A 48,396-nucleotide genomic window follows, 5' to 3' on the forward strand; every position below is an offset into this window, starting at 1 on the left:
GCGGGCGAAGGTGCACACCGACCGGTTCGACACGCTCGCCGGACTTCTCCGCGACGGCGCGCACGAGCGTGCACGGGAGACCGCGTCCGCGTTCCGGCGTGACGACGGCCCGTTCGGGCACGTCGACGCGCGTGACCTGCTGAGGAAATGAGGAAAGGGGAACCATGGGGATCCACGACATTCCACTGAAGACGCTCGCGGGCGAGGACACCACACTCGGCGCGCTCGAAGGCAAGACCCTGCTGGTGGTGAACGTGGCGTCGAAATGCGGCCTGACGCCGCAGTACACCGGGCTGGAGAAGCTGCAGGAACGCTACTCGGACAAGGGCTTCTCGGTCGTCGGCTTCCCGTGCAACCAGTTCGCTGGCCAGGAGCCGGGCACCGCCGAGGAGATCCAGACCTTCTGCTCGACGACGTACGGGGTTACGTTCCCGCTGTTCGCGAAGCTGGACGTCAACGGGGAAAGCCGTCACCCGCTCTACGCCGAGCTGACCGAGACGGCCGACGCGGAAGGCGCCTCCGGTGACGTGCAGTGGAACTTCGAGAAGTTCCTCGTCGCCCCGTCCGGCGAAGTGGTGGGACGATTTCGCCCGCGTACCGATCCCGAAGACAAAGCGATCATCAAGGCGATCGAGGCCACTGTCGGCGCCTGACGGAGTCCTTCAGCCCCCGGCGTCGATGGCCGTGCGGTTCCGGGCGGCGCCGGTCCCGAGGCCCGCCTCTTTCGCCGGGGGTGATCGCCCCGTCCCGGCGAAGACCGACTGACGAGTAGCCTCCACCCATGCGCGTGCTGATGTTGTCGTGGGAGTACCCACCCGTGGTCGTCGGCGGACTCGCACGGCACGTCCACGCACTGGCCAGGCACCTCGTCGGCCAGGGACACGACGTGGTCGTCCTGTGCCGTCACACGGCGGGCACCGACGCCGAGACCCACCCGAGGACTGATCGGGTGGTCGAGGGCGTGCGGATCATCCGGGTCGCCGAGGACCCCCTGCACGTGACCTTCGAACGCGACCTCGTCGCGTGGACCCTGGCCATGGGGCATGCGATGGTCCGCGCCGCGACCGACCTGCTGCGCACCTGGCAGCCGGACGTCGTGCACGCGCACGACTGGCTGGTCACCCATCCCGCGATCGCGATCGCCGAGGCCGCGCGGGTACCGCTGGTCGGCACGATCCACGCCACCGAGGCCGGACGGCACTCCGGCTGGCTCTCACATCCGCTGAACCAGCAGGTTCACTCGGTCGAATGGTGGCTCGCGAACCGCTCGGACGCGCTGATCACCTGTTCGCAGGCCATGCGCCGCGAGGTGTCGCATCTGTTCGAGGTGGACGGCGACGCGGTCACCGTGATCCACAACGGCATCGAGGAACGCACCTGGCAGGTGCCCGCGGAAGAGGTCGCGCAGGCCCGAGAGGTCCACAGCCCCTCCGGTGCGCCCTTGTTGCTCTACTTCGGCCGGTTGGAGTGGGAGAAGGGCGTGCAGGACCTGCTCGCCGCGCTCCCCCGGATCCGCCGCGCCAAACCGGGGACCCGGCTGGTCGTCGCCGGCAAGGGCAGGCACCTGGAGGAACTGGTCGACCAGGCGCGGAAGCTGCGCGTGCGCCGCGCGGTGGACTTCGTCGGGCACCTGTCCGACCGCGAACTGCGCGCGGTGCTGGCCGCGGCCGACGCCGTCGTGCTGCCCAGCCGGTACGAACCGTTCGGGATCGTCGCACTGGAAGCGGCCGCCGCGAAGGCGCCACTCGTGGCTTCGACCGCCGGCGGACTCGGCGAGGTCGTCGTCGACGGTGAGACCGGCCTGGCGTTCAGCCCCGGCGACGTCGGCGCCCTCGGGGACGCCGTCGAAGCGGTACTGGACGACGAAGTCGCCGCGGCGCGACGGGCGCTGACCGCGCAATCGCGCCTGGCCGCGGACTTCGACTGGGGACGGATCGCGGAGGCGACCGTCGCGGTCTACCGGCGGGCTCGCATCGGGGAGCCGATGGAACTGGGGCGCCCGAAGATCGCGACGGGCAACGCCTTCGAACCGTGAGTCTTTCGTAACCCTCTTCCTTGCGCCAGGGTTCCGGCGAAGTCGGGATGGTGGTCAAGCGGGTCGTGTGTGGCGGTTCGGGTTCTGACAGACCTGCATTCGCCTGCCCACTCGACCGAGTTGATCAAGGTCCGAGGCCCCGCGCCGTCGGGCTGACCACACGTGGGCAAGCAAAGATCGGTCCGCCCTAACCCGACTTACCCACCCCCGACCGAAGCGTGGCTCAGACGTCAAGCGCGGCCGCCCCCTGTGTCGCGAAAGCCACTTTCGCGACGTCAGATGTCCCGAAAGTGGCTTTCGCGACACCGGCCAGCGGCCAGTAGGTACCCAAAGCCAACCCTTGGCTCCAGCCCGAATCGCCACTCACGGCCACCCCCTTCCGGAAACTTGACGAGACCGGGCCCGGATCGTCAAGAGCGGCACTGAACGGCAGCTCTGCGACTTCGCCTGGACCCTGGCGCCAGGCGCAAGGAAGGGGGCCTTCTGTACTTGGCGGGGCGGACGAGCGGTCGCGGGTCGCGAGGGGCGCGACCCCCGTGGCTGCTCTAGGTGACGAAGATCAGAAGTGGCAGGGCCGGGCACAGTCCGGCTGCACCGAGACCGCCACCGAAGCGGATACGGCCGGTGCGGCGAGGGCGACCGCGAAGACGGCGAAAGCTGTGGCCAAAACCCTCCTCAACTGCTCCTTCATGGTGGCTCCTCGGGAATTCGGGCGGAAAGTGCACCCGGGACCGAGCATCCGCGTGAATCGCCGCGGAAACAATGGGGGTTTCACTAGGTACCCCTACGTAATCGCGATCCGTGACCGTTTCGTCCCTCTGCCTCAAGTCCGTGAAGGGCTCCTTGAGGGACTCTGGGTCCCTCAAGGAGCCCTTCACGGACTTCACGACCGGCAGAACCAAAACCCGTGAAAGCCGCGAAGGCCCCGCCCACTGCGGTGTGAGGGTGAGCGGGGCCTCCGCGACAGCGCGCGCACGCCCGACAGCGCTACCGGAAGGGGGCGCGCGCGAGAATCAGGTCCGGCGGCGGGGAGCCTCCGCCGCCGGACCCGATGGGCCACACCGTCCCAAACCGGTGTGGAACCCGGCCGCCCCGCGTCAGGTAGGGGCGGCCGGAGCCGGTGTCAGTAAGTGGTCAGGTACCGCGCGTACGCGCCGGTGGTGAGGAAGCTCGGCAGCTTCTCGCCCAGCGCGGTCTCGGTGAAGATCTCGTAGGCGTCGCCGAGGCGGTTGCCCTCACCCAGTTCGGAACGCGCCGAGGTCAGCTCTTCGTCCAAATAGGACACCGTGAGTTCGCGGGTGAGCGCGGTGCCGTCTTCGAGTTTCGTGCCGTTGCGGATCCACTGCCAGATCTGGCAGCGGGCGATCTCGGCGGTGGCGGCGTCCTCCATCAGGTTGTGGATGGCCGCCGCGCCGGTGCCGCGCAGCCAGGCGTCGATGTAGCGCAGCGCGACGTTGATGTTGGCGCGGACACCGGCTTCGGTGACCTCACCGCCGGCGCTGGCGACGTCGAGCAGGTCCTCGGCGGTGACGACGACGTCCTCACGGACCCTGCCGAGCTGGTTGGGCCAGCCGCCGAGCACTCCGTCGAACACCTCGCGGCAGACCGGGACGAGGCCGGGGTGCGCGACCCACGAGCCGTCGAAACCGTCGTTCGCCTCGCGTTCCTTGTCCTGGCGGACCTTTTCCAGCGCGGTCGCGTTGATCTCCGGGTCCTTGCTCGGGATGAACGCGGCCATGCCGCCGATGGCGTGCGCCCCGCGCTTGTGGCAGGTGCGCACCAGCAGCTCGGTGTAGGACCGCATGAACGGGACGGTCATCGTCACCTGCGCGCGGTCCGGCAGCACGAAGTCCGCGCCGTGCGAGGAGAAGTTCTTGATGACGCTGAAGATGTAGTCCCAGCGGCCGGCGTTCAGGCCGGCGATGTGCTCGCGCAGTTCGTAGAGGATCTCCTCCATCTCGAACGCGGCGGTGATCGTCTCGATCAGCACGGTGGCCCGGATGGTGCCGCGCGGGATACCCAGTTCTCGTTGCGCCAGCAGGAAGACGTCGTTCCATAGCCGCGCTTCGAGGTGGTTTTCGAGCTTCGGCAGGTAGAAGTAGGGGCCGCTGCCGCGGGCCAGCAGCTGGCGCGCGTTGTGGAAGAAGTACAGGCCGAAGTCGACAAGGCTCGCCGAAACCGGGCGGCCGTCGATGCGGATGTGCTTCTCCACCAGGTGCCAGCCGCGGGGGCGGGCGACGATCGTCGCGGGCTCGTCGCCGATCGTGTAGCGCTTGCCCGCCTCGGTGGTGAAGTCGATGTTGCGGCGGATCGCGTCGAACAGGTTGAGCTGTCCGTCGATCACGTTGTGCCAGGTCGGCGAAGTCGCGTCCTCGAAGTCGGCGAGCCAGACCTTGGCGCCGGAGTTGAGCGCGTTGACCGTCATCTTGCGGTCGGTCGGGCCGGTGATCTCGACGCGGCGGTCTTCGAGACCGGGCGCGGCCGGGGCGACCGACCAGCTGCCGTCGTCGCGGATCGAGCGCGTCTCGGGCAGGAAGTCCAGCGGCTCCTCGCCGGACTGCAGCTTCTCGCGGCGCAGACGGCGGGCGTCGAGCAGTTCACGGCGGCGGCCGGCGAACGCGTTGTCCAATTTGGCCACGAAGTCCAGTGCGGCCGGGGTGAGGATCTCGTCGAACCGGTCACCGGCGGGTCCGCAGACGTCGGTCCGGTAGTTCAGCTTCTCAACCATGGTGTGCCTCCGCTGGGCTTCGCGAAAGAGAGTTAGAAGAGGAAAGGGAGGTGGCGGTCTCCCGGGGGCGAAAGACCGCCACCTGGCACCTACTTGCGAGGGATCAGAACTGCTCGGCCTCGGTGGAACCGGCGAGCGCGGTCGTCGAGCTGGTCGGGTTCAGCGCGGTCGCGACGTTGTCGAACCAGCCGGTGCCGACCTCGCGCTGGTGCTTCGTGGCGGTGTAACCGCGGTCCTCCGAAGCGAACTCGCGCTCCTGCAGGTCGACGTAGGCGGTCATGCCCTCGCGGGCGTAACCGTGCGCCAGGTCGAACATCGAGTAGTTCAGGGCGTGGAAGCCTGCCAGGGTGATGAACTGGAACTTGTAACCCATGTGGCCGAGTTCGCGCTGGAACTTCGCGATCGTCGCGTCGTCCAGGTGCTTCTTCCAGTTGAACGACGGCGAGCAGTTGTAGGCGAGCATCTGGTCCGGGTACTTCGCCTTGATCGCCTCGGCGAACTGACGGGCGACCTCGAGGTCCGGCTTGGAGGTCTCCATCCACAGCAGGTCGGCGTACTCGGCGTAGGCGAGACCGCGGTCGATACAGGGGTCGATGCCGTTGGTGACGTTGTAGAAGCCCTCGGCGGTGCGCTCGCCGGTGACGTACTTGCGGTCACGCTCGTCCACGTCGCTGGTGATCAGCGTCGCGGCCTGGGCGTCGGTGCGGGCGACGATCAGCGACGGCACGTTCAGCACGTCCGCGGCGAGGCGGGCGGCGTTCAGCGTGCGCTCGTGCTGCTTGGTCGGGATCAGCACCTTGCCGCCGAGGTGGCCGCACTTCTTCTCGGACGCGAGCTGGTCCTCCCAGTGCACACCCGCGGCACCGGCGGCGATCATGCCCTTCATCAGCTCGAAGGCGTTGAGCGGGCCACCGAAGCCGGCCTCGGCGTCGGCGACGATCGGGGCGAACCAGTCGGTGTCGGTGTTGCCCTCGGCCCAGTTGATCTGGTCGGCGCGGCCCAGCGCGTTGTTGATGCGGCGGACGACGGCGGGCACCGAGTTGGCCGGGTAGAGGCTCTGGTCCGGGTAGGTCTGGCCGGAGAGGTTCGCGTCGGCGGCGACCTGCCAGCCCGAGAGGTAGATGGCCTTGAGGCCGGCGCGGACCTGCTGCACCGCCTGGTTACCGGTCAGGGCGCCCAGCGAGTGGACGTAGTCCTCGTTGTGCAGGAGGTCCCACAGCTTCTCGGCACCGCGGCGAGCGAGCGTGTGCTCCTCGACCACGCTGCCGCGCAGCTTGACCACGTCAGCCGCGGAGTACGACCGCTTCACGCCCGCCCAGCGGGGGTCGGTCTCCCACTGCTTGGCCAGTTCGGCGGCCGCCTGCTCCAGCTGCTGCGCGTGCTGAGTCATCGGATTCTCCCGGTGTTGCGAAGTTTGCGAGTGATCGCCTTTCCTGACCAGACCCTGACATGACAGGGGAAATCCGATCCAGGTCTCCAATTTGCCAATTTCTGCGAAGCTTCCGTACCATCTTGCAAAGGTTGCGAATCTCCTGTTCGCAAGCCGAGCGAAAATCCACGGGCTTGACCGTTCACTGAATCGTTCGAGTCCGGAAACCTTGCGGACAGAGAGGCCTGTGTGGACAAAACCTTCGCCGGAGCGAAGCTTCGGCATCTGCGCGAAAGCCGGTCGATGAGCCAGGCGGATCTCGCTCGTGTGCTGGAGATCTCACCCAGTTACCTCAACCAGATCGAGCGCAACACGCGTCCGCTGACCGTCCCGGTGCTCCTTCGCATCACGCAAGCGTTCGGAGTGGACACCGAGTTCTTCGCGAACAACGACACCGCCAGGCTCGTCGCGGACGTGAAGGAAGCGCTGCTCGACGAGGTCCTCGGCGTGGACGTCACCACCAGCGAGCTGAACGACCTCGCCACGAACCTGCCGACGATCGCCCAAGCCCTGGTCAAACTGCATCGCAGCTACCGCAACTCGGTCGAGAACACCGCCGCGCTGACCACCGAGAACGGGCTGGGCATGCACGGCAGCGCGGCCGGCTCGTTGCCGCACGAAGAGGTCCGCGACTTCTTCTACGAGCGGGAGAACTACGTCGCCGAGCTGGACGAACGCGCCGAACGGATGGCGCACGACATCCCGCTTCAGCGCGGCCGTGTGCTCACCGCGCTGAAGGAAACCCTGGCCCAGCGCTACGGCGTCGACGTCACCAGCGACGGCATCGACGAAGCGGCCGGTGAGCAGCACCGGTACGAACCGGGGCCGCGGGTGCTGCGGCTGGCGCCGAGCCTGCGCGTCGGGCAGCAGGCGTTCCGGATGGCTTCGCAGATCGCCCTGCTCGACTACGACGACCTGATCACCGAACTCGCCGATTCGTGGGCGTTCTCCGGACCCGCCGCGCGTTCGCTGGCCCGTGTCGGGCTCGCGAACTACTTCGCGGGTGCCCTGATCCTCCCCTATGGACCGTTCCTCTCCACCGCGGAACGCTTCCGCTACGACATCGAGCGGCTGTGCGACCACTTCGGCGTCGGCTTCGAGACCGTCTGCCACCGGCTCTCGACGTTGCAGCGGCCGAAGAACCGCGGCGTGCCGTTCTCGTTCGTGCGGGTCGACCGGGCCGGGAACATGTCGAAACGCCAGTCCGCGGCCGGTTTCCACTTCTCCCGCGTCGGTGGCGCCTGTCCACTGTGGAACATCTACGAGGCGTTCACGCAGCCGGGCAAGATCCTCACCCAGATCGCGACCCTGCCCGACGGCAAGAGCTACTTCTGGATCGCGCGGACGGTGTCCCGCAACATCGGCGGCTACGGCAGCCCCGGCAAGACGTTCACCGTCGGCCTCGGCTGCGAACTACGGCACGCGAAAAGGCTGATCTATTCGACCGGTCTCGACCTCGACGACCGCGCCGCGGCCACCCCGATCGGCATGGGTTGCAAAGTCTGCGAACGCCCGGCCTGCTCTCAACGCGCGTTCCCGACGATCGGCAAGCAGCTGACCGTGGACGAGAACACCAGCACCTTCGTCCCGTACCCGGCGGTGCCCAAGGCGCCTTGAGCGGTCTCGATCTCCCTGGCAGGGTTGCCGACGAGGGCCGCCGCCTGTGACGGCGACCACCACACTGGGGAGAACTGAATGATCTTGGTGACCGGGGCAGGCGGGAACGTCGGCTCGGAACTGACCGGAATCCTCACCCGCGACGGGCATCCCGTCCGGGCGCTGGTCCGCACGCCGCGGCCGCTGCCCGACGGCGTCGAAGGGGTGCTGGGCGATCTCAACGAACCGACCAGCCTGAAAACCGCGCTGGAAGGTGTCCGGGCGGTCTTCCTGCTCGGCGGTTACGAAGACATGCCGGGTGCGCTCGCGGTGATGCGGGACGCGGGCGTCGAGCAGGTCACGCTGCTGTCGTCGAGGTCGGTCGTCGGCGGGCACTCCGACAACGCCGTCGCGGGAACGCATATGGCGGCCGAGGCGTCGGTACGCGCGTCGGAGCTGGCCTGGACGTTCCTGCGGGCAAGCGGGTTCATGTCGAACACGCTGCGCTGGATCCCCAGACTTCGCGAGGGCGATGTCGTCCGGGAACCCTTCGCGGACGTGCCGGTGGCGACGATCGATCCGTACGACATCGCGGCCGTCGCGGCGGAATCTCTGACCACGCCGGGACACGAGGGGCGGGCATACGCGCTCACCGGTCCGGAAGCGCTCCGGCCGTCGGACCGGTTGCGCGTCCTCGGCGAGTTGCTGGGACGGGATCTGCGGCTGGAGCCTTTACCGAACGAGGAAGCCCGCGTGACGATGAGCGCGGAGATGCCCGCGAAGTACGTCGACGCGTTCTTCCGGTTCTTCGTCGAGGGCGAGTTCGACGACTCCCGGGTCACGGGGGTCGTCCAGGAACTCACCGGCCGGGCACCCCGCCCGTTCGCCGCCTGGGCGCGCACCCACCTCGCCGCCTTCCAGTAGCCCGCAATTCGTCCTCTAGTTGCGGTAGTTGCACGCGCAAGGACCGCAACTAGAGGACGAATCGCGTCACACCAGGAAGTGGAAGAGGGGGCTGCCGGGTTCGACGCGCTCCACCTGCAGCGGGCTCGCGTCCAGCCGGCGCAGCAGCCCTTCGAGGTCACCGGCCCGCGCGAGTTCGATGCCGATCAGCGCCGGGCCGGTCTCCCGGCTGTTGCGCTTCACGTACTCGAACCGCGTGATGTCGTCGTCCGGCCCGAGGACCTCGTCGAGGAACCGCCGCAGCGCACCGGGCTCCTGCGGGAACCCCACCAAGAAGTAGTGCTTCAGTCCTTCGTGGATCAGGGACCGTTCGAGCACTTCGCCATAGCGGCTGACGTCGTTGTTGCCGCCGGAGACGACACACACCACGATCTGCCCGGGATCGATCTTCACCGTCGTGCCCACTGCCGCGGTCGCGAGCGCGCCCGCGGGTTCGGCGATCACGCCGTCGGCCTGGTACATCGCGAGCATTTCCGTGCAGATCGCGCCCTCGGCGACGTCGGTGAGTTCGACGCCGCCGTCGCGGACCAGCGGATACGTCACCGCTCCTGCCAGCGCGACCGCCGCGCCGTCGACGAACGTGTCGACGGCCGCGAGTCGCACCGGCTCGCCGGCCGCCAGTGCGGCGGCCATGCAAGCCGCGCCCGCCGGTTCGACCCCGACGATCCGCATCTCCGGCGCGCGTTCCGCGGCCCACGCGGCGATCCCCGCGAGCAGGCCACCGCCGCCGACCGGCACCACCATGACGTCGGGGATGAACCCGAGTTGCGCGACGACCTCCATCGCGACCGTGCCCTGCCCGGCGACCGTCTCCGGCGCGTCGAACGCGGGGACCAGTGTCGCGCCGGTGCTCTCCGCGTCCTGCTTCGCGGCGGTGAAGGCGTCTTCGTAGGTCTCACCGACGACGATGACCTCGATGTGCGAGCCGCCCAGCGTCGCGATCCGCTCGCGCTTCTGCCGCGGAGTCGTACCGGGCACATAGACCCGGCCGTCCGCGCCGAGACGCCGGCACGCGTACGCGACACCCTGCGCGTGATTGCCCGCGCTCGCACAGACGACGCCGCGCTCCCGGTGCTCCGCGTCGAGCTGGACGATGAAGTTGTAGGCACCGCGGATCTTGTACGAACGCACGGTCTGGAGGTCTTCGCGTTTGAGCCAGACCCGGGCGTCGACCCGTGCCGAGAGCCGCTCGTTCGGTTCGAGCGGCGTGCGGGTCACCACCCCGGCCAGTCGTTTCGCGGCCTCTTCGACCGTTCGGGCGCTCACCGTTTCGATCCCTTGCACGAATGCTGAATGTACTGACCGCCACTGGCCACGGCGGAGAGTGGTCCAGTGGCCAGTGCGCAGGATGTCGGTGGCCTGTGGTCCACTGGTCGCCATGGTGAGCAAGGTCGACGGAGTCCGGAGTCTCGATGCGTTGCGCGAGCTGGTCCACAGTGGCGCGGTGCCCGAGTACCAGCTCTTCTACGGCCACACCCCGCTCAAAAGCGGCCGGGTCAACGCGGCCTGCCTGAGCCAGTGGTGGCACGCGCCGTTCGTCGCGGGCGGCGAACGGTACCCGACGGCCGAGCACTACATGATGGCGAGCAAGGCGGAACTGTTCGGCGATCTCGAGGCCGCGGAGGCCATCCGACAGGCGCCGGACCCCAAAACCGCCAAGATCCTCGGCCGCGAAGTCTCCGGCTTCGACGCCGACCTGTGGGAGCGGCACCGCTTCGACATCGTGGTCGACGGGAACCTGGAGAAGTTCCGCCAGCACGCCGAACTGCTCGAGTTCCTGCTGAGCACCGGCGACAAGGTGATCGTCGAGGCGTCGCGGATGGACCTGGTCTGGGGCAGCGGCGTGGCCCGCGACGACAAGAACGCCACCCGCCCCGACTACTGGCGCGGGCAGAACCTCCTGGGCTTCGCGCTCATGGAGGTCCGGGAACAGCTCCGCGGCTAGCCGTCCGTGTTCTCCGTCTGATCACGCGAGTTGCTCGTCTAAGCACGAATGCTGTCCGTCTGATCACAGCCGGTGCGTTGGTACGAAACGGACAACACGCGTGATTGGGCGGAAAACTCAGGTGATTGGGCGGAGAACTCGCGTGATTGGACGGACGACACGCGGCTAGTTGTCGACGCCCAGGGTCTTCTGAAGCGCCTTGTTCGCCTTACGTGCCATGTCCGCGACAGCCTCGCGACGCGCGGCGTCGGCGGCGTAGTCGTCCTGCCGGTTCCGCACCACGCGGGCAGGGGACCCGACCGCGATCGAGTAGTCCGGGATGTCGCCCCGCACCACGGCGTGCGCGCCGAGGACACAGCCGCGGCCGACCCGCGTGCCCTTGAGCACGGAGACCTTGGTGCCGATCCAGGTGTCCGGCCCGATCCGCACCGGCGACTTCACGATGCCCTGATCCTTGATCGGGACGGTGATGTCGGTGGTGACGTGGTCGAAGTCGCAGATGTACACCCAGTCCGCGACCAGTGTGGCCGCGCCGAGTTCGATGTCGAGGTAGCCGTTGAGGACGTTCTGGCGCCCGAACACGGCCTTGTCGCCGATGCGCAGCGAACCTTCGTGGCAGCGGATCGCGTTGCCGTCACCGATGTGCACCCAGCGGCCGATCTCCAGCCGCCCGTAGCCGGGACGGCAGTGGATCTCGACGTCCTTGCCGAGGAACACCATGCCGCGCAGGATGATGTGCGGATGCGCGATCCGGAACTTCAGCAGCCGCCAGTACCGGACCAGGTACCAAGGCGTGTACGCGCGGTTCCGCAGCACCCAGCGCAGCGAATCCGCCGTCAGGAACTTCGCCTGCTTAGGGTCGCGGCGGGCCTGGCCCCAAGCGCGGAGCCTCGACAGTGCGGGCGCACCCCACATGGACGTCATACCGGTGACCGTAACCTGTGATCAGGCCGCCGACCGCAAAGGGGAGCACGCGCATGGGCACCAAGCTGATCATCGACACGGACCCGGGGGTCGACGACGCCTTCGCGCTGGCCTTGGCCGCGCGATCCGAAGACGTCGACCTGCTGGGCGTGACGACGGTGTTCGGCAACGTCCCGCTGAGCCACACCACCGCCAACGCGCGGCGCCTGCTGCGGCTTTTCGGCCGTGACGACGTGCCCGTGGCCGCCGGTGCGGCGCGTCCTCTGGTCTACGACAACGCCAAGCCCGCCGGTTTCGTCCACGGTCAGGACGGCCTGTCCGGCCACGCAGGCACGCTGCCGGAGGCGACGCGCCCGCTCGACGAACGCGGTGCCGTCCGCCTGCTGGTGGATCTGCTGGAGGCCGCCGACGAACCGGTGACCATCGCCCCGATCGGTCCGCTCACGAACATCGCGCTGCTGCTCGCGGCCCATCCGGGGATCCGCGAGAAGATCGGCCGCATCGTCATCATGGGCGGTGGCGTGACCAAGGGGAACTCCACCACGGCCGCCGAGTTCAACATCTGGAGCGATCCCGAGGCCGCGCGCCGGGTGCTGGTCGACGAGGACATCCCGACGGTCCTTGTCCCGCTGGACATCACGCACCAGTGCTCGGTCGACACCGGCTGGCTCGGCAAGCTGGCCGCGTCCGGCCCGCTCGGCGCGGCGCTCGAAGCGTTCACGCCCACCTACGTCGAGCACTACACCCCGATCCTCGGGTTCCCCGGAATGGTCATGCACGACGCGGTCGCGGTGGCCGAGGCGATCCGGCCGGGCATCCTCCACACCGAGTCGTACCCGGTGGACGTCGAGTGCGGCTTCGGCCCCGCGCGCGGCGCGACACTCGTAGACCGGCGAAAACTGCGAAGCACCGATCCGCAAGCCGTTCCGGGCCGTACCATCGACGTCGCACTGACCACCGACGTCGACGCCTTCCGCGACTTCGTGCTCGGCCGCATCGTCGGAGGGCTCTGATGGAAGAGAAGACCTCCCGCCGTCGCAGACTGCCGGTGATCATCGCGGCCGTCGTCGTCGCAGGCGCCGCACTGGTCGCCGCCATCACCTTCGCCCCGGAGGACGAGCCGAAGACGGAAGCCGCCGCCGTCCAGTCGTCGGTGCCGCCCGCGCCGCCGACGTCGTCCGCGCCCGCGGAAGTCCCCAAGGAGCAGCCGAAGGTCCCGCCGCAGCAGGGACAGGAGTTCGACGCCTGGGTGTCGAAGACCAGCGGCTGGCTCGACATCCCGCTGCGCGCGATGACCGGCTACGCGAAGACCACCGTGGCGATGGGCAAGGAAGCGCCGGGCTGCCGCCTGTCGTGGGTGACGCTGGCGGCGCTCGGGAAGATCGCCTCGGATCACGGCCGTGCGAAGGGTTCCAGCCTCAATGACGCCGGGGTGATGACCGTCCCGCTCGGGACGGTCGAGGTCCGTGACTTCTACAACAAGGTCGTCTCCGTCCCGAACGCGAGCGGCCCGCTGCAGCTTTCACCGTCTGCGTGGAACCAGTTCCAGGCCTCGGCGAGCGGCGCCAAGCCGGATCCGCAGAACATCGACGACGCCACCCTCGCCGCCGCTCGCGCGTTGTGCGCGGGAGGCCGCGACCTCGGCCAGGGCCAGACGTGGTGGAACGCGGTGAGCACCCTGCAACCGGCGCCGATGATCATGCACCGCACGCTCGCGACCGTGAACGTCTACGGCACGGTCGGCCAGAGCCCCCAGCCGCCGAACGTGGCGGCGCTGAGCGCGGTCAACTTCGCCATCGACAAGATCGGCCTGCCCTACGTCTGGGGTGGCAACGGAACCGGCGGCGGCGACCCCGGTTTCGACTGCTCCGGCCTGACGACGGCCGCGTACGCCAGCGCGGGCGTCAAGCTCATGCGCACCGCCCACACGCAGTACCACAGCGTGAACAGGGTGACCGATCCCCAACTGGGCGACCTGATCTTCTACGGCGAGCCGAACACGAAGATCCACCACGTCGGGCTCTACATCGGGAACCAGCAGATGATCGACGCCCCGCAGACCGGGCAGGCAGTGCAGGTGCACACCTACCGGAAGCAGGGCGACGACTACGCCGGGGCAGGCCGCCCGACGGCCTGACCTGAGCGTAGCCTCCGCGCCGATCGAGCACTTCCGCTTGTACACGAGCATTCGCTCAGGTGCCGCGGACAGTCTGGTTTGGAATTGGACACACCCGTGGGCGCGGCCGCAGGCTGTGCGGCCGCGCCCATCCGTACAGTCAGGCCGCTGGACGCCGTCCGGCGAGTGCCGCGAGGCCGATGAGCACCGCCACGCCGATCGCCGCGACCACGACCAGTCCGGGAGTGAAGCCGTGCCCGCGCTGGACGAAGGTGCCGATGCTGCCGAGCACCGCCACCCCCAGTGCCAGCCCGAACTCCACGCTGGTCTCCGACAACGCCGACGCCGCACCGGCCCTGCCGGGTGGCGCCGCGCTGACCACGGTGTCCGTGCTCAGTGCCATCACCGGCCCCAGGCCGAGATAAATCAGCACGAGTCCGGCGACCAGCGGCGCGACCCCCTGTTCGGCCGGAGTCCACGCCAGCACGAAAAAGCCGGCCGCCGACACCGCCAGTGACCCCGCGAGCAGGCGGTGGACCGGGATCCGGCGAGCCAGTGCGGATGCCGCCACCGAGGTGAGGACCATCGCCACCGCGGAGGGCACCAGCCACAACCCGGCCTCCAGGGGAGACAGCCCGGTCACCTGCTGGAGGTAGAGCGCGGCGAACAGGTAGACCCCGGCGACGCAGGCGAGCGCGGCGAGCAGGATCAGCAGCGCGTTCCGAAACGGCCGCGAGGCGAACAGCCGGAGGTCGATCAGCGGCAGGCTCAGCCGCCGCTGCCGTCGCAGGAACACGATCCCGGCACTCCCGCCGAGCAGCAGTGCGGTCCCACCTGGCAGTACCGATCCGCCCTCGGCGAGGTGCTTGATGCCGTAGACGATTGGCAGCACGGTCGCCAGGGACAAGGCCACGCTCGCGAGGTCCAGCTTTCCGGGGTCGGGGTCGCGCTGTTCCGGCAGCACGATCGGCCCGGCGATCAGGAGCAGGATCATCACCGGGACGGCGAGCAGGAACACCGAACCCCACCAGAACCATTCCAGCAGCAGCCCGCCGGCCACCGGGCCGAGCGCCACCCCGGCGGACAGGCCCGCGGACCAGAGCCCGATCGCGGCGCCGCGCTGGCGCGGATCGCGGAACATGCCGCCGATCAGTGCGAGTGTGGACGGCATGAGCGTGGCACCGGCGATACCGAGCAGCCCGCGGGCGATGATGAGCAGTTCGGCCGACGGCGCGTAAGCCGCCAGCACCGACACGACCAGGAAAGCCGCGGCCCCGATCAACAGCAGGCGGCGCCTGCCGATGCGGTCGCCCAGCGTGCCCATGGTGACGAGGAAACCGGCTACCAGGAAGCCGTAGGCGTCGGAAATCCACAACACCTGGCCCGGGCTCGGGTTTAGCTCGGCGGCGAGGCTGGGAAGCGCCAGGTAGAGGACCGTGGCGTCCATGGACAGCAGCGCGGTCGGCAGCACGAGCACGGCGAGGCCGAGCCATTCACGTGGCCCCGCGGAGATGTGGAGTTGTCGATCGGACATGCCGTGACGCTAAGGTCTCACATACATGTGAGAGTCAAGCGTGAGTTTTCGGAGAAGCCATGCGCATCAGTGAACTGGAACGCAGGACCGGGGTCAGCCAGCGTCTGCTGCGCTACTACGAGGAGCAAGGACTGCTACGGCCGCAGCGTCTCCCGAGCGGCTACCGCGTGTACGCCGAAGACGACGTCACCACCGTCGAGCACATCCGCAACCTGCTCGCCGCGGGCCTGTCCACCACCACGATCGCCGATCTCCTGCCCTGTATGGGCTCCGCGGGCGGGCAGCTCATCGCCGACTGCCCTGAACTACTGCTGGACCTGCACCGGGAACGCGCCCGGCTCACCGCCGCGATCACCGAGTTGACCACCGCCCGCGGCACCCTCGACCAGGTGATCGCCACCGCGCCGCCCTCGGTCGAGCACGCCGCGGCGCGACTACGCGAAGTCGGCTGACTTGCCGAACCAGCGGGTGAGGTGGTCGTCCAGGTCCCGCTGATCGTCACCGATCCAGGCGACGTGGCCGTCGGGACGGAGCAGGACTCACGGAACATCCAGCCCCGCGGCGGAATCCGCGAGGTGGTCGACCCGGTCCGACCAACCGCCTGCGGTCAGGCGCTCGGTGCGGTCCAGCAGCAGACCGCGGCCGCGACGCAGCAGGTCGTAGAGCCTGCCCTGGTTCACGTCGATGTCGCGCAGGCGGCGGCCGAGCAGGTCAGGGCCTTCACCGAAGTCGTAGCGGATGTCGATCGGGGTGATCTTCTCGATCAGATAGCGGTTCACCTCGTTGAAGTCCATCAATTCGGTGAGCAGCCTGCGCACGGCCTGCGGGCCCGGTTCGGCCGACGACAGTTCCCTCTGGGCGCGGGTGTTGTCCAGCACGTCCGCGGCGACGGGATGACGCTCGGCCTGATAGGTGTCCAGCAGTGTTTCCGGCGCCCAGCCACGGATCTGGGCCGCGAGTTTCCAGCCGAGGTTGAAGGCGTCCTGCACACCGAGGTTGCACCCGCCCGACGCGATACTGTTCGGCCAGCCGGGTGGCGTCCCCGAAGCGGGACGACCAGCGCGGGGAATGCGCGCCGAAATCGGTTCCGGCGATGGCGCGCAGCTCCCGTTCGGGCCCGGAGTTCGTCGCGCTCTGGGGCGATCACCGCGTGCAGCCCTGCGACGCCGCGGCCGACGCACTGCACCATCCCGTCGTCGGCACGGTGACGGTGCCCAGCAGACCCTGTCGATCGCCCGCTCACCGGACCAGCTGCTGATCGTGTGCACGACACCCGCCGGCTCCACCAACGCGCAGGCCCTCGCGCTACTCCGGCAGGCCGGTTCAGGCCTTGTCGCGCATGGTGATCGCGTAGACGCGTGATCGCCGTCCAGTCACCGGCCGGACGGCTCAGGACCTCGTACTCACCAGCGTCTCCGGCTTGAACGCGAACACGTCGCCGCCTTGGACAAGCACGTGCCATTCCCCGCAGACCTTGTCGGTCCGGCTTTCCTGCCCCTTCGGCCACCACTGGGCGACGAGCGTGGCCGACCGCGTCGCGGCCGGGCCCGGCACACACTCGGCGGGCAGGGCTCCGCCGGTGAACCGCAGGATCCGCTCCGACCCCGTGGTCCGGATGACCTCCGTGACCGACGCGGCCTTGTCCGGCACCCACTCCGGCAGTCGCGCGTCCTCGTGCCGCTTGCCTTCCGCGCCGGTCGGATAGCCGACCGTCTTGACGTGACCGTTCGCTTTCTCGGTCAGTCCCTCTTTGAGACCGCATCCGGTCAGGGCGAACGTGGCCGTCGCCGCGGCCAGCGCCGCTGCCGTGATCTTCGTGTTCATACGAGCGAGTCAACCTCGCGGAAGCGTCGGCGGGATCGGACTTTCGGTCCGGCCCGGGCGGCCATCCGGCCGATCTTCACGACGGATAACCGCCAGCGCCCGCCGGCATCACACACCAGAGTGGTCGTCGTGACATCGACAACGGACGCCCTGTCCGTACTCAAAGGCATGTACGCGGCGGAAGCCGGCTACTTCGCCGCGGGCGGCCCCGGCAAGTCCTCCTTCGCACCGCTCGCACCGTTCTTCTCCCCCGATGTGGTGCTGCACCAGGCGGATGGCCTGCCATACGGCGGAATCTGGCGTGGTCACGCGGGCATGGAACAATTCTTCCTCGCCATGAGCGGCACCTGGGACGTCTTCGACATGGTGGAGCAGAGCTTCCTGGGCGAGACGAGCCCGCTGGTCGTCCTGACCCACGTGCACGTCCGGGCCAGGGCCACCGGCCGCGAACTGGACTTCCCGATCCTGCAGACGATCACCGTCGAGGACGGGCGGATCACCGAGGTGCGGCCGTTCTATTGGGACACCGCGGCGATCGCGGCGGCCTGCACGAACTACCATTCGGCGGATGACCGCCTACCACGATCTTGACGTGTTCGAGGAAGCCGCTTCCCTGCCGGAACGGCAGCAGAAGATCCTGCTGACCATCCGCGAATGGGTGGTGGAGCACGGGTACTCGCCGAGCACGCGTGAAATCGGCGAAGCGGTCGGGCTGCGGTCGACGTCCTCGGTGTCGAAGCATCTGGCCGCCTTGGAGGAGAAGGGTTTCCTCCGCCGCAGCAGCTCGATTTCCCGCCCGATCGACGTCCGCGGGTTCCTGCGCGGCACCACGTCGCGAGAATCCACAGAGGACTCCGTGCCGGTTCCCGTCGTCGGTGACATCGCGGCGGGAACGCCGATCTCGGCCGTCGAGCACGTCGACGACGTGATGACTCTTCCGCGTGAACTTACCGGGCGGGGCAACGTCTTCGGGCTGCGCGTGCGCGGTGACTCGATGATCGACGCGGCGATCTGTGACGGCGACATCGTCGTGGTGAAGCAGCAGCAGGAGGCGCACTCCGGCCAGATCGTCGCCGCGATGATCGACGAAGAGGCCACGGTCAAGGTGTATCGCCGCCGCGACGGACACGTGTACCTCGAACCGCGCAACCCCGCCTACGACGTCATCGACGGGGATCGCGCGGCCGTGCTGGGCGTCGTGGTTTCGGTCCTGCGCAGCGTCTGAGGAGTTTCTGTCGGTGGGCCGGGGTACCTTCCGGCCTATGTACGAAATCGACTTCGTCGAGTTCCCGTCCAGTTCGGCCGCGGGCTCGAGCGGCTTCTTCGAGAAGGCCTTCGGTTGGACAGCGACGGCGTACGGTCCGACGTACACCGACGTCCAGAGTGGCGGGGTGGTCTCGTTGGGCTTCCAGCAGGACACCGCGCAGCAGACCACCGCGCCACTGGTGACGATCCGCACCGCCGACCTCGCACGGGCGAGGGGTTCCGTCGAGGCCGCGGGCGGAGTCGTCACGGTCGAGCCGTTCTCGTTCCCCGGCGGGCGCCGGTTCCACTTCCGTGAGCCCGGCGGCGCCGAACTCGCGGTGTGGTCCCCGGACGCCTGACCTCAGGCGGCGAGTCCGAGCACCAGGGAGGCGGCGACGGGCGCCAGGTACATCAGCGGGAACGCGACGTGCGACGGCCAGTGCGCGCGGAGCACGGTGATGACGGCGCCGGTGAAGTAGAGCACCAGGCCGATTCCGGCCGCGACGCCGATCGCGGGCAACCACAGGCCCGCGATCAGGCCGAGCGCGCCCGCCGCTTTGGCGACGCCGAGCCAGTTCCACCAGGCATGGGGAACGCTGTAGTCGGCCAGCGGCTGCACGACCCACTTGGCGCGGAAGAAGATCGAGGCGGCCGAGAAGGCGGCCATGAACGCTCCGACGCTGGTGGCGACGACGTAAGCAGTGGACATTTCGGTTTCTCCTCGGGTTTCGGTGGTTCGTCGGGTTGACCCCGGCCGCCGAACCGATGTGACAGCACGGCGCGTGAACCACGTCACAGCCCATGACGGCAAGTTTTAGAGCAAGCGCTCTGTTATTCTCGCCGCATGGCCCGCCCCCGCGTGCACGACCTGGATCGGCTGCTCGACGCGGCCGAACGCCTCGTCGTCGACTTGGGCCCGCGCGGCGTCACCGTTCGGTCCCTCGCGGCCACCGCGGGGGTCTCCAACGGCACGATTTATCACGCCTTCGGCTCGCTCGGCGCGTTGCTGGCCCGCGTCTGGCTCCGTGCGGCGAGCGACTTCCTCGACCTCCAGACCGAGCTGGCCGACCAGGCGGGGGACACCGCCGCGGCGGTCGTGGCGGCGGCGGGCGCACCGGCCGCGTTCGCCGACCGGAGGCCGGAGGCGGCCCGGCTGCTCATCACCGTCAAGAAAGAGCACCTGCTCGGCCCGCAGATCCCCGAAGACCTCGCCGGCGACCTCCTGGCGCTCGACAAACGCCTGGTCAAGCTTCTGGTCAGGCTCGCCGACCGCCTTTGGGGCAGACGGGACGCCCAAGCCGTCGAAGTACTCACGACCTGCGTGGTCGATTTGCCGACCGCCCTGTTCCGCCGCGCGTTCACCGAGGGCGAGCCGATCTCCGAAGACTCACGTGGGAGGCTCACCGCCGCGGTCCGCGCCGTTCTCCTGCTCCCACCCCCACGAAAGGACTGACATGCCGACTCTGCGCTACGACGCCCCGGTGTTCCTGCTGGACCTCGGCGACGACGAGAACCGCTTCTCGCCGTCCTGGCTGCAAACCGTCCATTCCCTGCTGGACACCGTCGTCGCGCATCCGGATCCCGCGGTGCTGGTCACCGTCGGCTCCGGGAAGTTCTACTCGAACGGCCTCGACCTCGACTGGCTCACCAGCAACCCCGCCGACGCCGCGCGGTACGTCGGCGACGTCCACGAACTACTGGCCCGTGTGCTCACCCTCGGCGTGCACACGGTCGCCGCGGTCAACGGGCACGCCTTCGGCGCCGGGGCGATGCTCGCGATGGCGCACGACTTCCGGGTGATGCGCGCCGACCGCGGGTACTTCTGCTTCCCGGAGGCCGACATCAACATCCCGTTCACGCCGGGGATGGCGGCACTGATCCAGGGCAAGGTCACCCCCGTGGCCGCCATCGCGTCGATGACCACGGGACGCCGGTTCGGCGGCACGGACGCGCGGGACCTGGGGCTCGTGGACGCCGTCGCCGAGAAATCCGCGCTGATCGAGTACGCCGCCGACCTCGTCCGCCCGCTGGCCGGGAAGGACCGGGGCACGCTGTCCGCGATCAAGACGACGATGTTCACCCCCGCCGTCACTTCACTTCGCGCCGGTTAAGGGCACAATCATCGCTTGTGAGCGAAGATATCTTGCGCGCCGAGGACCCGGACGTCGCCGAAGCCCGTAACGGGGACGACGCGGCGTTCAACCGCCTGGTGGAACCGCTGCGCCGCGAGTTGCACGCCCACTGCTACCGCATGCTCGGCTCGACCCACGACGCCGACGACGCCCTGCAGGACGCGCTCCTGCGGGCTTGGCGGGGGCTGGAGCGCTTCGAGGGCCGCAGCTCGATGCGCACCTGGCTCTACACCGTCGCCACCCGCACCTGCCTCGACACCGCCGCCGCGCGCGGCAAGCGCGCCCTGCCGATGGACCTCGGCCCGTCGAGCGAGCGGGCCGTGCTCGAACAAGCCCCGGTGACCGAGGTCGCGTGGCTCGGCCCGTACCCCGACGGGAGCCTCGGCCGAGGCTCGGCGGGGCCCGACACCCGCTACGAGCAGCGTGAGGCCGTCGAACTGGCGTTCGTCGCGGCGCTGCAACACCTTCCGGGCAACCAGCGGGCGGCACTGCTGCTCTTCGACGTCCTCGGCTTCTCCGCCGCGGAAATCGCGTCCACGATGGACACTTCGGTCGCGGCGGTGAACAGCGCGCTGCAACGCGCGCGGGCGATCGTGGCCGAGAAGGTCCCGTCACCGAACCAGCAGCAGACGCTGCGGAAGCTCGAAGACGCGCGGATCCGCGAGATCGCCGCGGACTTCGCCTCGGCGCTCGACCGCGGCGACGCGGACGCGCTCGTGGCGTTGCTGACCGAAGACGTCACCTGGTCCATGCCGCCGCTCGCCCACTGGTACCGCGGCATCGAGGCCGTCGCCGACTTCGCCGTCGAGGTCCCGATCGGCCGGTGCCCGAGCTGGCGCAACGAGATCATCACCGCCAACGGTCAGCCCGCCGTCGCCTGCTACGTCGGCGAATCGGCCGACGTCACGCACCACGCCTGGTCGATCAACGTGCTGTCCCTCCGTGACGATCGGATCTCCGAGATCACCTCGTTCCTCGATCCGGCCCTGTTCGCACGGTTCGGCCTTCCTCCGACGAAACCCTGACCGGGGGATGCGCAAGAAGATGGTGATCGGTCTGGCGGTGGTCGTCACCATCGTCGGGGTGCTCTTCGGCGGCGCGTTCGCCTTCCAGCGCAAGCTGATCTACCTCCCCGAGGGCGATCCGCGGCTCAGTGCCGCCGACGTCCTGCCCGGCGGTCGGGACGTCACGCTCACCACCTCGGACGGGCTGAGTCTCGTGAGCTGGTACTTCCCGGTCGCTCAGGCGAAGGCGACCGTGCTCGTCGCGCCGGGCAACGCCGGGAACCAGTCGCACCGCGCACCGATGGCCCGCGCGCTGACCGCGCGCGGGCTGTCGGTGCTGCTACTGGACTATCGCGGCTACGGGGGCAATCCCGGCGATCCGTCCGAGGACGGGCTCGCGCGGGACGTCCGCGCCGCGCGGGAGTTCCTGCTGCGCGAGGCCGGAACGCCGCTGGTGTACTTCGGCGAGAGCCTCGGCTCGGCGGTCGTCACCGAACTGGCCACCGAACATCCGCCGTCCGCGCTCGTACTGCGCTCGCCGTTCGTCGACCTCGCGTCGGTCGGGCAGCGGCACTACCCGTTCCTGCCGGTCCGGTGGCTGCTGCGGGACGAATTCCCGACGCGGGACAACATCGCACGGGTAAAAGCCCCGGTCACCGTGGTCTACGGCTCCGCGGACTCGATCGTCCCGGCCGGGCAAAGCCGCGAAGTGGCGCGGGCGGCCGGCGCGAAGACGATCGAAGTTCCCGGCGCCGACCACAACGACCCGGCGTTCTCCGACGGCCCGGCGCTGATCGATGCCATCGCGGGCCGCTGACGGGCTCAGGCTCGCCGCGCGCTCCGGCGCAGTGACAAGCAGTGGCCGGGGTTGAGTTTGCGGCCGAGGCGGTCGGCCTTGGGGCGTCTTAGAACTGAGGTCATGTCGTCGTTTCTTGTCGATGGCCAGGGCGGGTTTCAGCTTGTGTCACGCCACGGCGCACGAAAGGCGACGCCCGCAGCGACTTCTGCGCGAGCGTGCTTGGACGACACGACACCCAAAGCTTGGGACCGTCCGATCAACGAACGGCGTCGGCCGAAGGTTCCGGTGCGGGGTAAGAGGGTTCGCGAAAAAGATCCACGTATCGCTCTCCCTGGGGGGTCGCATGGTCGTTTCGCTCGACCTGAGCGTCGAGCGGATGGCTGAACAGCGCACTGTCCGTGCTGTAAGTGTTAACGGCGAAACCTTTCGGAGGGGACCGCTCGTTCGCGGTCTTCGGCGAGGTCAGGGATGATTTCCACCCGCCTCGCGCAGGATCGGCGTCACGCCGAGAGGGCGCCGCCACCCGCAATGATACACGCCCCGGGGCCGAAACCCCAGGGCGCCGCCGCCGATCAGCCGAAGTCGCCGCCGATCAGCCGAAGTCCGGTGCCGGCGCCGTCACGTTGAGCGCCGCGACGACGGTTTCCTCCTCGTAGGCGAAATGTGTTTCGAGCCTGCCCGCGAGCGCCTCGAAGTCGTCACGCAAGCGGACCGGGTCACTCTCGCCGTGGACGTACCCCTCGACGAGTGCGCGGATCCGCTTCTGCGACTCCGCGACGACGGCGTGCTCCTCTCCCAGCTTCGTCAAAGCCGGGGCGAGCGCGGGAAACCGTTGGGCCAGCATCGGAAACGCTCCCATGTCCTCGCCGGAATGATGTTTGGTCAGTGCCTCGCAGAACGAAACACAGTGCGCCCGCAGGGAATTCTCCATGACCAGCGAATCCGCGCGCCCTGCCACGATGTCGTCGACCCCGGCGCGCAACGTCTTGAGTTCCTCGCGCAGCCACTCGTGGACCTCCACCAGGAAGTCCCCCATCCCCCGCACCCGGTCGTCGATCCGATGCAAGATCACGACGGGCAGCACCCGCGTCGTTTTCGCCTGGTACTCGGCGAATCCCGGCTCCTCGGCGACGATCTTCTCGAACAGCACGTCACGTTCCGCCGACGGCGGAACGGCCGCGATCGCCTCGTAGCTCTCGGTTCCCGTCTCGATCGTGACACGCTGGTCGTGCCGGATGTTGTGATACCACCCCGGATGCTTCGGCGCTCCCATGTTCGAAGCGACGACGACGGTCTTGCCGTCGATTTCGAGGTACCCCAACGGATTCGTACGCCGCTTGCCGCTCTTGGCGCCGGTGGTGGTGAGCAGGATGAGCTCCCACCCCTCGAACATGCCGCCGAGTTTTCCCTTGTTCTGCCTGAATTCCTCGATCACCTGGTCGTTGAAGCCGGTCAACGCGATCCTTTCCCATCGAAGTGTCGACAGGAGGGCGCGGAACCACCACCGAAAGAAGAGCACACGAACCTGGATACGCCCGGTTTCGGGCGCATCGCATGGAGGCGTCATCCCACGACGCGGGGATGACTGAATACGAGAGACGGGGTGTGCCGATCTCTGGTGGCTGAGTAGCCGCTACCTCCATGCGTAGGCCCATACGGGGCTCGGCGACGACGTTAGCACAAGGCCGGCTTCTCGTGCACCTGCCTGCTGCCACGGCAGAACTGAACCATCTTTCGTAAGTGCCCGTGTTCGAGTCATTCAACGTTGTGGGCGTTGATCAGCGAGCCCTCCAGCGGGAAGCAGGCTGAGAGCTGTGTGGAAGTAGGGACAATCAACGTCCCTATTTCCACACAGCCCCAGGCAGATCTTCGGCCAACGGCACGGGCAGGCCCAGCACGTCCGGCGCGCACCGGCGAGGAGGACGCGATACTCGACCTTCTCGCCGAAGCCGCGGCCTGGCTGGCCGGACGCGGAATCCGCCAATGGCCGCGACGTTTTCCGCGAGAACAAATTCTCCGACAGATCGAAAGAGGTGAAGTATTGCTGATCATCCGGCGCGGCGAGCCGATAGCGACCTGTGTGATCGTCGAAGCGGAACCGGATCTTTGAGTGAAGCCACGGAACCCGCCTATTATCTGGGCCGCCTCGCGGTGGCACGGGAGGCGGCCGGAGCCGGGCTCGGGATCCGGGTCATCGACTGGGTCGGCTCGAAAGGCGCGGCACAGGGCAAGGCGTTCGTCCGGGTGGCGACCACGAGCACCAACCCGGCCTTACGTGAGTTCTACGAGCGCGCGGGCTTCGAGCACGTGGCGGACCCGCCGACGGCCAAGTGGCCGACCAGTCTCTACCAGCGGAGGGCCGGGTGATCACGGGGCCAGGCCGAGGACTTCCGGCCGCACGGCGTACTTCCGCCAGTACCGTCCGGGCTCCGGGACCAGCCGTCGTCGTTCCAGATCCAGCAATCCGGAAAGGCTCTCCACCTCGGCCACCACGGCGCCTTCGGGTGTCACGAATTCCTGGGCGACCCGTGACACTTTGCCCGGCTCCCAGGTGAACCGGGTCAGGACGTCGATCCGCGCGCGGGCACGAAGCTCACGGCGGAACCGGACCGTCGTTTCGAGGTTGACCGGGCCGAGGTTCTCGGCCTTGAGCGCCAGCGGATCCACTCCGGCCGCCCACACGCATTCCCAGCGCGCGTGATCGGCGTACGCGAGGTAGGCGGGGCCGCGTACGTGACCATTGATGTCGAGATCGTCCGTGCGGACGTCGATGGTGATGCGGAAGGGTTCGAGCACTTCCCGATCTTCGCCTCGGCAGGCCGCCTCAGTCTGGAACGTTTCGGCCAGCCCAGGACCGCACGAGCGCGCCGGGCGAGGCGCCCGACAGCCGGCGGCACTCCCGTCCGAGATGGGATTGATCCGCGTAACCCACATCGGCGGCGACGTCGGCGAGCGACGCATGGTCCCGCGCCACGGCCTCGACCCGCTTGAGGAACCGGTGGAACCGCAGCACCCGCTGCAGCTCCTTGGGACCGACGCCGACGTCGTGCCGCACGTGCCGTCGAAGGCCGCGCTCGCTCACACCCAACTCCGCCGCCACCCGGTCGGTGCGAGCGCCGGGCGAACGCAACGCGCGAGCGGCCGCGATCGAGAGCCCGTCCAGCTCGACGTCCCGGATCCGGTCGGCGACCAGTGCCTCCAGCACAGAACGCGCCTCGCCAGGCGTCACGCACGCGGCCAGCCTGGATTCCGCGCGACGGGCCCTCGCGTCCCACAGTTCACGCAACGGGGTGGCGTCCGCCGTCAGCTCCGTCATCGGCAGTCCCAGCACCGCGCCACCGGCACCGCACCGCAGGCGGAGCCCGACGGTCCAGTCCGCCGACGGCAGCTCATGCCGCAGCACACCGCGCACCGTGGTGACCGCGGCGAGCCCTCGTCCGTCCCAGACGAGGTCCACACAGCCGTCCGGGAACACCCTCAGCGGACGGCTGCGGCCCACCAAGCCCGTCCACGCAGTCTCGACCACACCTGCCACCGCCGCGGCAGGCTTGCTTTCGCGATACACCGAACGGCCCGAACGGCGACGCAGCGGAACACCCACGCCCGGCAGTATGCCCCCACCCACCGACAAGATGCGCGCCACTTGATCTTGCTGAAGACTGCCAGCGTGCTGCGGCCGATACTCGACCCGTCCCCCGCCGAGTGGATCTCCTCCAGGCTCGGTGGGACGTTCGGCGCGACCTGCCGCACGGTCCCACACGGCTACGCCGCCTACGCCCGGCTCTGCCACCCTGCCGAACGCGACCGCGGCGGCTGGGCCACCTGGAGCGAAGCCGCGGCCGAGACTGGACGGCGTGCCCACGGCGCCATGCAGTGGCACGCGTTGGCGGGCTCCCCGGATCCGGTGAACCCCACCGGCTCGCTCTGGCGGGGCTCCCCGCCAGGTCGAGGCACTCTGCCCGCGCACAGTCTCACCGCTCTGCTGGGCGTCCTCGGCGACCATACGTCCACTTCGGACACCTGGTTCTGCCTTTGGGAAGGCTACGACTGGGCCGACGAGGCGACGTTGTCCCGAGAGCACCTCGACGCGCCACGCCTGCGGCATCCCGGCCGCGACTACCTGATGTTCGCCGGGCCGCTGGCCTCGGCGACGGAACTCGGCTGGCGGCCACGGCCGAACTGGTTCGAGGCGCAGTCCCCCAACCTGTTCTGGCCGGACGACCGCGCGTGGTGCGTGGCCACCGAGATCGACTTCGACTCGACCCTCGTCGCCGGTGAGGAGGCCTTGATCGACGCGCTCGTCAAGGCGCCCGGACTGGAGGCCTGGCGGATCGAACCCGACACCTCACTGGCCGCCGACGGGGACCGGATCAATCACATTCCGTGACCATGGGGCCGTAACCCGGAAGGCCCTGCGACGTGATGAACGGGACTTTTATTGCAAATCTGCAATAAAAGTCCCGTTCATCACACGGCTGGACCGCGTGTGGCGACGGTCAGTGCTCTTCGATCGCGTCGACCTTCGCCGGGTAGAACGCCAAGTGGTCCTTGATCTCGGCGACCGCGTCGTGCGGCGCCTCATAGGTCCACACGGCGTTCTCGGCGACGCCGTCACCGGTACGGATGCTGTAGTAGGACGCATCGCCCTTGAACGGGCAGTACGTCGAGTGTTCCGTCCGCTCCAGCACGCCGAAGTCGACGTCGGCACGGGGGATGTACTGCGCCGGCGGGTAGTTCGCCTCCTGCAGCGTGAGCGCGTTCGCGCTGTCCGCCACGACCTTCCCACCGACCGTGACGACCACGCGCGCCTTGTTCGGCGCCACCGTGATCGGGTGGTCCGCGCTCGGCTTCAGCACCTTCTTGTCAGGCATGGATCAGCTCCCTCGGGGGTTTCCGATACCAGGGACAGCAATCAAACCGGCCGGGATATTCCGTCAGGGCAGTGGCACATCGGGTTCGGCAGCTTCACCGGGAACTCAGCGTAACCGCCTTCGAGGTCGCTGAACCGGTCGCCGAAGTCGGCCACGATGGTCGCGCCGGTCGAGGCGATGTGCTTCCGCGTGCCCGCCTTGTCCTGGACGGCAGATAGCCCGGCGCGGTGGTCTTCGGCTTGAAGAACGCCCCGGCCGGCGCCGGTAAGCCCTCCTTCGCGAGGTTCTCGAGCGACCGCGGCACTGGAACCTGGCGTTCGGTGTCGGAGACGAAGCGGCTGTTGTCCGAGTGCCGGTGCATGCCGTCGAGTTTGACTGGCCGATAGCGGTGGGCTCGTGGCCAAGCCGCCAGTCGGCGTCGTCCTGATTCCTCACGTCAGCTGTGCGCGGCACAGGAACGCTACTCCAGAACGGCCGATTCTGGTCAGTACCAAGGTCGCTTCTTCGCCGCCGCGCGGTTTCAGCTTGCGCCGCAACGCATCCGGGTCGATATCGAGTCCGCGGACAAGGATCTCCAGCCGGCCGATATCGTGCTTTCTCAGCAATACGCGCAGGTTCTTCTCGCTGTACGGTCCGTGCTCGAACACCCGGAACGCCCGGATTCCCAGCGGCGGAACGTCTCCGGTCAGATACGCGATGCGCTCGTCGAGCTGCCACAAGCCGTGCCGCGCCGCGTAATGCCGCACGAGTCCCGCCCGGACGACGGCGCCGTCGGGGTCGATGATCCATTCACCCGGTTCACGCGCGGGGATCTCGTCGGGATCGGCGTCGGTGACCGTCCACTGTGCACCGTCCGAACGCAACACCGTCGCGCGCCGGGACACGGTGGAGCCCACGCCGCGCCACAGGCACGCCTCGCGGACCTGACCGTCGAGCGAAACGAGCTCGACCTCGTCCGCCCAGGGCGCGATGGAGAAGTCGAGGCCTGGCGCGCATTTGACCGACAAGTCGCGTCCCGCGTACGCCTCGACGAGGCCGTCCAGCGGCGGGAAGAAATCGGTAGGTTTCCACGCTCGGCGTCCGGCCGAATCGCGGCGGGCCGGATCGGCGACGACCACCGAGGAACGGCTGACCGGCCGCAACGCGTCCGCACGCAGTAACCCCGGCGAAACACCGGCCTCACCGGAATTGTGCCGGGCCATCGCCAGCCGGACCTCGTCCAGATCGGACCCCATCGCCCGGCGCGCGACCCTGGCGATCTCGACCAGGTCCGCGCCGACTGAACAGGTCACGTCGTGGACGTCACGGTCGGCCAGCCGCGAGGCCCGATGCCGGGCGACCGCGGTCGCGCTGGCCTGCTGGAGTGCGTCGCCGGTGAACAGCCACGACCCCGCGAAGTCCAGCTTGGACGACGACTTCCGCCGCAGCACCACCGTTTCCAGTACCGCCGCCGCGTGGTCCGGGGCGATCCGGCGGACGGCGGCGACGTCGGCGATGCGGGTCTTGTCGGTCAGCGGCAGGGACGAGCACTCGGCGATCGCCGCGCTTCCCGCGCCGGAGCGCAGGAAGGCGACGTCGTCGAGGGTGAACTGATACGGCAACCTACGATCGCTTGGTGCCGGTGATCATCACGTTGTAGAACAGTTCGCGCGGCAGCACCTTGGCGAGCAGCTTCTTGTCCAAAGCGGACAGTCGCAGCCAGAGCCGGTACGCGAACAGGCGCCAGCGCAGGGTCAGCTTCTCCTGCGGTACGGCGGCTTCGAAGGTCCGGATCGGCCAGCCCGCGAGCGCGGCGGCGAACTCCTCGGTGACCGCGCGGACATCTTGCGCGCCCGCGCCACGGGCCATCGACTCGAGGTCCGCCGGATCGAACGTGTGGATGTCGACCACGGCCTCCAGCGCGGCCGCACGGGAGGACTCGTCGAGTTCCTCCTGCGGACGACGCCAGCCGTTCAGCGCCGGGAGCTTCGTCAGATTCGTGGTGAGGTACCAGGTGATCTGGCCGAGCTTGCGCGCGTAGAAGTCTCCGACCTTCGTCGGCTCGCCCGCGAACACGAACCGGCCACCCGGCTTCAGCACCCGCAGCACCTCGGCGAACGCCGCGCGGACGTCCGGGATGTGGTGCAGCACCGCGTGTCCGACGACGAGATCGAAACTGTTGTCCTCGTAGGGGATCCGCTCCGCGTCGGCGACCCGGCCGTCGACGTCGAGGCCGAGGTTCTCGGCGTTGCGCAGCGCGACCTGGACCATGCCCGGCGAGAGGTCGGTGACCGACCCCTTCTTGATCACGCCGCCCTGCATCAGGTTCAGCAGGAAGAAACCGGTGCCACTGCCCAGTTCCATCGCGGTCGGGTACGGCTGGCTGTCTTCACCGACGGCCGTGTTGAACACGTCGGTCGCGTAGGAGATGCAGCGCTCGTCGTAGGAGATGGACCACTTCTCGTCGTAGGTCCCGGCTTCCCAGTCGTGGTAGAGCACGTTGGCGAGCTTGGGATCGCCGAAGGCGGCTTTGACCTCTTCGGCGGTGGCGTGCGGGTTCGGCGCCGGATCGTTCACCTGGGTCATCGTGCTTACTTCCCCTCGAAGGCGGCCTTGCCAGGGCCGTTTTCGATGAACGACTTCATGCCGTTGCGCTGGTCTTCGGTCGCCCACAGCGCGGCGAAGAGGTGTGATTCGAGCTTGAGGCCGCTCGCGAGGTCGGTGTCGAGACCGCCGTCGATCGCGGCCTTCGCGGCGCGAAGCGCCACTGCCGGGCCGTTCGCGAACTGCGAGGCCCACTTGTGCGCGGCGGCGTAGACGTCGTCCGGCCCGACGACCTCGTCGAGGATGCCCAGCGCCAGCGCCTCTTCGGCCTTCACGAAGCGGCCGGTGAACACGAGGTCTTTGGTTTTGCTCGGGCCGATGAGCCGCGCGAGGCGCTGCGTGCCACCGGCGCCGGGGATGACGCCGAGCTGGATCTCCGGCTGGCCGACCTTGACGTTGTCGCCGGCGATCCGGCGGTCTGCGGTCAGCGCGAGTTCGAGGCCGCCACCCAGCGCGTAGCCGGTGATGGCCGCGACGACCGGCTTCGGGATGTTCGCGATGGTGGCCAGCGACGCCGTCAGCGCCGCGCCGAACTTCGCGATCTCGGGGTAGGTGCGCTCGGCCATCTCCTTGATGTCCGCGCCGCCCGCGAAGGTTTTCTCGCCGCCGTAGAGGATCACGGCGCGTACGTCGTCGCGCTCGGAGGCCTCACGCGCCGCCTCGGCGAGCTCGGCCTGCACCTGGTTGTTCAGTGCGTTGACCGGCGGGCGGTCCAGCCGGATCGTGCCGACTCCACCTTCGACCTCCAGGCTTACGAACTCTCCCACGCCGTCCTCCTTAACCGTCCAAGACAGATTGCAGGCTACCGGTCAGTACGACCTGTCAACGCCGTCGGGCGAAGTAGCGATCACCGGACCGTTCGAGCAGGAGGTCCTGGTCGAACGTCTTGGACAGGTTGTCGCTGGTCACGACGTCGTCGACGAGTCCGGAAGCGACCGCGCGGCCGTCGCGCAGCAGCAGCGCGTGGGTGAATCCCGGCGGGATTTCTTCCACGTGATGGGTGACGAGCACCATGGCCGGGGCCTCCGGGTCGAGGGCCAGCTCGGACAGGCGCGCGACCAGGTCCTCACGGCCGCCGAGGTCGAGTCCGGCGGCGGGCTCGTCGAGCAGCAGCATCTCAGGGTCGGTCATCAGCGAACGCGCGATCAGCGTCCGCTTGCGCTCGCCCTCCGACAGCGTGCCGAAAGTGCGCTCGGCCAGATGCGGGATGCCCAGCGCGGTCAGCAGTTCGCGGGCGCGGTCGGTGTCGAGACTGTCGTATTCCTCACGCCAGCGGCCGACGACGGCGTACCCGGCGCTCACCACGACGTCGACGACGCGCTCCTCGCCCGGCACCCGCTGGGCGATCGCGGCCGAGGTGAACCCGATCCGCGGGCGCAGCTCGAAGATGTTGACCTTGCCGATCCGGTCGCCGAGCAGGTCGACCGTTCCCGAGGTCGGGTGAAGTTCGGCCGCGGCCAGCCGGAGCAGGGTGGTCTTGCCCGCGCCGTTCGGGCCGAGCACCACCCAGCGCTCGTCCAGTTCCACGGTCCAGTCGAGGTCGGCGAGGAGGTCGTTGCCTGTTCGGCGGACCCCGACACCGGTCATCCTCACCACGAGGTCGTCAAGTTCGCTGGGCTGGATCGGCTCGCTCACGCGCCCATTGTGTCCGCACAGGCGCGCGCGTGTGCACCGGGCCGCCGGTCAGGGGAAAGCGGCTGGTCCAGGGAATGGGACGGAGCTGTCCGGAACAACCACGGCCGCCGGACCTGTGGCACGATCGAAGGCGTGATCAGGTCCGTGCCCGCCGCCTTCCCCGTCATCGGGGGCTCTTTCTGGCGCCGCCGGACCATCGACCTGCTCCTCGTCGCCTCGTGCGGGTGTACCACCGCGCGACACGGCTGAGTCCCACTCTTCCGACGGCACACGAGTCCCGTGTGCCGTGGCACCCGTGTCGCGCCGCGTTCGGCCCCGCTTCCGAGCCCGCGAAACCACGAGGAGCCTCACGGTGACCACCTCCATCTCCCCCCGCCAAGACTTCGAGATCCACCCTCAGCTGATCGACCCGCTGCTCCCGGAACTGCTGCGCCCCGAGCGCCTGCTCTGGACGCCAAGGGAACTGGCCGAGCTGACCTCCACCGTCACCACGGAACTCACCACGGGCCTGCGCGGCCTGCTGCGCTTCGACGAGGACCACCGCTGGTGGGCGCGGCTCGCGCTGACCGACGGCGTCGAACTGTGGCTGCTGTCCTGGCTGCCCGGCCAGCAGACCAAACCGCACGACCACGGCGGCGCGTCCGGCTCGTTCACCGTGCTGCAGGGCGAACTCGGTGAGGAGTACCGCTACCCCGGCGGCCCGATCCGGCGCCGCACGCACGTCGCGGGTGAGGGCATCGGCTTCGGAGCGGGGCGCGCGCACCAGATGACCGGAATCGGCACCGAGCCCGCGGCCAGCGTCCACGCCTACTCGCCGCCGCTGGTCGCGACCCGTGAATACGTCACGCTCGCCGACGTTCCCGCCGAGATCCCCTCGCTGGCCCCGATACTGGGCCGATGAGCGAGCGTGCGAGCGAGTCAAACAACACAGTGTGCCCGCTCATGCTACGCAAAGTGACCCGTTACGAGGAGCAGGCATGAGCGCGATCGACGACCTGCTGGCCGCCGCCCGGTCCGGACTGGACCGGGCGGAACCAGGGCAGGCACAACGGCTGCACCGCGACGGCGCCCTGATCGTGGACATCCGCCCGCACGTCAACCGGCTCGAAGAGGGCGAGATCCCCGGCTCGGTGGTCGTCGAGCGGATCCACCTCGAATGGCGGCTGGCGCCGGACAGCGAATGGCGGCTGCCGGAGGTGAAACCGGACTCGACGGTGATCGTGGTGTGCAACGAGGGGTACTCGTCGAGCCTGGCGGCCGCCGACCTGCAGCGGCTCGGGCTGCCGGGTGCGACCGACCTCGAAGGCGGGTTCCGCGCGTGGCGCTCGGCCGGCCTCCCGATCCGGGAGGGCGGCACCCCCGCCGTTCCTTGACGCCCTACCGGCGGACCGTCAACCGGGCGATCGAGTCCGGCGTGAGCGGAAGCGCCGCGTGGATCCCGGCGCCTGGCACCGGACTGGGGTTGACGAGGACGCCGGTCGCCACGCCACGCCTGGCGGCCGCGAGTACGACCTCGCGGCCGGTCCGGTGACGGACCCGGATCCAGCGGGCGCCGGTGGCCGCGCGGTACTCGGCGAGCAGGCGCTCGTCGGTGAAGACGCAGAACCAGTCGCCCCGCCCGCCGACGCGGGCCGGGAGCGGCGCCCCCGCTTCGTCCGCCGGACCCCACACCGTGCCGTCGAGGAACATCCGCATCACCGTCGGCTCGGGGCCGCGGGCGGGCTCGTCCCGTTCCGGCCGGACGTTCCCGGCGATCCACCCCGAAGCGAGCCTGAAGTCTTCACCGGTCAGGTCCTCCTGGAAACCGTCCAGGCTGTTCTTGACGCTCCCCAGGAAGTCGTAGAACCGCCGGGTGCAGGTGCGCTCGGAAACCGCCACCCGGCCGCGGCCGACCATGGTCCTGATCCGGCCGACCATGCCCGCCCCGCCGTCGACCGGATCCACGCCGAGGTTGTAGGCGGTCCAGACGATTTCGGGTACGAGAGGATCGGCGAAGCGTTCGAGGACGCGGTTCAGCCGCAAAAGGACGATCTCCCGCACCCTGCCGGGCTCGGCGTCGTCGGCGACTCCCCAGATGGCCCGCAGCTCCGGACCCAGCGCCTGGCCGAGGCCGGTCTGCCGGATCCCGGCGCGGGCATGGACGTGGTGCAGCCGATCCTTGGCCCTGCGCGACATTCTCGTTTCCTTCGCCGAGGCCACCATTCCTCCGTCATTCGGGATCGGCCCGGCAAAGTCTATTTCACCTGCGTGTTCATCATTGTTCGGCAGAAATCGAAGATCGAGGATTTCCTTTGTTCACTACCGGCTTGACAAGCAAATAAGCAGGCGCGCGGAGCTGAAGGGGACTTTCCCCGCGTCCCACGCGGCGAAGGGCGCTTTCACCGCGTCGCATGCGGGGAAAGTCCCCTTCAGCTCAGGCCAGGACCACTCGCGCGAGTTCCGCCGGAGTGGCGAGCAGACGGTGTTTCGGCAGTACGCGGACGGTGTAACCGATCGAACCCGGATGCGGCAGCTTCAGCCGCGCGGCGAACGCGCCGATCCCGTCGCCGGACATCGGTACGGTGACGGGCTCGCTCAACTCGTCCCCGTCGCCGACCTTCCCGACGACGGCCTGAACGTCCACTTCGGACGGTTCGAGGCCGGCGAGGTCGATCCGCGCCCGGATGGTCACCTCGGTACCGGTGACCATCGGCGCGGCGTCCTCGACGAGCAGTTCGGTGTCGAAGATCCGCACCCGCGGCCAGGAAACGTCCAGTTTGGTCCGGTAGTCGGCCAGCGAAAGCGCGCCGCGGTACCCGTCGCCCGTCGCCTCCGCGACCATCCGCGAGGCGGGCAGATAGCCGGACTCGACGTACTCCCGCACCATGCGCGAAGCCTGCACGCGCGGCCCGAGGGTCTCCAGCGTGTGCCACACCATCGACAGCCAGCCACCGGGTACACCGCCGGCGTCGCGGTCGTAGAACAGTGGCGCGATCTGGTGGCCCAGCAGGTCGTAGAGCGCCGCGGCCTCCAGTTCGTCACGGCGCAGCGGGTCGGTGACGCCGTCCGCGGTCGGGATCGCCCAGCCGTTGCTCCCGTCGTAGCACTCGTCCCACCAGCCGTCGCGGATGGACAGGTTGAGGCCGCCGTTGAGCGCGGACTTCATCCCCGACGTCCCGCAGGCCTCCAGCTGCCGCACCGGCGTGTTCAGCCACACGTCGCAACCGCGGTAGAGGTAGCGCGCCATGGACATGTCGTAGTCCGGCAGGAAGACGATCCGGCGCCGGACCTCGGGATCGTCGACGAACCGGACGATCTGCTGGATCAGCTGTTTGCCGCCGTCGTCGGCCGGATGCGACTTGCCCGCGACGACGAGCTGGATCGGGCGCCGCTCGTCCAGCAGCAGCGCGCGCAGACGCTCCGGGTCGCGCAGCATCAGCGTCAGCCGTTTGTACGTCGGCACGCGGCGCGCGAAGCCGACGGTCAGCACGTCCGGGTCGAAGACCGTGTCGGTCCATCCGAGTTCGAGCGCGGACGCGCCACGCTGCATCCACGCGGCCCGCACCCGACGCCGCACCTCGGCGACCAGCTTCTCGCGCAGTTCCCGGCGCAGTGCCCACAGCTGCTCGTCGCTGACGCCGTCCCGCAACGGCTTGCCCTGGGCGCTGTCGAGGCCCAGTTCCTCGTGGTTGCGCCCGAGCAGGGCGCTCAGTTCGCGCGCCACCCAGGTCGGCCCGTGGACGCCGTTGGTGACCGACGAGACGGGCACTTCGTCGAAGTCGAACCCTGGCCACAGCCGGGAGAACATCCGCCGTGACACGCGGCCGTGCAACGCCGAGACGCCGTTCGCGCGCTGCGCGAGCCGCAGTCCCATATGCGCCATGTTGAACAGGCCCGGGTTGTCCTCGGCGCCGAGCGCGAGCACACGGCGCGGGTCGACGTCCGGGACCAGCCTGCCGTCGGTGAAGTACCGCTGAACGAGGTCGACGGGGAACCGGTCGATCCCGGCACTGACCGGCGTGTGCGTGGTGAACACGGTCCCGGCGCGGACGGCGGGCAGCGCCTCGTCGAAGGCCAGCCCGTCGGCCTGGATGATCTCGCGGGCGCGTTCCAGCCCGAGGAATCCGGCGTGGCCCTCGTTGGTGTGGAACACCTTCGGCTGCGGATGCCCGGTCAGCTCGCAGTAGCGCCGCACCGCGCGGAAGCCACCGATCCCGGACAGGATCTCCTGCCGGATGCGATGGTCGGCGTCACCGCCGTAGAGCCTGTCGGTGACGGCGCGCAGGTCCTCGTCGTTGACCTCGGTATCGGTGTCCAGCAGCAACAACGGGATCCGGCCGACGCGGGCCTTCCAGATCTGCGCGTGCAGCGTGCGCCCCGCGGGCATCGCGACGTCGACCAGCACCGGCTCGCCGCCGTCGGTCAGCAGTTCCAGCGGGAAGGCGTTGGGGTCGATCACCGGGTAGTGCTCGACCTGCCAGCCGTCGAGCGAAAGCGCCTGCCGGAAGTACCCGGCGCGGTAGAGCAGCCCGACGCCGACCATCGGCACGCCGAGATCCGACGCCGCCTTGAGGTGGTCCCCGGCGAGCACCCCGAGACCGCCGGAGTAGTTCGGCAGCGCCTCGGTGACGCCGAACTCCATCGAGAAGTACGCGACGGCCGGCGGGAGGTCGGTGTCGTCTTGCTTCTGGTACCAGCGCGGCTCGGCGAGGTAGCGGTCCAGATCGGCGACCGCCTCGCGCGCGTGGGCGAGGAAGGCGTCGTCGACGGCCAGTTCGTCGAGCCGGGCCGGGGACAGGGCGGTGAGCATCCGCAGTGGGTCGCGGACGCGGTTGAAGAGCTCCGCGTCCATCGACGCGAACAGGTCGCGGGTGGGCGGATGCCAGGTCCAGCGCAGATTCGTGGCGAGGTCACCGAGGCCGGAGAGCGACTCCGGCAGGCTCGCGCGGACGGTGAACCGGCGGACAGCTCTCATGAAGAGCGACCATATCGCCCACGGTCCAGCCCCGCTCAAGACCCACTTCGGGGATTACCTGAACGCGGGCCATATGCGCTGGGTAGGGTCCCTGCTTGCCGGTGTACGCGGCCCGGTCGGGGCCCTGACGACAAGCGAGTGAACATGATCCAAGGGGGAGATCGGGGCCTGCGCCGCCCGGCTCTGATCGCGATCGTGGTGGCGCTGGCCCTCGGGCTCAGCGCTTGCGGCGACAAGGGAAGCTCGGGGACCGGCAAGGACGGCAGCCAGCCGGGCGCCGGTGACATCGCCGGCCTGCCGGTCACGCATTTCGAGAGCGGGCTGAAGCCGGACGCGCCCAAACCGGACCTGCAGGTCCGCAACGAGGACGGCTCCGAAGACGACCAGCTCGCCATCGCCGCGATCGCCGACGCGCAGGCCTACTGGACCGAGGTCATGCCGCGCGACTTCGGCCAGCCGTACGAGCCGCTGAAGGCGCTGCTGTCCTACAGCGCGAAGACCGACAACGAAGAGACCGAATGCGGGAGCGTCAAGAAGCTCGTCAACGCGTTCTACTGCCCGCCGGGTGACCTGGTGGCGTGGGACCGCGGCGTGCTGCTCCCGATGCTGCGCGAACGGTTCGGGAAGATGGCGGGCGCGGTCGTGCTCGCGCACGAACTCGGGCACGCCGTGCAGTACCGGCTCGGCGAGAAGGCCAGCATCAAGAAGAACACCCCGTCGATCGTCAAGGAGCAGCAGGCCGACTGCTTCGCGGGCGGCTACTTCCGCTGGGTCGCCGAGGACAAGAGCAAGTTCTACCGCGTCTCCACGTCCGAGGGCCTCAACCAGGTCATGGCTTCGCTGTTCCTGATCCGCGACCAGGCGGGCACCAGCGCGACCAAACAGGGCGCGCACGGCACGGCGTTCGACCGCACGTACGCGTTCCAGGTCGGGTTCGAGAAGGGCCCGAAGGAATGCGCGACGATGAACGAGGAGAACATCAAGGCACGCATCACCGAGCGCCCGTTCGACAAGGGTGACAAGGGCAAGGGCGACGAGAAGCTCGACGCCGAGATCATCGGGATCCTGAAGAAGAGCCTCGACGACGCCTTCAAGGGCGCCGGCGTCCCCGGCCCGGAGATCACTGAAGACGGCAACGGCAGCTGCTCCGGCGGCCCCAGCACCCCGCCCGCGTCGTACTGCCCGTCGAACAACACCGTCAGCATCGACATGGCGAAGCTGCGCGAACTCGCCCAGCCGGTCGACCAGGAAGCCGAATGGAAGAGCGGGCACAGCGAGGGCAAGGGCGACTTCGCCGCGTTCTCGGAAATCGCGTCCCGCTACGCGATGGGCATCCAGAAGGGTGTCGGCGCGTCGATCGACAACGCGAACGCGGGACTGCGCACCGCGTGCCTGGTCGGCGCGTGGGCGAAGGCCAGCTCGGTGCCCGGCGCGACGCTGCGGCTTTCCGCCGGTGACCTCGACGAGGCCATCTCGGATCTGCTGAGCCCGGAGAGCCTGGTGTCGGCCGACGTCAACGGCAAGCGGGTGGAAAACGGTTTCGAGCGGATCGAGGCGCTGCGGAAGGGCTACCTGGAGAGCTCCGCGGTGTGCTCGACGCAGTACGGCTGATCGGTCCGGTCACGCCTCCCTGAAGTGTGATGAACGGGACTTTCAGTGCGAAATTCGCACTGAAAGTCCCGTTCATCACGTCCGGGGGTTGCGAAGGTGCCCGAAGTCAGGGCAGAGCGCCCAACGCCGTGAAGGCCTCCTTCCCTACCTTCAAGAAGGTCAGGCCCCGGCAAAGTTGTAGAGCCGCTGGTCAGCGCTGTTGAGTGGGAAAGGCATGTCCCCGAACCTCTGTCGATCAAGCTCCGCAACCGGTATGACCCCGCGACGATGCAGGAATGGGGACACTCGACGTCCCCATTCCTTCATCGTCAAGGTAGGGCAAGAGGCCTTCACGGCGTTCTGGCTCAAGGTCGGACGAAACCTCAGTAAAGCGCGCTCGCCAGATCCCGTCGCGCCTTCATGACCCGCTCGTCCGCGGAATCGAACAGGTCGAACAGCGCCACCAGGTGCTCGCGCACCTTGTTGCGGTCGTCGCCCGCGGTACGCCGCACGGCCGCGATCAGCCGCGCGAAGCCCGCTTCGGGCTGCTGTCCGGCGACTTCGAGGTCGGCCGCGGCGAGCTGGGCGTCGAGGTCGGCCGGGTCGGCGTCGGCCTTCGTGATCGCGTCCGGGCCCGCGGCCTCGGCACGTGCGGTGAACTTGACCTGCGCGAGCGCGGTCTTGGCCTCCTCGTTCGACGGCTCGACGTCGAGGATCCGCTCGTAGGCCGCCTGCGCCTCGGCGAAGTCACCGCGTTCGAAGGCCTCCTCGGCCTCGGTGAACCGCGTGTCCTCCGGCACCTCGACGCCGCCGCCGTCCTCCTCGGCCGCCTTGATGCCGGGCAGCCGGTCACGCAGCGCGTCGAGCAGCGAACCGAGCCACTTGCGGATCTCGGGTTCGGGCAGCGCGCCCGAGAACGCGTCGACCGGCTGGCCGCCGCCGATGGCGATGACCGTCGGGATCGACTGCGCGCCGAAGAGCTGCGCGATACGCGGGTTGGCGTCGACGTCCACCTTCGCGAGCACCCAGGCACCGCCGGACTCGGCGGCGAGGCGTTCCAGTACCGGGCTGAGCTGCTTGCACGGCCCGCACCATTCGGCCCACAGGTCGACGACCACCAGCTGCTGCAGGGATCGCTCGACGACCTCGGCCTGGAAGGTCGCTTCGGTGACTTCGATCACGGCACCGCCCGCGGCCGGGGCGGGACCGGGCCCGGCTCCGTCCGCCGGGGGCCGCGGTGGCGCCGGGGGCTGTTTCTGGGGCGCTTCGGCACGCGCCTTGAGCGCGGAAAGGTCGACCGCGCCGGAAAGCGCGGCGGACATCGCCGCTGTCTTCGCTGCTGATCCGCGTGGGTGTGTCACGGTTCCATCCTGGCACGCATCCCTGAGCGTTTCACCGCATGCCCCCGCCTGCCGCTTGGCAGGACGGGTCCGTTCCGGCAGGCTCCTCCCCGAAGGGGGTGATCGACATTCCGACACGCAGGACGGCCACCGTGGCCGTCGCGATCGCCATGGCCGTCACCTGGGTGAGCGTCATCACCGTGCTGATCGGCCATCAGCCCGATCCCGGTGTCGGCACGCCGGGGCAGCTCAGGGAGGACCTCACCGTCGCGCTCAACCGGCACGACGCCGAGGCCCTCTCCGAGCTCATCGACTACCCGCCCGCGTCGGCGGACGACTTCGCGAAGTCCTACGTCGAAGCGCTGGCGGGCCGCGGCGCCCACGACGTCACGGTGCGATTCACGCCGGACGACCTGTCGCCGACTTCGGCGACCGTCAGCGGGAAACTGGCCGACGGCCGCGCGTTCGACTACGCGGTGGCCGTCGCGGTGAAGGACGAGCTGTGGATGGTCTCCTTGACCCCACCGCTCCCCTGAGCTAGCCGCCCAGGTGCTTCTCGACGCGCTCCACCTTCGCGGTCAGCTGGCCTTCGTAGCCCGGCCGGATGTCGGCCTTGAGCACCAGCCCGACCCGCGACGAACCCTCACCGGCGGCCTCGACGGCCCGCTTGACGACGTCCATGACCTGGTCCCAGCTCTCCCCTTCGATGTTGGTGAACATGGCGTTGGTCGAATTCGGCAGGCCGGACTCGCGCACCACTTTCACCGCGCGGGCGACCGCCTCACTGACACCGCCGTCTTCCTCGGCCGCGGACGGGCTGACACTGAAGGCCACGATCATCTTCTGCTCCTCGTTAGAGCCTGCTGGCGGAGCTAAGATGTACCTGAAAAGCGACCGCACGCGTGCACCCGCCCTGGCCGACGTCGATCGCGGGTTCGCCACAGAGACATTCAGACACTTTTCGCCCGCGTAACACCCGGTCGTGCGCGTGGCACGGGTACCCGCTGGTAACTTCGAGCGCCATGAGCCGTCCGTTGCCGTTCGACCCGATCGCCCGCGCGGCGCAGCTGTGGGAAGCCCGTATCGGGCCGTCCGAAACCATGGCCGCGGTGACCGGGATCATGCGCGTGCAACAGATCATCCAGTCCGCGGTGGACGGTGCGCTCAAACCGCACGGGCTGACCTTCGCCCGGTACGAAGCGCTGGTCCTGCTGACCTTCGCCCGCGCGTCCCACCTGCCGATGCGCGTGATGGGCGAACGGCTGCAGTTGCACCCCACGAGCGTCACCAACATCGTCGACAGGCTGGAAAAGGACGGGCTGGTGAAGCGCGTCCCGCATCCGACCGACCGCCGGACCACGCTGGTCGAGATCACCGATGAAGGCCGCGCACGCCGCGAAGAGGCCACGAAGGCGGTCACGGAGATCGACTTCGGGCTGACCGGGCTCACCGGGAAGCAGACCGAGCAGCTGACCGACCTGCTCACCAAGGTCCGCAAGGCCACCGGCGACTTCTCCGAATAGCCACCCAGTACGCGAAAGGCCCCCATCCACTGGACGGGGGCCTTTCGCGTGCTATCGGAAGATCAGACGGCGACGGGCTCCGGCGACTTGCCCGCGAACAGGCCGACACCGCCGTGCGACAGCCGCTGCGGGCCGTCGAGCTTGCCGCTGCGCAGCGCCCAGGACTCGAACAGCCAGGTGAACAGCGGCGGGAGGCTGGCGAGCAGCGCGAGGATCAGGGTCTTCGGGCGCCAGCCCAGAGACTTCGCCACGGAGAGGGAGACCAGCACGTAGAGGACGAACACGACACCGTGCACCATGCCGAGGACGGGAACTCCGCCATCGCCGGCGCCGACGACGCGCTTGAGGAACATCCCGACCAGCAGCCCGGCCCAGGAGAGGGCTTCGGCTACCGCGGCCACGCGGAATACTAGAGCGGCCTTGCTGGACACTTTCTCCTCCTCATGCGTCTCACCACTGCGTATGTCTACATGACTACGTCCGACGAGCACTGTCCAAGGCGAACTCGCCAGGGACGTCAACAGCGCTGTCGGACGTGGTAGGACCAGTGTGAGGCGTGACGGCCCTCACCGGAACACCGGGGGCCGTGATGCTCCTCACGACCCTGGTACGAACCGGTCCAAAGGCCCCGCGCACGGCGATTTCGGCGCCCCTTCCGGACCGGTCGCCCACGTCGCCTTGGCGGCGTCGTCCGTGAGCTTGAAGTCCACTGTGGTCCCTCGCGTCAACTGCTCCAGGCCGACGTAAGCCCGCTGCGAGCCGGCTCCCAGTCCTTGGACGTACTGGAGTTTCGACGGGTCGGCGCCGTCGGCCTTGATCGTGATGGTGCGGCCGTTCTCCAGCCGCACCACCGACTTCTCGAACCGCGGCGCGTTGAGCACGAACTGCCCGGTGCCCGGCACCGCCGGGTACAGGCCGAGCGCGCTGAAAACGTACCAGGCGGACATGGTCCCGAGATCGTCGTTGCCGGTGACGCCGTTGGGTGCGTTGGTGAACAACGTGTGCGCCGCGCGCACCACGGCCGAGGTCTTCCACGGCTGCCCGGTCAGCGTGTACATCCATGGCGAGTGCAGATCCGGCTCGTTGTTCGGGTTGTAGCGGAACTGGTTGTAGTAGTTGTACGGGCCGACGACCCATTCCTCGCGCACGGTCTTGGCCGGATCCTTCAGCAGATCCCCGTAGGCGAAGAAATCGTCGAGCCGCTTGCCGACGTTCTCCTTGCCACCCATACGGTCGACCAGACCGGGGATGTCCTGCTGGGTCAGCCACTGGTACTGCCACGACGTGCCTTCGTGGAACCCGTCCTGGCTCTGCGGGGTGTACGGTTTGCCCACCGGGCTGAACCACTCGCCCCCTTCGAGCTTGGGCCGGTAGAACCCGGTGAAGCCGCGGTCGGTCACCGACGGGTCCCATAGCGTTCGATAGCTGCGTCCCTTGTCCGCCAAGGCTTTCGCGTCCGCCTTCTTACCGAGCGCATCGGCCATGATGGACAGTGAGCAGTCCGCGAGCGCGTATTCCAAAGTGGCCGAAGCGCCGTGGTTCGGGTCGGTGTCCTGCCCCTTCTTCGGGAAGTCCCTGTCGTACTGGACGAACCCGTCCTTCTGATAGCTCGCGTTACCCGAACGGCCTTGGAACGGCGAAGACGCGGGCGGGATCTCCCGCGAATTCCGCAGAAGTGCCTGGTACGCCCGGAGTTCCTGGCCGGAAAGCGCACCGAAGCGCCACAGGTCGACCAGGAACGGGGTGACCGGGTCGCCGGTCATGGTGTTCGTTTCCTGGTTCGCGTACGCCCAGCGTGGCAGCCAGCCACCCTGGTCGTGGATGGCGAGCACGGACTTCGCGACATCTTTCGCCCGCGACGGGCGCAGCAGCGCCAGCAGCTGGTTCTGCGTGCGATAGGTGTCCCACAACGAGAAGAACTCGTAGTACGTCCAGCCCAGCGCGCGGTGTATTTTGTCGTCGAAGCCGCGGTAACGGCCGTCGGCGTCGTTGCCGGTCAGCGGCTGCAGCAGCGCGTGGTAGAGCGAGGTGTAGAACACCGTGCGGTCGTCCTTCGCCCCGCCCTTGATGTCCACTGAGGACAGTTCCTTGCGCCAGGCGCGCTGAGCGCTGCCGCGGACCGCGTCGAACGAACGCTTCTTTTCCGAGACCAGGTTGAGCTTGGCGCCGAGAGCGTCCACATGGGAGATCGCCGTCGTGGCGGTGACCCGCCCACCGCCGAAGGTCAGCCAGGCACCGCGCAGGCCCTCGCCACCGGCGGATTCCTTCGAGCCTGGGGTACCACCGGTGGGCGACCAGGTGCCGAAAGACTTGAAGGGTTTGTCGAACGTCGTGGTGAACCAGGTCCTGTACGGCTGCCCGCCGCAGAACGCCTGCGACTCCACCATTCCTTCGATCGTCCGGTCGCCGACGACGCGGATCTGGCTCGCCGTCACGGGCTCCTTGTCGTTGGCCTGACCGACGTTGACGAAAACGTTGGCGTCACCGGACTTCGCGAAGGTGTACCGCTCGACACCGGTCCGCGTGGTCGCGGTGGTCTCCGCGTCGACGCCGCCGTAGCCGGTGAGCCGCACCTTGTAGTAGCCGGGTTTCCCGACCTCGCCATCGTGCGTGTACGGCGAGGCGTACTTCTTGTGGTCGAAGGTGTCGGGTCTGGTCGTGTCGAACGCCGCGCCGGGCCCGACCGAACCGGTCGTGGGCAGGGACGACACGAGACCGCCCTGCTCCCAGCAGCCCGCGCCGGACAGGAAGAAATGCCCGAAGCCGCGGATCGCGGTGTCGTCGTAGCGGTAGCCGGCGTAGTGCGAGGAGATCGGGCTGACCTGCGTCATCCCGAACGGCGCCGAGGCACCGGGAAAGGTGTTTCCGTCGTCCTTGGTGCCGATCAAGGTGTTGACCGCGTCCACGGGGTCGCCACCGGGCGTCGCCGCCGCGACGGGCGTGAGCAACCCTGCGGGGACGACGAGCGCGGTGAGCAACCCGGCGACGCGGGTCGAAGTGCGTGCAGGCATGGGAAAGGCCGCCTCCTGACAACGTTGTCGCTTCCTGCTCACCTTCGACAAGAACAGACCATCCGGTCAAGAGGTCCGCCAAACCCTGTCCGATTCAGGACAGCGGCAGCACGAAGGCGGCCACGCGGACCGCGCCGGTCCCCGACTGCCTCAGCCCCTCCAGGACGATCTCGGTCGGCTCCTCCTCGGCGTCCAGCTCGACGACCTCGCGCGAGAGGTCCTCGGTCGCGCCCAGTTCGATCGCCAGCGAATCGCCGTCGATCAGCAACCGGACCCGGCCGACGGTCCCCGCGCCCGCGACGGTCTCGATGACCAGCCGCACACGCCCAGCCGTGACGAAGGTCCGCAGCAGGCGCTCCCACCTCCGCGATTCGGTACCGGGCCAGTCCTCCGGCCGGGCAGGCGCCAACGGCTCGCCGAGTGACGGCCCCGCGGGCACCGGCCGGTAGAACTCGCTCATACCCCCAGTATCGCGGCCGCCCGGCCGTAACGGTTCGAACTCGGAAAGCGTCTTCGTGAAGAACCCGGCATTGACATCATCGCGTCGCTCGCGTTCAATTCCCGCCACTATGACAACGTTGTCTCCCAGCGGACCGGACAACGGCCACCGCACCACCGGCCGACGGGCCACGATGAGCGACGTGGCCCGGCTCGCGGGCGTGAGCATCAAGACCGTCTCACGGGTAGTGAACGACGAGCCCGCCGTCCATCCGGATACGGCCGAGCGCGTCATGGCGGCGATCGAGCAGCTCGGGTTCCGGCGCAACCTCGGCGCACGGAACCTGCGGCGCGGCTCGACGACCGGGACGATCGGCCTGATCGTCGAAGACGTCGGGAACCCCTTCTACTCGGAGCTCAACCGGGCGGTCGAACGCATCGCGACCTCGTTCGGGCGCCAGGTGCTGACCGGTTCGTCGGAGGAGAACTCCGACCGCGAACGCGAACTGGTCCTCGAGTTCTGTTCCCGCCGCGTCGACGGGATCCTCGTCGTCCCGGCCGGGATGCAACACGGCTACCTGGTACCCGAGATGCGCGCGGGCACACCCGTGGTGTTCCTCGACCGGCCCGCCGGCGACATCGTGGCCGACACGGTGCTGGTCGACAACATCGGCGGCACCATCGAAGCGGTCACCCACCTCGCCAAACACGGGCACCGCCGGATCGCGTTCCTCGCCGACAGCCCGGACATCTTCACCGCGGGCGAACGCCTGCGCGGGTTCCGGGAAGGCTGTGTCCGCAACGGGATCCCCTACAACGAGAGCCTCGTCGTGCTGCGGACGCCGACGGCCGAGAGCGTCGGTGACGCCGTGCGGCGGCTGCTCACCGGGCCGACCCCGGCCACCGCCGTGATCGCGGGCAACAACCGCGTCGCCGTGCACCTGCTGCGCGCGCTGGCGCACGCCGAACGGCGGCCCGCGATGATCAGCTTCGACGACTTCGAACTGGCGGATCTGCTGGATCCGCCGGTCTCCGTGATCGCGCACGACGTGAGCGCATTGGGCAGGGCGGCGGCGGAACTGCTGTTCGCCAGGGTCCAGGGAGATCAATCCGCACCAAGAAAGGTAGTTCTGCCCGTGCATCTCGTAGCCCGTGGTTCCGGGGAGGTCGCGCCTTCATGAGCGGTCACCTCGAACCGATCCGCCTGCCGGCGAACCAGCCGCCGCAGTTCTACCGCGGCGGCGACGCCATCGCCGCGCTGCGGGGCGCCACCTCCGAGTCCAAATTCGGACCCGAGGACTGGGTCGGCTCGGCCACCACGATGTTCGGCCAGGAGACCAACGGCCTGACCAAGCTGCCTAACGGAGCCTGGCTGCGTGACGCCGTCCGCGAGAACCCTTCCGCCTGGCTCGGCGCCAAGCACGTCGAAGCGCTCGGCGATTCGACCGGCCTGCTGGTGAAGCTGCTCGACGCGGGCCAGCGCCTGCCGGTGCACTTCCACCCGTCGGATTCATTCGCGAAGCGGCATTTCGACTCGCACTTCGGCAAGACGGAGGCGTGGATCGTGGTCGGCACCTACGGCGACGACCCGCGTGTCTACCCGGGATTCCAGGAGACCGTCGACAAAGCGACGGTCAACGAATGGGCCCGTTCCCAGGACGCGCCCGCCATGCTCGAAGCGCTGAACAGCGTCGCCGTCACCCCCGGCGACACGGTCTACATCCCGGCCGGACTGCCGCACGCGATCGGCGAGGGCGTGTTCGTCGTCGAACTCCAGCAGCCGACCGACTTCTCGCTGACCTTGGAATGGCGCGACTTCCTGGCGGATCCGGAGAAGGCGCACCTCGGGATCGGGTTCGAAACGGCCATCGAAACGCTAGACACCTCCGGCTGGGACGAAGACCGGCTCGGCTCGATCATCAAGCGCACCGCGGGCGACCAAGCGTCCATTGTGGATCTTCTCGCCGACGGCAGTGACGCGTTCTTCCGTGCCGATCAACTCCGTCCCGCTGTTTCGAATGACGCGACAACGTTGTCACTCGACCCGTCGTTCGCGGTGCTGGTCGTCATGGACGGTTCGGGCACGCTCCGCACCGAACACGGCGGCGAGTACGCACTGCGCAAGGGCGAGACCTACGTGATCCCGCACGACGCCGGTCAGTCCACTGTGGAGGGTGACGTCACGGTCATCCGCTGCAGGCCACCGGCACCGGAGAAGAGGGAGCGGCCGTGAGCGAACTCCTGCGCGACGCACAGGACCTGGCCAAACGCTACTATTCGGTGGAAGCACCGCGCGGCGCGTCATTCCAGGGGCGGGCAGCGTTGTCACCGCGCTGATCGGTGACAACGGCGCCGGTGCCGCGACCGGCCCGCGGTACGCGGGCAAGATCGGCGCGGGCAACCTGATCGGCTTCGACGCGTCGCCGTCGGGGATCGAGGGCCTGAAGAAGAGCGAGTACCAGGGCCTCTTCGCGCAGGACCCGGCCGCCATCGGTCAGCAGGCCCTCGCGACGCCGGAGGGGAAGCCGCTCACGCGCGACCTGACCGCTTCGCCGCACTCCATCACGAAGGCGAACATGGACGCGAACACGTAGTACTTCCAAGAGCAGAGGTGCTGACGCAAGCCCTGACGTTGCGGTCTCCTTCCCTACTTTGAGGGTCAGGGTCCCGGGGCATAGTCGCAGGGCTGCCGGCGGGACGGTGAGCGTCCGAAATGCTCCTCGCTCGGGCGTGCGCCGGGGGCATGGCCCTGAACCTCTGTCGATCAAGTTTCGCAAACGGTGTGATCCCGCGACGAATAACGTTCTGACCTACAAGACCTCCACCGCCCTGGGCCTTGACCGGGTGGATTCGGGGCATCTGACGTCCCAAATCCACCCGGTCCTTCATCTGACCCGGCTGTACCCACTCCGTCCACACGGAACGACAGGCTCACTCCCGCGGCTCGACCACCCCAGCAGGCGCAAACCTCTTCAGCGCCCCGTACAGCGCAGCGCCCCCACCCAGGTGTCCCAGCGCGTACACGTACCCGTCACCCTCCCGCAGCAAGTCCGGCCCGGCACCGGACCACGACAGCCGGTAGTGCCACCAATGCATCCACCGCCCCACGCGCCGCTTCTCCCGCCACACCCGCACCCGCGTGACCTCGGTCCACCGGATCTCGAAAACGCCCGGTACCGAGAACCCCGCGGCCGAAACCACCAGAGAAGCGGCCGACCGACGCAGTCCGAGCAGGATCAGCCCCGCGAAAGCCACGCTGAGTAGTCCGAACACCACCTGCGAGAACAGCCACACGACGCCGCCCACGCCGAAGACCACGAAACCCGCCAACGCGAGCCGTCGCATCACGACGTCCAGCCGGAGCACCACGGCATCCCCACTGACCATCCCCGCAGCGTAACCGCCGAAATTCCGTACCGACGTTAGGATCTAGCCCTCAACGTCGCGGAGGAGGCCGGGTGACCACCCGCCTGCCCTGGCGTCCCGCCGCGAGCGCGGATCCGGTGCCGGTACTCGCCGCCGCCCAGCGCGTTTCCGAAGATCTCATGGACGGCCCCGCCGGGCCTCGCGCCCGTCACGCGACACACGGTCTCCGCCGGCTGTTCGGCGTTCCCGGTCTCGGGCTGACCGACCTCTCCGGTTCGCTCATCTGGTCCGGCCGCCCGGCGGCCGACGACGTCGTGGTCTCGGCGCTCGATGAGGTCCTCCACTCCGAGAGACCGGTGTCCGAACCCGGGTTGCTGGCGTTGCCGCTGCACGTCCACGGCGAACTGGCCGGGGTTCTCCCGGTCACCGAAGGAAAAACGTCCTCGCCCGCCAGGCCGCCGAACTCGTCGTCCACGCGCTCGAACGAGGGCGCCTGGAGGCGTCCGCCGAGCAAGCCGCGGAGGCGGACCGCGCGCGCTACGGGCCGAGATCTCGGCGGCGCCGCTGCTGGCGCTGGAACTCGGCGGCCCGATCCTGCTCGGCCTGATCGCGGCGATCGCCTTCGCGACGATCCTCGCGGTGGTCGTGGGCCTGACGATCACGGCGTCGGCGTCGTTCGCCCATGACGTCTACGCCAACGTGATCAAGCGGGGCAAGACCGACGCCGACAGCGAAGTCCGCGTCGCGCGGATCACCGCGCTGGTGATCGGGGCGGTCGCGATCGTCGGCGGGATCCTCGCGAAGAACCAGA

Annotated in this window: 52 protein-coding genes and 4 pseudogenes (1 of these 56 only partly in view); 29 read left to right on the forward strand and 27 right to left on the reverse strand. The window is 68.7% G+C overall.

Going from position 1 to position 48,396, the window contains the following annotated elements; genetic code table 11:
* The 3 genes from ACM6LR_RS30630 to ACM6LR_RS30640 form a co-directional block, all read left to right on the forward strand.
* Positions 1 to 151: the 3' portion of a 1,4-alpha-glucan branching protein domain-containing protein gene (locus ACM6LR_RS30630; RefSeq protein WP_414945045.1), read on the forward strand. Its footprint begins 1,361 nt before the window's first position; only the last 151 of its 1,512 coding nucleotides appear in the window; the start codon falls outside the window, past its left edge; it ends in the stop codon at positions 149 to 151.
* Positions 152 to 164: 13 nt separating this feature from the next.
* The gene (locus tag ACM6LR_RS30635; protein WP_414945046.1) at positions 165 to 653 is read left to right on the forward strand and encodes a glutathione peroxidase; all 489 of its coding nucleotides are present in this window, start codon (positions 165 to 167) and stop codon (positions 651 to 653) included.
* A gap of 128 nt (positions 654 to 781) precedes the next feature.
* The gene (locus ACM6LR_RS30640; RefSeq protein WP_414941438.1) at positions 782 to 2,035 is read left to right on the forward strand and encodes a glycosyltransferase family 4 protein; all 1,254 of its coding nucleotides are present in this window, start codon (positions 782 to 784) and stop codon (positions 2,033 to 2,035) included.
* Between the two features lie 223 nt (positions 2,036 to 2,258).
* Here ACM6LR_RS30640 and ACM6LR_RS30645 read toward each other — a convergent pair whose 3' ends face one another.
* The 4 genes from ACM6LR_RS30645 to aceA form a co-directional block, all read right to left on the reverse strand.
* Positions 2,259 to 2,402, reverse strand: coding sequence for a hypothetical protein (locus ACM6LR_RS30645; RefSeq protein WP_414941439.1), 144 nt, complete (start codon positions 2,400 to 2,402; stop codon positions 2,259 to 2,261).
* Between the two features lie 192 nt (positions 2,403 to 2,594).
* Positions 2,595 to 2,726, reverse strand: coding sequence for a hypothetical protein (locus ACM6LR_RS30650; protein ID WP_414941440.1), 132 nt, complete (start codon positions 2,724 to 2,726; stop codon positions 2,595 to 2,597).
* Positions 2,727 to 3,158: 432 nt separating this feature from the next.
* Complete coding sequence (gene aceB / locus ACM6LR_RS30655; RefSeq protein WP_414945047.1) at positions 3,159 to 4,763, reverse strand: malate synthase A; 1,605 nt, start codon at positions 4,761 to 4,763, stop codon at positions 3,159 to 3,161.
* A 103-nt stretch (positions 4,764 to 4,866) separates the two neighbouring features.
* The gene (aceA, locus tag ACM6LR_RS30660; RefSeq protein WP_414941442.1) at positions 4,867 to 6,153 is read right to left on the reverse strand and encodes an isocitrate lyase; all 1,287 of its coding nucleotides are present in this window, start codon (positions 6,151 to 6,153) and stop codon (positions 4,867 to 4,869) included.
* 228 nt (positions 6,154 to 6,381) lie between these two features.
* Here aceA and ACM6LR_RS30665 point away from each other — a divergent pair, with 228 nt between their 5' ends.
* Both ACM6LR_RS30665 and ACM6LR_RS30670 read left to right on the forward strand, forming a co-directional pair.
* Complete coding sequence (locus ACM6LR_RS30665; RefSeq protein ID WP_414941443.1) at positions 6,382 to 7,809, forward strand: short-chain fatty acyl-CoA regulator family protein; 1,428 nt, start codon at positions 6,382 to 6,384, stop codon at positions 7,807 to 7,809.
* Between the two features lie 78 nt (positions 7,810 to 7,887).
* The gene (locus tag ACM6LR_RS30670; RefSeq protein WP_414941444.1) at positions 7,888 to 8,712 is read left to right on the forward strand and encodes an NAD(P)H-binding protein; all 825 of its coding nucleotides are present in this window, start codon (positions 7,888 to 7,890) and stop codon (positions 8,710 to 8,712) included.
* A 66-nt stretch (positions 8,713 to 8,778) separates the two neighbouring features.
* On the opposite strand, the gene ilvA is transcribed toward ACM6LR_RS30670, so the two are convergent.
* On the reverse strand, positions 8,779 to 10,035 hold the full coding sequence (gene ilvA / locus ACM6LR_RS30675) for a threonine ammonia-lyase IlvA (RefSeq protein ID WP_414941445.1): 1,257 nt from the start codon (positions 10,033 to 10,035) through the stop codon (positions 8,779 to 8,781).
* A 94-nt stretch (positions 10,036 to 10,129) separates the two neighbouring features.
* On the opposite strand from ilvA, the gene ACM6LR_RS30680 reads away from it, so the two are divergent.
* Positions 10,130 to 10,696, forward strand: a complete 567-nt coding sequence (locus tag ACM6LR_RS30680) for an NADAR family protein (RefSeq protein ID WP_414941446.1) — start codon at positions 10,130 to 10,132, stop codon at positions 10,694 to 10,696.
* A 165-nt stretch (positions 10,697 to 10,861) separates the two neighbouring features.
* Here ACM6LR_RS30680 and ACM6LR_RS30685 read toward each other — a convergent pair whose 3' ends face one another.
* Positions 10,862 to 11,620 (reverse strand): acyltransferase, encoded by a 759-nt coding sequence (locus tag ACM6LR_RS30685; RefSeq protein WP_414945048.1) that lies wholly within the window; start codon positions 11,618 to 11,620, stop codon positions 10,862 to 10,864.
* A 53-nt stretch (positions 11,621 to 11,673) separates the two neighbouring features.
* Here ACM6LR_RS30685 and ACM6LR_RS30690 point away from each other — a divergent pair, with 53 nt between their 5' ends.
* Together ACM6LR_RS30690 and ACM6LR_RS30695 are read left to right on the forward strand one after the other, a co-directional pair.
* On the forward strand, positions 11,674 to 12,633 hold the full coding sequence (locus ACM6LR_RS30690; RefSeq protein WP_414941448.1) for a nucleoside hydrolase: 960 nt from the start codon (positions 11,674 to 11,676) through the stop codon (positions 12,631 to 12,633).
* Positions 12,633 to 13,757, forward strand: coding sequence for an NlpC/P60 family protein (locus ACM6LR_RS30695; protein ID WP_414945049.1), 1,125 nt, complete (start codon positions 12,633 to 12,635; stop codon positions 13,755 to 13,757). Before ACM6LR_RS30690 ends, ACM6LR_RS30695 begins: the two co-directional genes overlap by 1 nt.
* A gap of 139 nt (positions 13,758 to 13,896) precedes the next feature.
* Here the strand turns inward: ACM6LR_RS30695 and ACM6LR_RS30700 are convergent, their stop codons facing one another.
* Entirely contained in the window at positions 13,897 to 15,270 is a 1,374-nt protein-coding gene (locus tag ACM6LR_RS30700) for an MFS transporter (protein WP_414941450.1), read from the reverse strand.
* A gap of 59 nt (positions 15,271 to 15,329) precedes the next feature.
* Between ACM6LR_RS30700 and ACM6LR_RS30705 the strand changes: the two genes are divergently transcribed.
* Complete coding sequence (locus ACM6LR_RS30705; protein WP_414941451.1) at positions 15,330 to 15,722, forward strand: MerR family transcriptional regulator; 393 nt, start codon at positions 15,330 to 15,332, stop codon at positions 15,720 to 15,722.
* On the opposite strand, the pseudogene ACM6LR_RS30710 reads toward ACM6LR_RS30705, so the two are convergent.
* A pseudogene (locus tag ACM6LR_RS30710) lies at positions 15,705 to 16,383 on the reverse strand (FAD-dependent monooxygenase); the annotation flags it as partial. The gene ACM6LR_RS30705 and the pseudogene ACM6LR_RS30710 sit on opposite strands and share 18 nt — an antisense overlap.
* A gap of 4 nt (positions 16,384 to 16,387) precedes the next feature.
* On the opposite strand from ACM6LR_RS30710, the pseudogene ACM6LR_RS30715 reads away from it, so the two are divergent.
* Positions 16,388 to 16,632: pseudogene (locus ACM6LR_RS30715) on the forward strand (transcriptional regulator); the annotation flags it as partial.
* A 27-nt stretch (positions 16,633 to 16,659) separates the two neighbouring features.
* On the opposite strand, the gene ACM6LR_RS30720 reads toward ACM6LR_RS30715, so the two are convergent.
* A complete protein-coding gene (locus ACM6LR_RS30720; RefSeq protein WP_414941452.1) occupies positions 16,660 to 17,094 on the reverse strand; it encodes a hypothetical protein in 435 nt (144 codons plus the stop codon).
* Positions 17,095 to 17,223: 129 nt separating this feature from the next.
* Here ACM6LR_RS30720 and ACM6LR_RS30725 point away from each other — a divergent pair, with 129 nt between their 5' ends.
* From ACM6LR_RS30725 to ACM6LR_RS30735, 3 genes are read left to right on the forward strand one after another with little or no spacing between them, the layout of a single operon-like run.
* Entirely contained in the window at positions 17,224 to 17,685 is a 462-nt protein-coding gene (locus tag ACM6LR_RS30725) for a nuclear transport factor 2 family protein (protein ID WP_414941453.1), read from the forward strand.
* Entirely contained in the window at positions 17,663 to 18,319 is a 657-nt protein-coding gene (lexA, locus tag ACM6LR_RS30730) for a transcriptional repressor LexA (RefSeq protein ID WP_414941454.1), read from the forward strand. Before ACM6LR_RS30725 ends, lexA begins: the two co-directional genes overlap by 23 nt.
* A 37-nt stretch (positions 18,320 to 18,356) precedes the next feature.
* Positions 18,357 to 18,698: a VOC family protein gene (locus tag ACM6LR_RS30735; protein WP_414941455.1), complete on the forward strand. Its 342-nt coding sequence runs from the start codon at positions 18,357 to 18,359 to the stop codon at positions 18,696 to 18,698.
* A 2-nt stretch (positions 18,699 to 18,700) separates the two neighbouring features.
* Here ACM6LR_RS30735 and ACM6LR_RS30740 read toward each other — a convergent pair whose 3' ends face one another.
* Positions 18,701 to 19,048, reverse strand: a complete 348-nt coding sequence (locus ACM6LR_RS30740; RefSeq protein ID WP_414941456.1) for a DoxX family protein — start codon at positions 19,046 to 19,048, stop codon at positions 18,701 to 18,703.
* A gap of 135 nt (positions 19,049 to 19,183) precedes the next feature.
* Between ACM6LR_RS30740 and ACM6LR_RS30745 the strand changes: the two genes are divergently transcribed.
* Genes ACM6LR_RS30745 through ACM6LR_RS30760 form a run of 4 tightly spaced genes read left to right on the forward strand, consistent with a single transcriptional unit; the run spans position 19,184 to position 22,292 of the window.
* A complete protein-coding gene (locus ACM6LR_RS30745; protein WP_414945050.1) occupies positions 19,184 to 19,792 on the forward strand; it encodes a TetR family transcriptional regulator in 609 nt (202 codons plus the stop codon).
* Between the two features lies 1 nt (position 19,793).
* Positions 19,794 to 20,450 (forward strand): enoyl-CoA hydratase/isomerase family protein, encoded by a 657-nt coding sequence (locus ACM6LR_RS30750; protein ID WP_414941458.1) that lies wholly within the window; start codon positions 19,794 to 19,796, stop codon positions 20,448 to 20,450.
* Between the two features lie 17 nt (positions 20,451 to 20,467).
* Positions 20,468 to 21,496, forward strand: a complete 1,029-nt coding sequence (locus ACM6LR_RS30755) for a sigma-70 family RNA polymerase sigma factor (RefSeq protein ID WP_414941459.1) — start codon at positions 20,468 to 20,470, stop codon at positions 21,494 to 21,496.
* Positions 21,497 to 21,503: 7 nt separating this feature from the next.
* Positions 21,504 to 22,292: an alpha/beta hydrolase gene (locus ACM6LR_RS30760; RefSeq protein WP_414945051.1), complete on the forward strand. Its 789-nt coding sequence runs from the start codon at positions 21,504 to 21,506 to the stop codon at positions 22,290 to 22,292.
* A gap of 574 nt (positions 22,293 to 22,866) precedes the next feature.
* Here ACM6LR_RS30760 and ACM6LR_RS30765 read toward each other — a convergent pair.
* Complete coding sequence (locus ACM6LR_RS30765) at positions 22,867 to 23,730, reverse strand: nitroreductase/quinone reductase family protein (RefSeq protein WP_414945052.1); 864 nt, start codon at positions 23,728 to 23,730, stop codon at positions 22,867 to 22,869.
* A 318-nt stretch (positions 23,731 to 24,048) separates the two neighbouring features.
* Between ACM6LR_RS30765 and ACM6LR_RS30770 the strand changes: the two genes are divergently transcribed.
* Together ACM6LR_RS30770 and ACM6LR_RS30775 are read left to right on the forward strand one after the other, a co-directional pair.
* A complete protein-coding gene (locus ACM6LR_RS30770) occupies positions 24,049 to 24,384 on the forward strand; it encodes a hypothetical protein (protein ID WP_414945053.1) in 336 nt (111 codons plus the stop codon).
* Positions 24,381 to 24,641 carry a GNAT family N-acetyltransferase gene (locus tag ACM6LR_RS30775; RefSeq protein ID WP_414941462.1) on the forward strand — a complete coding sequence of 87 codons (261 nt, stop codon included), beginning with the start codon at positions 24,381 to 24,383 and terminating at the stop codon, positions 24,639 to 24,641. The genes ACM6LR_RS30770 and ACM6LR_RS30775 overlap by 4 nt, the downstream gene beginning before the upstream one ends.
* Here the strand turns inward: ACM6LR_RS30775 and ACM6LR_RS30780 are convergent, their stop codons facing one another.
* Both ACM6LR_RS30780 and ACM6LR_RS30785 read right to left on the reverse strand, forming a co-directional pair.
* Positions 24,642 to 25,070, reverse strand: coding sequence for an acyl-CoA thioesterase (locus tag ACM6LR_RS30780; RefSeq protein WP_414941463.1), 429 nt, complete (start codon positions 25,068 to 25,070; stop codon positions 24,642 to 24,644). It lies immediately after the preceding gene.
* A gap of 28 nt (positions 25,071 to 25,098) precedes the next feature.
* Entirely contained in the window at positions 25,099 to 25,875 is a 777-nt protein-coding gene (locus ACM6LR_RS30785; protein WP_414941464.1) for a helix-turn-helix domain-containing protein, read from the reverse strand.
* A 66-nt stretch (positions 25,876 to 25,941) separates the two neighbouring features.
* Here ACM6LR_RS30785 and ACM6LR_RS30790 point away from each other — a divergent pair, with 66 nt between their 5' ends.
* A complete protein-coding gene (locus ACM6LR_RS30790; RefSeq protein ID WP_414941465.1) occupies positions 25,942 to 26,661 on the forward strand; it encodes a hypothetical protein in 720 nt (239 codons plus the stop codon).
* A 109-nt stretch (positions 26,662 to 26,770) separates the two neighbouring features.
* Here the strand turns inward: ACM6LR_RS30790 and ACM6LR_RS30795 are convergent, their stop codons facing one another.
* Genes ACM6LR_RS30795 through ACM6LR_RS30820 form a run of 6 tightly spaced genes read right to left on the reverse strand, consistent with a single transcriptional unit; the run spans position 26,771 to position 31,363 of the window.
* Positions 26,771 to 27,145, reverse strand: a complete 375-nt coding sequence (locus ACM6LR_RS30795; protein ID WP_414941466.1) for a DUF427 domain-containing protein — start codon at positions 27,143 to 27,145, stop codon at positions 26,771 to 26,773.
* A gap of 41 nt (positions 27,146 to 27,186) precedes the next feature.
* On the reverse strand, positions 27,187 to 27,549 hold the full coding sequence (locus ACM6LR_RS30800; protein ID WP_414945054.1) for an HAD family acid phosphatase: 363 nt from the start codon (positions 27,547 to 27,549) through the stop codon (positions 27,187 to 27,189).
* A 27-nt stretch (positions 27,550 to 27,576) separates the two neighbouring features.
* On the reverse strand, positions 27,577 to 28,746 hold the full coding sequence (locus ACM6LR_RS30805) for a THUMP-like domain-containing protein (protein ID WP_414945055.1): 1,170 nt from the start codon (positions 28,744 to 28,746) through the stop codon (positions 27,577 to 27,579).
* Position 28,747: 1 nt separating this feature from the next.
* Positions 28,748 to 29,710 (reverse strand): class I SAM-dependent methyltransferase, encoded by a 963-nt coding sequence (locus tag ACM6LR_RS30810; protein ID WP_414941469.1) that lies wholly within the window; start codon positions 29,708 to 29,710, stop codon positions 28,748 to 28,750.
* A 5-nt stretch (positions 29,711 to 29,715) separates the two neighbouring features.
* Positions 29,716 to 30,495, reverse strand: a complete 780-nt coding sequence (locus tag ACM6LR_RS30815) for an enoyl-CoA hydratase/isomerase family protein (RefSeq protein ID WP_414945056.1) — start codon at positions 30,493 to 30,495, stop codon at positions 29,716 to 29,718.
* Positions 30,496 to 30,550: 55 nt separating this feature from the next.
* Positions 30,551 to 31,363 (reverse strand): ABC transporter ATP-binding protein, encoded by an 813-nt coding sequence (locus ACM6LR_RS30820; RefSeq protein WP_414941471.1) that lies wholly within the window; start codon positions 31,361 to 31,363, stop codon positions 30,551 to 30,553.
* A gap of 352 nt (positions 31,364 to 31,715) precedes the next feature.
* On the opposite strand from ACM6LR_RS30820, the gene ACM6LR_RS30825 reads away from it, so the two are divergent.
* On the forward strand, positions 31,716 to 32,264 hold the full coding sequence (locus ACM6LR_RS30825; protein WP_414941472.1) for a cysteine dioxygenase: 549 nt from the start codon (positions 31,716 to 31,718) through the stop codon (positions 32,262 to 32,264).
* A gap of 76 nt (positions 32,265 to 32,340) precedes the next feature.
* Complete coding sequence (locus tag ACM6LR_RS30830) at positions 32,341 to 32,736, forward strand: rhodanese-like domain-containing protein (protein ID WP_414941473.1); 396 nt, start codon at positions 32,341 to 32,343, stop codon at positions 32,734 to 32,736.
* A 4-nt stretch (positions 32,737 to 32,740) separates the two neighbouring features.
* Here ACM6LR_RS30830 and ACM6LR_RS30835 read toward each other — a convergent pair whose 3' ends face one another.
* Together ACM6LR_RS30835 and glgP are read right to left on the reverse strand one after the other, a co-directional pair.
* The gene (locus tag ACM6LR_RS30835; protein WP_414941474.1) at positions 32,741 to 33,565 is read right to left on the reverse strand and encodes a hypothetical protein; all 825 of its coding nucleotides are present in this window, start codon (positions 33,563 to 33,565) and stop codon (positions 32,741 to 32,743) included.
* A 211-nt stretch (positions 33,566 to 33,776) separates the two neighbouring features.
* Positions 33,777 to 36,317: an alpha-glucan family phosphorylase gene (glgP, locus tag ACM6LR_RS30840; RefSeq protein WP_414941475.1), complete on the reverse strand. Its 2,541-nt coding sequence runs from the start codon at positions 36,315 to 36,317 to the stop codon at positions 33,777 to 33,779.
* A 138-nt stretch (positions 36,318 to 36,455) separates the two neighbouring features.
* Between glgP and ACM6LR_RS30845 the strand changes: the two genes are divergently transcribed.
* Positions 36,456 to 37,928 carry a neutral zinc metallopeptidase gene (locus ACM6LR_RS30845; protein WP_414945057.1) on the forward strand — a complete coding sequence of 491 codons (1,473 nt, stop codon included), beginning with the start codon at positions 36,456 to 36,458 and terminating at the stop codon, positions 37,926 to 37,928.
* A gap of 362 nt (positions 37,929 to 38,290) precedes the next feature.
* On the opposite strand, the gene ACM6LR_RS30850 is transcribed toward ACM6LR_RS30845, so the two are convergent.
* The gene (locus tag ACM6LR_RS30850; RefSeq protein WP_414941477.1) at positions 38,291 to 39,268 is read right to left on the reverse strand and encodes a tetratricopeptide repeat protein; all 978 of its coding nucleotides are present in this window, start codon (positions 39,266 to 39,268) and stop codon (positions 38,291 to 38,293) included.
* 131 nt (positions 39,269 to 39,399) lie between these two features.
* Between ACM6LR_RS30850 and ACM6LR_RS30855 the strand changes: the two genes are divergently transcribed.
* Entirely contained in the window at positions 39,400 to 39,783 is a 384-nt protein-coding gene (locus tag ACM6LR_RS30855) for a hypothetical protein (RefSeq protein WP_414941478.1), read from the forward strand.
* A gap of 1 nt (position 39,784) precedes the next feature.
* Here ACM6LR_RS30855 and ACM6LR_RS30860 read toward each other — a convergent pair whose 3' ends face one another.
* Positions 39,785 to 40,087: an MTH1187 family thiamine-binding protein gene (locus ACM6LR_RS30860; protein WP_093935487.1), complete on the reverse strand. Its 303-nt coding sequence runs from the start codon at positions 40,085 to 40,087 to the stop codon at positions 39,785 to 39,787.
* Between the two features lie 182 nt (positions 40,088 to 40,269).
* Here ACM6LR_RS30860 and ACM6LR_RS30865 point away from each other — a divergent pair, with 182 nt between their 5' ends.
* Positions 40,270 to 40,770: a MarR family winged helix-turn-helix transcriptional regulator gene (locus ACM6LR_RS30865; RefSeq protein ID WP_414941479.1), complete on the forward strand. Its 501-nt coding sequence runs from the start codon at positions 40,270 to 40,272 to the stop codon at positions 40,768 to 40,770.
* Between the two features lie 62 nt (positions 40,771 to 40,832).
* On the opposite strand, the gene ACM6LR_RS30870 is transcribed toward ACM6LR_RS30865, so the two are convergent.
* From ACM6LR_RS30870 to ACM6LR_RS30880, 3 genes are all read right to left on the reverse strand, one after another.
* On the reverse strand, positions 40,833 to 41,201 hold the full coding sequence (locus tag ACM6LR_RS30870) for a DUF3817 domain-containing protein (RefSeq protein WP_414945058.1): 369 nt from the start codon (positions 41,199 to 41,201) through the stop codon (positions 40,833 to 40,835).
* Positions 41,202 to 41,366: 165 nt separating this feature from the next.
* The gene (locus ACM6LR_RS30875) at positions 41,367 to 43,781 is read right to left on the reverse strand and encodes a GH92 family glycosyl hydrolase (protein ID WP_414945059.1); all 2,415 of its coding nucleotides are present in this window, start codon (positions 43,779 to 43,781) and stop codon (positions 41,367 to 41,369) included.
* Between the two features lie 94 nt (positions 43,782 to 43,875).
* Complete coding sequence (locus ACM6LR_RS30880; protein WP_414945060.1) at positions 43,876 to 44,241, reverse strand: hypothetical protein; 366 nt, start codon at positions 44,239 to 44,241, stop codon at positions 43,876 to 43,878.
* Between the two features lie 172 nt (positions 44,242 to 44,413).
* On the opposite strand from ACM6LR_RS30880, the gene ACM6LR_RS30885 reads away from it, so the two are divergent.
* The 3 genes and pseudogenes from ACM6LR_RS30885 to ACM6LR_RS30895 form a co-directional block, all read left to right on the forward strand.
* Positions 44,414 to 45,400, forward strand: a complete 987-nt coding sequence (locus ACM6LR_RS30885; protein WP_414945064.1) for a LacI family DNA-binding transcriptional regulator — start codon at positions 44,414 to 44,416, stop codon at positions 45,398 to 45,400.
* On the forward strand, positions 45,397 to 46,452 hold the full coding sequence (locus tag ACM6LR_RS30890; RefSeq protein WP_414941483.1) for a class I mannose-6-phosphate isomerase: 1,056 nt from the start codon (positions 45,397 to 45,399) through the stop codon (positions 46,450 to 46,452). Before ACM6LR_RS30885 ends, ACM6LR_RS30890 begins: the two co-directional genes overlap by 4 nt.
* Before the next feature lie 109 nt (positions 46,453 to 46,561).
* Positions 46,562 to 46,813, forward strand: a pseudogene (locus tag ACM6LR_RS30895) (sugar ABC transporter substrate-binding protein); the annotation flags it as partial.
* Between the two features lie 337 nt (positions 46,814 to 47,150).
* Here ACM6LR_RS30895 and ACM6LR_RS30900 read toward each other — a convergent pair.
* Positions 47,151 to 47,606 carry a hypothetical protein gene (locus tag ACM6LR_RS30900; protein WP_414941484.1) on the reverse strand — a complete coding sequence of 152 codons (456 nt, stop codon included), beginning with the start codon at positions 47,604 to 47,606 and terminating at the stop codon, positions 47,151 to 47,153.
* A gap of 450 nt (positions 47,607 to 48,056) precedes the next feature.
* Between ACM6LR_RS30900 and ACM6LR_RS30905 the strand changes: the two are divergent.
* Positions 48,057 to 48,396: pseudogene (locus ACM6LR_RS30905) on the forward strand (sodium:solute symporter family transporter); the annotation flags it as partial.

Origin of the sequence: Amycolatopsis sp. cmx-11-32 (genome assembly GCF_047608695.1) — a bacterium.
Lineage (GTDB): Bacteria > Actinomycetota > Actinomycetes > Mycobacteriales > Pseudonocardiaceae > Amycolatopsis.

What these genes read in the sequence shown, in the direction of transcription:
- ACM6LR_RS30735 (WP_414941455.1), top strand. Translation starts at nt 18,357, where the DNA reads ATGTACGAAATCGACTTCGTCGAGTTCCCGTCCAGTTCGGCCGCGGGC.
- ACM6LR_RS30860 (WP_093935487.1), bottom strand. Translation starts at nt 40,087, where the DNA reads ATGATCGTGGCCTTCAGTGTCAGCCCGTCCGCGGCCGAGGAAGACGGC.
- ACM6LR_RS30670 (WP_414941444.1), top strand. Translation starts at nt 7,888, where the DNA reads ATGATCTTGGTGACCGGGGCAGGCGGGAACGTCGGCTCGGAACTGACC.
- ACM6LR_RS30650 (WP_414941440.1), bottom strand. Translation starts at nt 2,726, where the DNA reads ATGAAGGAGCAGTTGAGGAGGGTTTTGGCCACAGCTTTCGCCGTCTTC.
- glgP (WP_414941475.1), bottom strand. Translation starts at nt 36,317, where the DNA reads ATGAGAGCTGTCCGCCGGTTCACCGTCCGCGCGAGCCTGCCGGAGTCG.
- ACM6LR_RS30875 (WP_414945059.1), bottom strand. Translation starts at nt 43,781, where the DNA reads ATGCCTGCACGCACTTCGACCCGCGTCGCCGGGTTGCTCACCGCGCTC.
- ACM6LR_RS30720 (WP_414941452.1), bottom strand. Translation starts at nt 17,094, where the DNA reads ATGAACACGAAGATCACGGCAGCGGCGCTGGCCGCGGCGACGGCCACG.
- lexA (WP_414941454.1), top strand. Translation starts at nt 17,663, where the DNA reads ATGACCGCCTACCACGATCTTGACGTGTTCGAGGAAGCCGCTTCCCTG.
- ACM6LR_RS30795 (WP_414941466.1), bottom strand. Translation starts at nt 27,145, where the DNA reads ATGCCTGACAAGAAGGTGCTGAAGCCGAGCGCGGACCACCCGATCACG.
- ACM6LR_RS30865 (WP_414941479.1), top strand. Translation starts at nt 40,270, where the DNA reads ATGAGCCGTCCGTTGCCGTTCGACCCGATCGCCCGCGCGGCGCAGCTG.
- ACM6LR_RS30700 (WP_414941450.1), bottom strand. Translation starts at nt 15,270, where the DNA reads ATGTCCGATCGACAACTCCACATCTCCGCGGGGCCACGTGAATGGCTC.
- ACM6LR_RS30885 (WP_414945064.1), top strand. Translation starts at nt 44,414, where the DNA reads ATGAGCGACGTGGCCCGGCTCGCGGGCGTGAGCATCAAGACCGTCTCA.
- aceB (WP_414945047.1), bottom strand. Translation starts at nt 4,763, where the DNA reads ATGGTTGAGAAGCTGAACTACCGGACCGACGTCTGCGGACCCGCCGGT.
- ACM6LR_RS30745 (WP_414945050.1), top strand. Translation starts at nt 19,184, where the DNA reads ATGGCCCGCCCCCGCGTGCACGACCTGGATCGGCTGCTCGACGCGGCC.
- ACM6LR_RS30830 (WP_414941473.1), top strand. Translation starts at nt 32,341, where the DNA reads ATGAGCGCGATCGACGACCTGCTGGCCGCCGCCCGGTCCGGACTGGAC.
- ACM6LR_RS30695 (WP_414945049.1), top strand. Translation starts at nt 12,633, where the DNA reads ATGGAAGAGAAGACCTCCCGCCGTCGCAGACTGCCGGTGATCATCGCG.
- ACM6LR_RS30740 (WP_414941456.1), bottom strand. Translation starts at nt 19,048, where the DNA reads ATGTCCACTGCTTACGTCGTCGCCACCAGCGTCGGAGCGTTCATGGCC.
- ACM6LR_RS30750 (WP_414941458.1), top strand. Translation starts at nt 19,794, where the DNA reads ATGCCGACTCTGCGCTACGACGCCCCGGTGTTCCTGCTGGACCTCGGC.
- ACM6LR_RS30880 (WP_414945060.1), bottom strand. Translation starts at nt 44,241, where the DNA reads ATGAGCGAGTTCTACCGGCCGGTGCCCGCGGGGCCGTCACTCGGCGAG.
- ACM6LR_RS30760 (WP_414945051.1), top strand. Translation starts at nt 21,504, where the DNA reads ATGCGCAAGAAGATGGTGATCGGTCTGGCGGTGGTCGTCACCATCGTC.
- ACM6LR_RS30810 (WP_414941469.1), bottom strand. Translation starts at nt 29,710, where the DNA reads ATGACCCAGGTGAACGATCCGGCGCCGAACCCGCACGCCACCGCCGAA.
- ACM6LR_RS30890 (WP_414941483.1), top strand. Translation starts at nt 45,397, where the DNA reads ATGAGCGGTCACCTCGAACCGATCCGCCTGCCGGCGAACCAGCCGCCG.
- ACM6LR_RS30705 (WP_414941451.1), top strand. Translation starts at nt 15,330, where the DNA reads ATGCGCATCAGTGAACTGGAACGCAGGACCGGGGTCAGCCAGCGTCTG.
- ACM6LR_RS30635 (WP_414945046.1), top strand. Translation starts at nt 165, where the DNA reads ATGGGGATCCACGACATTCCACTGAAGACGCTCGCGGGCGAGGACACC.
- ACM6LR_RS30640 (WP_414941438.1), top strand. Translation starts at nt 782, where the DNA reads ATGCGCGTGCTGATGTTGTCGTGGGAGTACCCACCCGTGGTCGTCGGC.
- ACM6LR_RS30690 (WP_414941448.1), top strand. Translation starts at nt 11,674, where the DNA reads ATGGGCACCAAGCTGATCATCGACACGGACCCGGGGGTCGACGACGCC.
- aceA (WP_414941442.1), bottom strand. Translation starts at nt 6,153, where the DNA reads ATGACTCAGCACGCGCAGCAGCTGGAGCAGGCGGCCGCCGAACTGGCC.
- ACM6LR_RS30685 (WP_414945048.1), bottom strand. Translation starts at nt 11,620, where the DNA reads ATGACGTCCATGTGGGGTGCGCCCGCACTGTCGAGGCTCCGCGCTTGG.
- ACM6LR_RS30835 (WP_414941474.1), bottom strand. Translation starts at nt 33,565, where the DNA reads ATGGTGGCCTCGGCGAAGGAAACGAGAATGTCGCGCAGGGCCAAGGAT.
- ACM6LR_RS30900 (WP_414941484.1), bottom strand. Translation starts at nt 47,606, where the DNA reads ATGGTCAGTGGGGATGCCGTGGTGCTCCGGCTGGACGTCGTGATGCGA.
- ACM6LR_RS30680 (WP_414941446.1), top strand. Translation starts at nt 10,130, where the DNA reads ATGGTGAGCAAGGTCGACGGAGTCCGGAGTCTCGATGCGTTGCGCGAG.